This window comes from Bacillus ndiopicus (genome assembly GCF_000612805.1).
GTDB classification, from domain to species: domain Bacteria; phylum Bacillota; class Bacilli; order Bacillales_A; family Planococcaceae; genus Metasolibacillus; species Metasolibacillus ndiopicus.
Window position 1 is genome coordinate 115,344 of the sequence record NZ_HG964410.1, and the last position, 57,671, is coordinate 173,014.

The following is a 57,671-nucleotide window of genomic DNA, read 5'->3' on the forward strand; positions in this document are numbered from 1 at the left end:
CAACGATATGATATTTAGCATGCCAACTAACAAAAAAGCTAATCAGAAAAATATGTGCTAATGTAAATAATATTAGCTGTCTAGAAGTGAACGTATTTGGTTGATGGCGCTTGCGTAGAATATATATTATTAATCCTATAAAAACAACTAGCCAGCCTATATAAACGTAACTAGCAGGGGAAAATAATAGAGGTAAACGATTGATGCTAGCCAATGTTGAAAAACCGAATAAATGGCGCCAAAATGTATGTAAAGTAAAGAGTATTGTTAAAATTGTAGAGCTGAACAAAAATATAGTTCGAGCCATGTAGCCCTCCCCTTTCCGTAAAAAATTATATATCTTTTAATTGACCTCTACAACTATAAGAAAATGTACATTCAGTGAATTTCTATATTTCACCATAAATCTATGTAGGATTGTCGTTCTAAATAGGATAGAATAATAATAATTTACTGATTAAGGAGTGGGAGAAATGAAAAAATTAAGTGACTTAGATTTAACATTAAGCATGGATAAAAAAATGTACAAAAAGAAGTTAAAAGTTTTACAATACGAAATGCTCAATGCACAGCAGTTTCTCTTTAATAATAAAATAGGCTTAATTTTTGTATTTGAAGGAATGGATGCTGCTGGAAAAGGTGGCGCAATTAAGCGATTAACAGAGCGCGTAGACCCACGTGGATTAGTTGTACATCCAATTTCTGCTCCACAGCCACATGAACTACGCTACAATTATTTGCACCGTTTCTGGCGTAAATTGCCACAGCACGGACAAATTGCAGTATTTGATCGTTCTTGGTATGGTCGAGTGCTTGTTGAACGCCTAGAAGGCTTTGCAACGAAAGACGAGTGGAGTAGGGCGTATGAAGAAATAAACAATTTCGAACAACTACTAACTGATGGTGATTATATCGTTATTAAGTTTTGGCTACATATCGACGAAGATGAGCAGTTAAAGCGCTTTAATGAACGCGCTGAGGACCCTTATAAAGCTTGGAAGCTAACAGATGAGGATTGGCGCAATCGCGAGAAATTTAAAAATTATACCGAAGCGGCTGATGATGTATTCGCCAAAACGGATAGCAAGCATGCTCCTTGGATTTTAATACCTGGAAATGATAAATTATATGCACGTGTGCAAGTATTAAAAGAAACGCTAGCTCATATAGAAAAGGAAGCAGAGCGAAGAGGCTTACATTTAACAAATCAATTGGATAATATTGTACAGCAAAATGAAGAGGAAATAACTGAAGTAGAAGAGCAAGTAAAAGAAACAGTGACTAAACCGAAAAATGTAGTGAAAAGTAAAAGAAAGAAGCATAAATAAAAGTAGAGCTACTAACCTTGCTTAGGAAGCTTGTACTTGATGCTACGTTTTGCAACATAAAATATTGATTGTGAAAGCACGATAAGTTACCGTCTGTTTGTACAGAACAGTGTAGGAAAATTTTGTAGGAGAAGGCGCTTTAGCGGTGTATAAAAAATGCTGAGAGACTTTTTGAGCTTATTTCAAAAGAAAGGTGATACGGTGATTACTATTGCGTGTGATCGATGTGATTTACGAACATTAGTAGAAGCGGACGCACCTAGTTTGGCGGTGTTGCTATCCGAAAATAAATATTTTTGGTCAACATATGAGCCACTACATCATCCTAATTTTTATACAGTAGAAACACAACGTAAAAAAATTGTGGAAAGTTTATACTTGTTGGAAGAAAAGCGGGAGTTTTCTTTTGGGGTATTTGTAAAGGGAACGAATCGCTTAATTGGACATATTTCTTTATATGCAGTAAAAAGACTACCGTACTCTAGTGCTTTTATTGGTTATTCAATGGATCAGCATTTTGTAGGAAAAGGCATTGCTACAGATGCTGCAAAAGCGGTAGTGAAATTTGCCTTTGAGCAAGTAGGAGTCCATCGTGTTGAGGCGTATGTGGCACCACCGAATTCCGCTTCTATACGCGTACTAGAAAAAGTAGGCTTTGTGAAAGAAGGCTTATTACGAAAGCTATTATTTATTAATGGACAGTGGGTAGATCATTATATGTACGCGCTGTTAGCTGAGGATTCAAAGGGTGAGGGGGAGTAGACTGTTGTTTAGGAAAGCTCCTGTAATTGTCAAAAAGACCAAAAATCATAATAACTTATCATCTAAACAATAAAAAGAAATAGCTGTTGGAAATGCAGGTGCAAACCTACTTTTCCAACAGCTATATTTTGTAATATTATATATGGTCGTTTCCATCTTGTATTAAATCAAGACGTCCTGTGCTTGGGTCGATTACAAGACCATGAACAGGTATACCTTTAGGCATTAAAGGGTGTGAACGGACCATATCAACGCTTTTTAAAACACTCGTTGTTACATCGCCAAATCCACGTAACCACTCTCGTAAATCAACACCTGAATAGCTAATGATATCGATTGTTTCTTGACTAATGCCACGCTCCCTCATGTTATTAAGCACTTGATCAGGGTCAACAGCACTCATACCACAATCATAGTGCCCGATAATATAAACTTCATCTGCCTGTAGTGCATAAACACCTACTAGTAAGCTACGCATAATACCTCCGAATGGATGATTGACGATAGCGCCCGCACTTTTTACGATTTTAACATCCCCATTTCGGAAATTCATAGCTTTTGGTAATAGCTCAACCAATCGCGTATCCATACAAGTAAGGATAACGATTTTTTTATCGGGATATTTTGTTGTAATATAAGGCTCATATTGTTTATGTGCTACGAAAAATTCATTGAAATTTAAAATCTCTTGTAATGAAGTCATATAGTTGCCCCTTTCCTTTAAACTAAATTGTAAAGCAAAATAAGAAGAATGCCAAATAGGAAAAATGCTGTGTTTTTTAAAAAAATAACACTATTTATATAGAAAAGGCTGCTTCGCTAGCTTGCGCTTACGAAACAGCCTTATGTTCTACTTCATTATTTTTTAGCGTCAATACGAGTAGAGTCAGAAGATTGTAAGCCTACACGTAAGAAATGAATAAAGAACCATACAGAAATTAAAAGAACTACTGTGAAACCAAGTACTGTTGTTAAGAACTCGGGTGCAAGTGGATGATGATGGTTAAAATTAAACATTATGTCTATCTCCCTTCATACAGTCATTATTTATTATTATACATGAAAGACTACTATCAAAGTAGAGCTAATTCATATTATTTGAATTTATTAGAAGAACTATGACAACATTTTGAATACAATTTCAACTAAAATGCCCAATTACCGTTGCGGAATACAGGCTCTTTTTGACCATCTGCAGTAATTCCATCAATATTCATTTCACCTGAGCCGACCATGAAATCAACATGTGTAATACTTTGATTTAAGCCGTTCGCTAATAAATCTTCCTGTGCCATTGTTTTGCCACCCTCTAAGCAAAATGCGTAGGCACTACCAATAGCGAAGTGATTTGATGCATTTTCATCAAATAAAGTATTAAAGAATAATAGACCAGATGCAGAAATTGGTGACTCATGTGGAACAAGTGCCACTTCTCCTAAATAATGTGCACCTTCATCTGTTTCAACTAATTGCTTTAATATTTCCTCGCCTTGCTCCGCTTCTACTTTAACAATACGACCTTCTTCAAATGTTAATTTAAAGTTATCAATAATATTACCGCCATAGCTTAACGGTTTTGTACTAGAAACATAGCCATTTACACCTGTTTTATGTGGAACTGTAAATACTTCTTCCGTCGGCATATTTGCCATAAATTCATGACCACGCTCGTTAATGCTGCCCGCTCCACACCATAAATGGCCTTTAGGTAATTCGACTGTTAAATCTGTGCCAGGAGCCGTATAGTGAAGCTTTTCATATTTTTTCTCATTTAAGTAATCTACTTTAGAATGTAATGCATTATCATGGTTTTTCCATGCTTCAACAGGATTATCTAAATCAGCGCGAGTTGCTTTGAAAATAGCATCCCATAATGCATTTACTTGCTCTTCTGCTGCCAATTCAGGGAATACTTTAGCTGCCCATTCGTTTGAAGCAGCAGCAATTACAGTCCAACTAATTTTATCTGATTGTACATATTGACGATATTTATTTAAAGCAGTGCCAGCAGCTTTTTGATTTATTGCAATACGCTTTGTATCAACGCCTTTTAATAAATCTGGGCTTTGTGACATGATTGACATAAATGCCGCCCCTTGTTCAGCCAAACTTTCACGTTCAAGCTTTTTCCACTCAGGGAAGAAATCAAATGAATCTTCTGGTGCTAGCTCATAGCGAAGACGCGTTATTTCATCATCTGCAAAATCAACAAATACTTGTCGCGCACCATTTTCATAAGCGACTTTTGTAATTAGACGAACAAATGGCGCTACTTCCGTAGAAGCTTGAATAAAGAGATATTGATCCTTTTGGATATTTACTCCTATTTTTACAGCTAGTTCTGCGTATTTTAATAAATTTTTCTCAAAAACTGTGCTCATTTTCTCATGTCCCCCAATTTTTATATGATAAAAATCAATTGTATTGATACCATCTAATCAAATATACCGAAAATTGCAGAAAAATGCATTAATACATCGAAAAAAAATGAAAATAAGATTATACTAAATGATAGAATAGAAATAATAAAAAAGTATGGGTTATTGGAGGTATACATAATGGATCTTTCCTCGTTAATAGGTATAGTTCTAGCATTTATTTCGTTACTTACAGGTATGGTACTAAAAGGGGTAGGTTTAGGCGCATTAGCAAATCCAGCTGCCATATTAATCATTATTTTTGGTACTATTTCTGCAGTAGTAATTGCCTTCCCTATGAAGGAATTAAAACGAGTGCCAAAATTATTTAAAGTACTATTTAAAGAAACAAAATTAACTGGTGATATCGAAATCATTAAAATGTTTTCTCAATGGGCTGATTTAGCGCGTCGTGAAGGATTACTAGCACTTGAAAGTAAAGCGGCAGAAATTGAGGATTCATTTTTAAAAAATGGCTTGACGCTTGCTATTGATGGACAAAATGCGGATTATATTCGTGATGTTCTATCAGAAGAAGTTGAGGCAATGGAAGACCGCCATGCGAGCGGAGCTTTAATTTTTACACAAGCTGGTACATATGCACCAACTTTAGGGGTGTTAGGGGCCGTTATCGGTTTAATTGCAGCTTTAACAGATTTAAGTGATATTGAAAAATTAGGACATGCAATCTCTGCTGCTTTCGTTGCAACATTATTAGGGATTTTCACAGGTTATGTATTATGGCATCCATTCGCTAACAAACTAAAGCGAAAATCTTCAGTGGAAGCGAAGCAAAAACGCATGATGATTGAAGGAATTTTATCTGTTCTTGAAGGGGAAGCACCGCGTGTAATTGAACAAAAGCTAGCTTCTTACTTACCATTAGAAGAACGTAAGCAAATCATGGAAAGCGGGGCGGGTGGCCTTGGCAAAGAAGCATAAAAAGCATAAAAAACATGAGGAACATATTGATGAGTCTTGGTTAGTGCCATATGCGGATATATTGACATTATTATTAGCGCTGTTTATTGTATTATTTGCTTCTAGTTCAGTAGACCAACAGAAGTTAGAAAGAATGTCAGAAGTATTTAGTCAAATTTTTGATGGTGGCGTTGGTGTAATGGAAAACCCATCTGCTACACCTGATCCAAATGCAACAAGTAGCGAGATTACTGATCAAACAATGAAATATATAAGAGACCAAGAAGAACTGCAGGGAACTTTAGAGCGAATAGAGGAATTTATCGCTATTAACGAGTTGGAGGAGCAGTTCGAAGTAATCCGAACAGATACAGGTGGGGTGCTTATCATAATTCGTGATAGCGTGCTTTTTGATCCAGGTAGAGCAGATGTGAAAGTGGAGTATTCAGCTATTGCACAAGATCTTTCAAAGATTTTACAGACTGATACGCCGCGTAACATCCTTGTAAAAGGGCATACAGACAATGTGCCAATGAATAATGCGCAGTTTAGCTCAAACTGGGATTTATCTGCTATGCGTGCATCTAATTTTTTAGAAAGCATCATTGATAATAACCCAGAACTAGACCCAAGTTATTTTAGTGTTATAGGTGAGGGTGAGTATAAGCCTATTGCTGATAATGATACAGCAGAGGGACGCGCTAAAAACCGTCGTGTCGAAGTATTGATACAGCCATTGGTATTAGAGGATGGTAGCGATATTAATAAATAACTGATTATGGGGAGCTGTATGCAAAGCTAGATAAAAAAATCTAGTCTGCAACAGCTCTTTTTTTTTTGACTTTAATCAAACAAAAGTTTATGATATAAACAAAAGTTCTGAGAGGAGGGATTGCAATGAATGATAAGGAGAAACTTGTCTTACAATTGATTCAAGAAAATCCTTATTTATCGCAGCAGGAAATGGCGAAAAATTTAAATATGTCACGTCCAACTCTCGCAAATATTATTTCAGGCTTGATAAAAAAAGGTGAAATTGTCGGCAGAGCATACGTATTACCAGAAAAGCAATCAATCATTGCGATTGGTGGGGCAAATGTCGATCGGAAGCTGCATATTACAAATAAAGTTCAGCTAGCAACGTCTAACCCTGTAACAGCAAGCGAAAGCGTCGGTGGCGTTGCACGCAATATTGCAGAAAATCTAGGTCGTCTAGGTAACAAAGTGAAATTGCTTACGACACTTGGACAAGATGCTGATGCACAAATGATTGAACAAGCTAGTCGCGCATTTATTGAACTTGATGTAATAGAGAAATTAGATATGGAACAAACAGGCTCTTATACAGCGGTATTAGATAAAGATGGTGAGCTTGTAATTGCCTTAGCGAACATGGCAATTTATGATGCTTTGACGCCTAGTCTACTAGAGAAACATACAGCGACATTAGTAAATGCTTCAGCAATTGTCATTGATTTAAATTGCCCAAAGGAAACAGTTATGTATGTCCAGCAGCTCGCCAAGGAGCGCAATATCCCACTGGTAATCGTTCCTGTATCTTCGCCTAAAATGAACAGAATGCCTGATGATTTACAAGGTGTAACATATTTTATTTGCAATAGAGATGAGGCAGAAACATACTTACACACGACTTTTACGGATGAAACAAGCTATGAAGATGCGGTAAGAGCACTGCTACATAAAGGTGCTAAACATGTAGTATTAACTTTAGGTGAGCAAGGTGTGTTAGTTGGAGATCAGAACGGTTTACAGCAGTATAGTGCATATAAAATAGATGATATTAGAGATGTAACAGGTGCTGGAGATGCCTTTGTAAGTGCTTGCTTACATGGCGTGATGCTAGGAGATAATCTACATGAAGCAGTGCAATTCGCACTTTATCATTCAGCGAAAACATTGCAGGCAAATACGACAGTACGTCAAGTGACACAAAATGAATATAACAATTGGAGGAACTTAAAATGAAACAATACTTATCTTATTCACAAGAGGTTTTAGAGGCAAAGGAAAAAGGATTACCAATCGTAGCGTTGGAATCAACAATTATCTCTCATGGGATGCCTTATCCACAAAACGTGCAAACTGCGCGTGAAGTAGAGCAAATTATTCGCGATAATGGCGCTGTACCAGCAACAATTGCTTTAATTGACGGACAAATTAAAATTGGTTTATCAGATGAAGAATTAGAAATGTTCGGTAACGCACAAGGAGTAGCAAAAACATCTCGTCGCGATTTAGGCTATTTACTTGCAACGAAAAAATTAGGCGCAACAACGGTTGCAGCAACAATGATTTGTGCAGAGCTAGCAGGAATCGAGCTATTTGTAACAGGTGGTATCGGTGGTGTACACCGTGGTGCTGAAACGACAATGGATATTTCAGCAGACTTAGAGGAGCTTGCAATGACAAACGTAGCAGTAGTTTGCGCAGGTGCAAAATCAATTTTAGATATCGGCTTAACATTAGAGTATTTAGAAACAAAAGGTGTACCTGTAATTGGCTATGAAACAGATGTATTACCAGCATTCTACACACGTGAAAGCGAATTTGCAGTAAACTTCCGTGTTGATTCAGCAGAAGAAGTAGCAGCGATGATGCGTGCAAAATGGGATTTAGGCTTACGCGGTGGCGCGATTATCGCCAACCCAATTCCAGTAGAGCATTCAATGGAAGCAAGCTTCATCAATGGTATTATTGCAAAAGCTTTAGAAGAAGCAGAGCAGCAAGGAATTGCTGGTAAGAACGTAACACCATTCTTATTAGGCAAAGTAAAGGAATTAACAGAAGGCAAATCACTAGAATCAAATATCGCATTAGTTAAGCATAATGCAAAGATTGGTGCAGGAATTGCTGTAGCATTAACAAAGAAATAAATACAAAATAAAGCTATTAGGAAGGCGCGGGCAATAACCCGTTTTCCTGATAGCTTTTTTATTTTTCGATTAAATATTATCTGGAATTAGTGATTGATAAACATCCCCATCAAGGCGTGTTTGTAGCTCCGCTTTTGCTTCATCTATTAGTTTTGGATTTTCAATGCAGGCAATGGCTGTTTTAGCCATAATTTCAGCTGCATATAGCATCCCTTTATGTGCAATTGGTGTATTACCAACAGCAACAACCTGCCAAGTATGAGCTGGTGTTCCTAATACCCAACAAGCTGTGGAGCATTGAACAGTAGGCGTTACCCAGCTGACATCACCTACATCAGTTGAACCCGGTAGCAGTACTTCAGGGAGTAAAGGTGTTACTAAATGATTCAAATAATGACCTTGTAGCTGTTGTTTCATTTGTGGTGTCATAAATTGATAAGCAGAAGCTTTACTTGCTTCATCTAATGAATCATAGATTTCCTTTGCAAATTGCTGGTCTTCCTCAGTAAAAGAAAGTGTGGGCGAGTTATCAAGCTGGTCTTGCATAACTTTTGCTAAAATAGTGTTTGGAATTAAATCAGAAGCAGCTCCTTGAAATTCCATTTCTACTTTTGTTTCTGTCATTAATGCTGCCCCTTGAGCAATTTTTTGTACACGTTCAAAAATATCAACTACTTGCTTTTTACGAGGTGCACGTATTAAATAATCTACCTCAGCATAGGCTTGAACAACATTTGGAGCTGTACCACCTGAGTTCGTAATAGCATAATGGATTCTTGCTTCCTGCTCCACATGCTCACGTAAATAGTTAACACCAACATTCATTAGCTCAACAGCATCCAATGCGCTACGGCCTAAATGCGGAGCGGCTGCAGCATGTGCGCTCTTACCATAAAACTTAAACTTCACTGCATAGTTAGCTAAGCTTGTCATATTCATAACACCATTTGAAGTCATAGGATGCCATGAAATAGCTAGGTCAACATCATCAAAAATACCAGCCTTCGTCATATGTGCTTTACCAGAGCCTGCTTCCTCAGCAGGGCAGCCATAGAACCGCAATGTAACAGGTGCATTCGTTTCCTCGATATATTTCTTTAAAGCACAAGCAGCGGCAAATGAGCCTGTGCCGAGTAAATTATGACCACAGCCATGCCCATGACCATTTGCTTCAATTGGCTCGTAGGTAGAAACACCACCCTTTTGACTTAAACTAGGTAATGCATCGTACTCTCCTAAAAAGGCTATAACAGTAGGGCCATTTCCATAAGAGCCCATCAAAGCAGTTTCTAAGCCAGCAATATTTCGTGTAACTTCAAAGCCTGCTTCTTCAAGGGCATTTGCAGTTAATTGTGCTGATTTTTTTTCATTAAAATATAACTCTGGCACTTCCCAAATCGCATCACTTAGGTTAGTAAAGGTTTGGGCATTTTTTTGTAAAAATTCATGTACATTAAACATATTATGCAACTCCTTGCTTATCTACTGATTGTTCCTTCGTAGAAACTAATAGGATTGATAGAATACAAACACCTGCTAAGGCAATTAACAACCAAAATGCTGCATTGTAAGAGCCATCAAAAGCATCAATCATAAACCCAATTAATGTAGGCGTTACAAAGCCAGCTAATTGCCCACCTGTATTCGCCATTCCCATAGCTGTTCCTGTAATATGCTGTGGGATATTTTTCAAGATAAACGATGGTAATAATAAAGTGACATACGTCATTAAAAGTGTCACGATGCATTGATAGGTAATAAACATGGCAATTGAAGTAGCATTAAACATTAAAAATAATGAAATTGCTACACCAAAAGCACAAATCGCACCGATAATTTTATTTTTTCCTAATGATAAACGGTCAATAATAAAACCGTATGTGAACATAGCAATTAACATTAAGAATCCAGGGATTAATTGTAAATAACCAATAGACATAAGGTCTAAGTTACGAACCTGTGTTAAATATGTTGGGAGCCAGGAATTTAAGCCCCAGTTCACTGCATAGATTGTGAAATATGAAATAAGCAAGCTCCACATAAATGGCATTGTCAATAAGGATTTTAAGAACCCTTTACTTGCTCCTGTTGATTTTAAATCGTTTGTTGTCTTTTCATTCGGAATATTAATATATCTCCAATATAGGAAAGCAATAATAGTGCCTGATACACCTGCGATGACGAAAAACATACGCCAGCCAATTGATGTCAGCAATACTGCTGAAATAATAGGTACAAGCATAGCCATAATAGCCCCTGAAGAAAGCATTAAAGACATTGCTTTACTACGTTCATCTTTAGGGAAAACGTTTGAAATAATTTTCGAAGCAGAAGGCTGAAATCCTCCTTCGCCAATACCAAATAAAAATCGGATAACGACCATTGCTGCTAGTGACCAAGCAATAGCAGTTAATCCAGTGAATATCGACCAGACAATAACAGCAGTTAATAAAACTTTTTTAGCACCGAATCTATCTGCTAATAATCCACCAGGCATTTGCATAATGGCATAGCCGAGGAAGAACGAGCTTAAAATAAGACCCGTTTCTGTAGCACTTAATGATAAATCCTTCCCGATATCTACAATTGCATAGTTCATAATGTAGCGATCGAGATTTCCTAAAGTCCAACCTAAAAATAAAAGCAATAATACTGTATTTCTAGCTTTCTTTTCCATAATGTTCGAATCCATATAGCACCTCCTATTTATTTAACGACATTTTCGTTAATTATACGTAAATTATATTTTCTGATTATTTTAAATGCAATCTTTTTTTATAAAATTTTAATAGTTGCTATCAAATGAAATATAAAAAAGTAGAGAAAATCAATCTGATTTTCTCTACTTTAACAGTTTTGTTAGGACTCAATATGTGTAATTAATTTATAAATTTTCGTTGCTCGTCCTCTACTATTCCGTTGTTGTTCACCGACTAATTGAACGAGGTTAATCTTTACAAGCTCTGCGATTATGCGCTGTGCATTTCGTTCAGATGATTGTAGAGCTAAAGCCAAATCTTTTGAGGAAAATAAATTGTTGTGCATTTGCTTGACGACTGATGCAATTTTCATAAATGTTTTAGAACTTATTGACGTTTGCTGTAATCTTTTAAGAATTTCAGCATCGTTAATCATTGTTTGATATTCTATCATTCCATTTGCTTCTGTAAATTCTAAAATTTGCCCTTCATCATCCATCACTACAATGCTTGATTGATTTTGGTTTTCTAGCTGCTGTGCTGCACTTGCTGCAAATAAATCTGCTCTATAAGTTGTATTCGCATGTCCGATTCCGACTAATATAGGAGACTCTGTTTTAAATGAAAGATGCTGTAATGTTTCTTGAATTTTTGAAAGGTGCTTTTCTGCAATTCCTCGTGTTGTGAAAATAGTAAATTGCCCATTATTATCATCTGTTAAAAGACCATCCAATGTTTGACAGCATTGAAGCACTAATTTTTTCAACTCGAGTAAAAGAAATTCAAATGAATAGCCAGAGTGCTTTGATATTTTTAGCTTTTCAAAATTTTGAATTTTAATTTTGACTGATGTTGTTTGGGTATCTTTATAATAACGCGTTTTAATTTTTTCAAGAATGATTTGAATTGCATAAAACGTATTCCATTTTGAGGGGCCTGTCCAATAAACAGGTACGCCTTCTCGCATAAGCTGGTCAGCAACCTCAGGATAAGACGTAATTACGATATCTACCTCATTATTTTTCCAAAGACTATAATGGAATTCGAAAATTTCTTCAATTGTTGAGGTTGAATCGTAACGGAAATAATGCTGCTTAAGCATTGGATATTGATTAGAAACTATAAAATCAATGTGGTCTTGTCCCTTCATTTTCATCAAATCCATACTTACAGCAGAAGGAATCGAATGGTTTTCTAAGGAATATGTTAAAATTCCTTCAAAAATCTCACTCGTTGCTCGAAAAATATAATTAAATTTATCTTGTGTAGCTTTCGTTTCGAGTGCAATAGTGTAGGGAGTAATACCTGAAAATAGCCAATAATCAATCTCTGCATCATGTGTTTCAACAATTGATTTTGTTTCTTCAATAATATTGTAAGGGAATGCGATAAACTGTAATTCGGTATCTAATTCCTCAGAAAAATGGATAATTCGTTCAACAGATTGCTTCGGCCCAACCACACCAACTTTTTGCATAATTAAAACCCCATTAATCATTATGTTTTAGTAAATGAATATACCAAATTTTATCTTAACATGTGTAGAAGGCAAGTAGAAGTATAAAATGCTTATAGCTTTTAGGAGAGGAACTGTCTGAAAAGTCGTGTTAAGACAGCTTCATGACGCAAGTAACCGCAGGAGTAAGAGTATTAACAAATATTTCATATAGAAGCTAGGGCTGTTAGAAAGATAATATCTTTCCAACAGCCCCTCTATTTTTTATTTACGCAACGAGCCTAGCTCAGCAACAATTGCATTCATTTCACTAGGGCTGAAAGAGTCACGTTTCATAACCATTTCGTATAAGTAGCATAAATCTTCATAGTGTTTTTCGTTAAAATGCTCTGATTTCATGGCATCTACATTAACCATGCGTAGCTTTTCTTTAATTTGTTCAACCATATAAATAACATTCTCTTGAGATGGTATTGTTAAGTCCATTGTTAGCCTACCTTTCAAAATAAACGGATTAATCCGACCTATTATAACATACTTTAGAGCATAACGGTGAATGTAGGGAAGCTTTCAAAAATAGAGAAATTTAGTTACAATAACAGTAAGCAACGTTTTACTTTGAATAGACTTGGGAATAATACACGAAAGAGCGGAGGAAAAAAATAATGAAAAGTAAACTAGTACCAGCTATCATTTTTGGGGCATTGGCAGGAGCGGCACTTAGCATGTTAGATAAGCAAACGCGTCAACATACAATAGAAACATCTAAAAAAATGAAAGAGACTGTTTCTTATTATTCGCAAAATCGTGATGAATTACAAGAGTTAATTGAAACAAAAATGGAGCAGGCGCAGTCACTATATGCCAATGTAACAAATAACATTGCCTCTATTATGGAGCATGTAGATGAGGCTAAAACATTACCGAGTACAGTAAAAAGCTTAGTAACAGAAACGAAAGATGCTTTTTCAAAAAGTAACTCATAATAAGGAAAAGGGGGATGGAGAGCTTGATGAAAGAATTTAAAAAAAATGCATCAAGCACTATAGCCTTCTGGAAATCCTTTATTGCACCTGTAGAGGCTGATATTGATGTCACAACAACAAAAGGCTTTTTTCAAGATATGTTTGTTCGTTTGCAGCGTGCTGATATATCAGGCATGGGTGCACAGCTTGCTTATTTTTTCTTGCTATCATTTTTTCCGTTACTCATATTTTTAGTAACATTGTTACCATACTTAAAATTACAGCGTAATCAAGTGTTTGAGTTTATGTCAGATATTATGCCAGATGAGGTATATATTTTAACGGAAAATATAATAGATGAGATTTTAACGACCTCAAATAGTGGGCTATTATCACTTGGAATTATCGGTACGATTTGGTCTGCTTCACGTGGCATTGACGCATTAATAAAAGGCTTAAATCGCGCTTATGATGTAGAAGGAAAATCAGGTGTAGTAAATCGCTTATGGGCCCTTCTTTTTACGTTGGCTTTTATCGGCATTATATTAATAGCACTAGTATTTCCGATATTTGGTAAGCAAATTGGTAGCTTTATATTTTCTTATCTTGGTAAAGAAAGTTCATTTGAATCTATGTGGACGTTTTTGCGCTGGATTATGCCTAACGTTATTCTTTTTGCTGTGTTAACATTAATGTACTGGATTGTTCCAAATACAGTGCCACGTTTAACACTTATTAGTATTATACCAGGAGCTGCTCTAGCAACTTTAGGCTGGGTAGCATTAACATATGGTTTTTCATACTACATTAGTAGCTTTAGCAATTTCGGTGCTACGTATGGTAGTCTTGCTGGGATTATTGTGCTTATGCTCTGGCTTTATTTAACGGGGATGATTTTAATTTTTGGTGGCCTAATAAATGCAGCTTTGCAAAATCGCTATCTTGCCAAAAAAGCAAGGAAAGATAAAAAAATATTTCTTGTTTAAATTAGGAAAGGGAGTGTCTCAAAAGTCATTTTGAGACACTCCCTTCTTATGTTTGTGAAGAATAACCACAGGAGTAAAATATTTTAGCGAATGCTTAATATAGCAGCTAAGTCAGTCCGAAAAAGGTACTCCTTTTTCGGGCTGCACCTATATATTTTTCAACATCCGTAGTCCATTTAAAATAACTAAAATTGTACTTCCTTCATGGCCAAGAACGCCAAGAGGTAAGTCGATTATTTGGAAAAAATTTGAGGAAATTAACAACGCAATAACGGCTAATGAGAATATGATATTTTGCTTTACGATGCGCTGCATTTTGCGTGATAGCTTAACTGCATAAGCAATTTTCGATAAATCATTTTTAATTAATACAACATCAGCTGTTTCAAGGGCAACGTCAGTACCGCCCCCCATTGCAATACCGACTGTAGCAGTAGCGAGTGCTGGCGCATCGTTTATGCCATCACCAACCATACCAACCGTTTTATATTTTGCGAGGTATTCTTTAATATAGTTCACTTTTACTTCTGGCAAACATTCAGCAACATAGGCATTAACCCCAGATTGTGCTGCAATTGCGTGTGCAGTTTTCTCATTATCTCCCGTTAGCATCATGACATCAACATTTAACTCTTGTAGTAAGGCAACTGCTTTCTTCGCTTCTTCACGTACAGTATCCTGCATCGCAACGAGTGCAACAATCCCATCCTTATCCTTTAAAAAGATAACGGTTTTCCCTTGGGAAGCAAGCTTTTGGGCTGCACCATCAGCAAATTTTTGCGAATCTTCATAGCCTACAAAATCAGGTTTACCCACTAAATACTGTTCATTATAAACAACTGCCTTTATGCCAAAGCCAGGTACATCCTCAATAGTAGCCTCAATTTTTTGTACTTGCTGATTATTAGCAAATACAGTAATTGCATGAGCAAGAGGGTGAGTAGAGTGAGCTTCGATTGCAGCTAAAATGGATAATGTATACATACGCTGTTCTTCATCGCGTACAATGAAGTCTGTCACAACAGGTGTACCTTGTGTCAAAGTACCAGTTTTATCAACTGCTAAAGCTCGTAATACGCTTAAATGCTCTAAATGTAAGCCGCCTTTAAATAAAATGCCGTGTCTCGCGCCATTTGAAATAGCAGCTAGTGTAGCAGGCATAATGGCAGCTACTAGGGCGCATGGTGAGGCAACAACCAAGAGTACCATTGCGCGGTAAAATGTTGTCGTCCAATCCCAGCCTAATAAAAAATGGGGAAGGAACATCATTAATGCAACTACAGCTAATACGCCTTTTACATAGACGCCTTCAAAGCGCTCGATAAATTGCTGGGAAGGGGACTTTTCGCTTTGCGCAGATTGCACAAGCGTAATAATTTTTTGGAATAAAGTTTCTGAGCTTGCTTTTGATACTTTAATAGTTAGCACACCATTTAAATTAACTGTACCTGCAAAAACTGTATCCTCTACATTTTTTGTTATTGGCATAGATTCGCCAGTAATTGCTGCTTCATCAACGGCAGATATTCCTTTAAAAATAGTGCCGTCTGCTGGAATGCGTTCACCGGGCTTTACTAAAATATGATCACCGATTTTAATCGAGGCAACAGGAACGCTAATCGGTTCAAAGCCCCCGCGTACGAGCCAAGCCTCCTCAGGCTGTAACGCCATAAGTGAGGAAATTTCTTTATGGCTTTTATTCATCGCGTATGTTTCTAAGGCTCCACTTACAGCAAAAATAAAAATTAATATCGCACCTTCAGTCCAATAACCAATAATGGCTGAACCTATAGCAGCCAAAATCATTAATATTTCAACATTTAATGTTTTGTTTTCAATGGTATCCTCCACGCCTTCTTTTGCTTTTGCAAAGCCACCGATAGCAAAGGCACTTAAGTAAGCGATAATGGCAGCTGTTGATTGACCGCTTTTATCCATGCGCCAAGCAAGAACGATAATTAGACCAGCTACAAGTGCAGCGATCAACTCTTTATGCTCTAATATTTTCTCATTTAATGATAAGTTTTCTCGATTAGATATCTCCATATTACCCCTCCTTGATAATGATAGTCACTTTCATTTAACTAATTGTTGTTTATTTGATAATGTTTTTCATTTAGATTAGTTTCATTTCTAAATTAGAATTATTATAATTAGAGTATAAGGGGAATAAATAAAGAATGCAATAAAAAAAACTTGTGAATGGAGATTTCCCTTTGCCAGTTTTGAATACCGCATATTTAACATTAAAATAACGTATGGATATGAAAGGAAGTGGATCTAGGTGCATAACCTTAAATTTATGTATGCAGAGACGATGATAAAGGGATGTATCATATATCGAAAGAAATTGATGAGGGCAGGCTGAAATATAAATGCTGCATTATTCTACACAGATTAGAGGAAACATACGAAAATGATTTTTGGACTGTTATTGAAGAAGAGATAATAAATTATTAGGGATTTATTCTGTATTCTTTCTTGAGAAAAATAGATACCTTCTATAAGAGTGGATAAGTATGAATTACTGTAAATCGTGTATGAGAGCAATATGCGGATTTAACTGGGGAATATGGATGAAAAATTACGTATCATTGCATCGTTTTTTTATAACATATTACATTGTTCTCAGTCCTTTCTTTCGCCGTTTATTATACTTTTAATTTATTCGGAATTATTTCTTCCTGTAGCCAATGTTCGCTAGTTTGAACATGCTGTGGTCTAACATATTTCCCTAAATTATATTGGAAATCATTATAATGAAATGAATTTGCATTTCGGATAACATAACCTTCCTGCTCACCATCAAAGCAAGATTTCCCTACGAATGTACGTTTTACTTTTTCTTCGTCGAAAATACCTCGATATAAAACAGGGACAGTTTCAATACCTAATTTAGTAGCAAAGGCAACCGTTTCATCCCAGCTTAAGCATATATTTTCTTCATTCCAAATGCTAAATAAATAAAAATAGCTTGTTAATGCTTGATAGTAAATAGAATGTTTTGCATAAACGTTTTCACCGCATAATCGCCAACCATTTGGAATTTGATAAGCAAAGTTTGCATGAAATGTTTTCACCCAATGTCTAGAAGGGTGGTTAGCTGAATTGATGCTCCTTGCATGCATATAGTCTTTGTAAAGAGTCGTTCCTTCACCATCTAATTTTTCAGTCACGATAACTTCTTTACCAATAAAATGCTGGATATTTTTAGCGACTTTATCATCATGTGTATAACCTCTACTCCAAGGTAAATAAAAGCTTCGTGGATATTTTACGTAATTTGTCATATTATCACTTCCTTTCTATTTAGCAAATTGGTCTGCCTCGCGGAAAAAGTAGAGCTTTGTTAGTAATTCACCATCTAATAAATGATAAATTTGGCTGCCACCTCTATCACCACCGTATTGGATAAGCATATGAAATTGCACTAAGTGAACAACTTTTAGAACAAAATCCATATCAAAGCCTAGCTCACATAAAAAATGACAAGCAATTTGAGCGGAAACATTTTCATGTCCAAAATAGCCATAATGCTGCTGTAATGGTTTATATTTTTTACAAAACGGCTTGCCTACATCGTGAAATAAAGCAGCGATTTGTAAAGCTAATTTGTCGCTTTCTGCATAGTATTCATTGATATAGGATAATACGAAATACGTATGTTGACATAGCGAAAATTGATGATGAGGATTTTCCTGATTAAAGTGATAAATTTTTTGAAATAACGGAATGGCTCCTAATGTTTGAAAAAGCTCCTCGTAAGTAGGTTGGCGCTCAATAAGTGAAATAAATGGCTGCCGTGAAATTTCATAAGGTGCTGTTTCATGTACAATATGCACTTTATCAAAGCCTTCTCCTTCTGTTGGAAATTCCAAATGCTTTGCCATTTTCTCCATGATAGCTAATGGGACAATTCTTTTACGTTGCTGATTTCTCGTTATACAGATGGAGTAGGGCGTATCAAAATAATAGCACTCCTTGCGAATTGTACTCGGTAATTTACGTAATGCAAACATTCTACGCTCACGTTCTATATTGGTAGCATCCACAATAACAGAGTGCCCCTTTGCTACTAAGTCATTGAGGCGTTCATATAGAACACGAAAAACGATACGTGACTTTTGTTTTGTTGCATCACCAAATAATTCTTCACGTATAGCATCGCTTGAAAGAATAATAGCATTCTCGCTTTTCGCTAGCTTTTGGGCAAATATACTTTTTCCACTAGCAGGTAATCCTACTGTAAATATAACCTTCATCTTTTACACCTCCTTTCAAATGTCTATATCGTTTGTTATGGCGAATTGTTAAGTTTAAATAAAAAAGGCTTGCGATATTTCGCAAGCCTTAAATAATTAGAATACACGCTCTGCATGTAGTGCTAGCTTTTCAAGTGAAGATTTTTCAACATCAGCATGTAATGAATTACCGTGTGAATCCATTGTTACAACTGCTGTGAAGCCTTCAACATTTAAATGCCACATTGCTTCAGGAATACCGAATTCCATTAAATCTACACCGTCTACTGATTTGATGCAATCTGCATAGTATTGAGCAGCACCACCGATTGCGTTTAAGTAAACGCCGCCGTGTTCTTGTAAAGCTTTTAATGTTTTTGGTCCCATACCGCCTTTACCCATTACAGCACGGATACCGAATTTTTTCATAATATCACCTTGGTATGGCTCCTCACGAATTGAAGTTGTAGGGCCTGCCGCTTTTACTACCCAGTTACCAGCTTCGTCTTTGGCCATAACTGGACCACAGTGGTATATAATTTGACCGTTTAAGTCTACAGGTGCTTCAACACCTTCACCAATTAAATGATGGTGGATTGCATCGCGACCTGTGTACATGCGGCCAGTGATTTTGACAACATCACCGACTTTAAGTGAACGAATTTTTTCCTCTGTAATTGGTGCAACTAATTCAACTACTTCGTTATCAGTATCAGATGTTGCAGCTGCCTCATCCTTGAACGTGATTTTTTCACCTTCTTGATAGTGCCAATTAATAATTTCACCTGTCGTTGGATTAATATCGATTGCCATACGACGGTATGCCCAGCAGTTATATGCTACTGATACGAAGAATGAAGCAGGTAAGCGGTCCATTACGCCAATTTTACAGCCTAATAATGTTGCTTCACCACCAAAGCCCATTGTACCTACACCAAATGTATTAGAAGTTTTTACGATATATTCTTCTAGCTTTGCTAAGTCTTCGATTGGGTTTACATCATCCACATGACGGAATAATTGCTCTTTAGCAAGGTCATAACCTGCTGAGCGATCACCACCGATACCTACACCGATGAAGCCTGCTGAACAACCTTGACCTTGCGCTTGCCAAACAGAGTGTAAAATACATTTACGGATACCATCTAAATCACGACCAGCACGGCCTAAACCTTCTAATTCTGTCGGTAAAGAATACTGGATGTTTTTATTTTCACAGCCGCCGCCTTTAAGGATAAGCTTTACTGTAATATAGTCATTTTCCCATTGCTCGAATTTTACTACTGGAAGTCCAGCACCGATATTTGTTCCTGAGTTTTTACCAGTTAATGAATCAACTGAATTTGGACGTAATTTTGCATCAGCTGTTGCAGAAGCAATTGCTGTTTCGATTGCTTTTCTAATTTCGATTTGGTTTACGCCTACAGGAGTATAGACTTTAAAAGTTGGTAAACCAGTATCTTGACAAATTGGAGAAACATTATCTTCTGCCATTACGATATTTGTCGTAATTGTATCTAAACTCATCGCTGCACGTGTACCAGCATTTTCTGCCTCTTTTGCTTTTTTTATTGCACGGCGAACGTCTTTTGGTAGATTTGTAGATGTTTCTGTTACCAGGTTATACAGGCTTTTCTCCAAAGTTTCTAAATATGCCATGTTATTTTCCCCCCGAAAAATAGTAATGAGATGTGTTATTTTCACATAGTAATTATTTTACTAGATGAAGTGTTCCACATCATTATACTCCTTTCACATAACTAAAAAAAGGGGAGTGTCTTAAGTAACGACATTCCCCTTATAATTATTCTTCTATGTCAGATCGTTGTTGGAATTGTTCCATTTTTTCCTCTAAATCATCCATCATTTGAATAAGACGATCGATATCATCAAGTTCTGTCGTTTCTGGATCAATAGCGTCTAACACTTCAAGGAAAATTTCCAGACGCTCCTTTAAATATGTTACTTGCTGTTCTTTATTTGTGATTGGTTTCATTGGATTCTCCTATATTGTAGATTATTACGTCTTATTATACAGACTTTTAATAAAAAAATCTTTTAAAAATAGAAACCACCTTTTAATTTACAAATAATTACTTGCTCAACGAAACAGTACTGTTACCAATTTGTATGGAAAACACCTTCCATATCATTACGCTTATATGTGTGAGCGCCAAAATAATCGCGCTGTGCTTGTATAATATTAGCGTTGGAAACACCTGTACGATAGCTATCATAATAGGCTAATGATGAGCTAAAGCATGGTAAAGCGACACCTGATTGAACACCCTGACAAACGATATTGCGCAAGCTTTGTTGATACTTTGCTGTTTTATCAGCAAAGTATGGGTCAATTAATAAATTCGCTAAATCTGCTTTTTGACTATAGGCATCACTAATAACATTTAAAAATTCTGCGCGGATAATACAGCCATTGCGGAAAATTAAGGCAATATCCTTTAATGGTAAATTCCAGTTATAGATTTCAGATGTCATTTTATATTGTGTGAAGCCTTGTGCATATGCACAAATTTTCCCCATATATAACGCTTGACGCACATATTCAACCCATTGCTCTTTATCCAAGTTAGGAGCGTGATTGCTAGGTCCAGTTAAAATTAGTTGCGCCTGTATCCGTTCTTCTTTTAAAGCAGATAAATAACGAGTAAATAATGCCTCTGTAATTATAGATGTTGGAATGCCATTATCAATAGCTTGCAGACTTGTCCATTTACCCGTTCCTTTTTGTCCAGCTTGGTCTAAAATGACATCTACAAGTGGTAAGCCTGTAACATCATCCTTTTTACGTAAAATTTCAGCCGTAATTTCAATTAAATAGCTTTTTAATTCGCCATCATTCCAAGTTTCAAAAATATCCGCAATCTCTTCTACAGATAAGCCTAAATTCCCGCGTAAAAATGTATAGGCTTCAGCAATTAATTGCATATCAGCATATTCGATGCCATTGTGTACCATTTTGACAAAATGACCTGCGCCTTTTGGTCCAATATACGTACAACAGGGCTGACCTTCAGCTTTTGCCGCAATTTTCGTTAAAATGGGGGCTACCTCATTGTAAAAGTGTAGGTCTCCACCAGGCATAATCGATGGGCCTGTTAATGCACCAACTTCGCCACCAGATACACCAACACCTAAATAGCCAATACCGCGTTGTCTCAACTCATCATAGCGACGTTCTGTATCTTTGTAATGGGAGTTACCACCATCCATAATGATATCTCCTTGTTGTAGCAATGGAATTAGTGATTGAATGACTGAATCAGTTGCTGCACCAGCAGTCACCATTAGGAAAATTTTGCGTGGAACAGTTAAAGATTGCACGAATGCTTCCAACTCATAATAAGGTGCAAGTGTTTGCCCCTCCAATTTTTCCATTAATTTCTCCGTTAAATCACTTGTATAATTATAAACAGCTACTTGCTCGCCGTTGTTTGCCATATTTAATGCAATACTACTTCCCATTACGCCTAAACCAATAACGCCAATTGTATTAACCATCGTTTCTCACTCCTTAAACAAATAAACTTAGTAATAAAATAAATCCTAGTCCTGCTACAGAAATAATCGTTTCAAGTAATGTCCATGTTGCAAATGTTTCTTTCATGCTTAAGCCAAAATACTCTTTGAACATCCAGAAGCCTGCATCATTCACATGTGAAGCAACTAAACTACCTGCACCTGTAGCGAGTACAACTAATGCAAGATTAACATCTGATTGTCCAAGCATAGGAATAACTAAGCCAGCTGTTGTTAACGCAGCGACTGTTGCTGAACCTAGTGAAATACGCAAAATCGCAGCAATAATCCATGCTAATAAAATAGGGGAGAGATTCGTTCCATTGAATAGCTCTGCTACATAATCTCCAACTCCACCGTTAATTAGTACTTGCTTAAATGCACCACCACCACCAATAATAAGCAGCATCATACCAATATGGGAAATAGCTGTAGTACATGAGTCCATCACAGTTTTAATAGGGATATTGCGGGCAACTCCCATTGTGTAAACAGCAACTAATAAGGAAATCAACATCGCTGTGCCTGCTTCACCAATAAAGCGAACGGCAGCTAAAAATCCATTATCGTCAAAGCCCATTGTTTTTTGTAGTAATGTAATAATTGTTGCAATAGACATTAAAATAACTGGTAATAATGCAGTGAAAACACTAATCCCGAAGCCTGGTGTATCCTCGATTTTAAATGTTTTTTGCTCACCTAATGAAGCAATATCACCTGCTTTTGTGAATGATTCAGGTACTAATCTTTGCGCAATTTTCGTGAAAATTGGACCTGCGATAATAACGGTTGGTACAGCAATAATAAAGCCGTATAATAGCACTTCACCAATATTTGCCCCAAATTCACCTGCAATTACAGTAGGACCTGGATGTGGTGGCAGGAAGCCATGTGTAACAGATAACGCTGCTGTCATGGGAATTCCTAAATATAAAATAGAAACCTTTAATTGTCTTGAAATCGCAAAAACAATAGGAATTAATAAAACTAAACCAACTTCAAAAAACAGTGCGACACCAATAATAAATGATGCAACAACAACAGCCCATTGAATTCGTTTTTCACCAAACTTATCAACTAATGTCATGGCGATGCGCTGTGCACCGCCCGCATCTGCAATTAATTTACCAAGCATTGCACCAAGCCCAAAAATAAGCGCTAAATGACCAAGTGTACCTCCTAAGCCAGCTTCAATTGTTTTAACAATTTCATCTAATGGCATCCCTAATACTAGAGCAACGCCAAAGGATACGATGATAAGTGAGACAAATGTATTGAGCTTAAAAAACATAATTAAGATTAATAATGCAATAATCCCAATCCCTACAATAACTAATGGCATACATAGCCCCTCCTAAATATGAAAGTTAGTATTTTTATTTGCTTAAGCCGCGCTGATAATCTGCGATAGCTGTATAATCTTGCTCTAAAACGCGTGATAAATGAATAAAAATAGGAAGTAGCTGACGGTATTCTTGCATAGCATCCTCTTTTGGAGAGTGCTTGTATGTTTCCCCAACCATATTAGCGACTACATCTAAAGAAGCGATTCGATTAGTTGCATATAATCCTAAAATACAAGCGCCTAGGCAGGAGCTTTCATGACTTTCAGGTACAGTAACCTCCGATTCAAAAATATCTGCCATCATTTGACGCCAAGTTTCAGAGCGTGCAAAGCCACCTGTTGCTTGAATGCGCGTTACAGGCCCTTCCATGCATTCTCGTAAAGCCAAATAGACCGTATATAAATTGTAAATAACACCTTCAAGAGCAGCACGAATCATATGCTCCTTTTTATGTGCCATTGATAAGCCGAAAAATGAACCACGTACATCAGGATTCCATAAAGGTGCACGCTCTCCAGCTAAATAAGGATGGAAGAGCAGGCCACCTGCGCCAGGGTGTATACGCTCAGCAATTTTTGTTAAGACCTCATATGGGTCAATGCCTAGACGTTTGGCTGTTTCTATTTCAGAAGAAGCAAACTCATCCCGAATCCAACGTAGCACCATACCCCCATTGTTGACAGGGCCACCGATGACCCAATGTTTTTCTGTTAGGGCATAGCAAAATATTCTACCTTTACTATCTGTTTGTGGTTTATCAATAACCGTACGAATTGCACCACTTGTTCCGATTGTTACTGCAACCTCACCTTTACCAATGGCATTGACACCTAAGTTGGACAGCATACCATCACCTGCACCAATAATAAACGGTGTTTGTGGATCAATACCCATTTGCTTTGCTAGCTGTTCATTACAGCCTTGAAAGCTTTGGGTTGTTGATACAAGCCTTGATAACTGCTGTTTTGAAATACCCGCAATTTGTAAAGCTTCCTTATCCCAATCCAATGTTTGAAGGTTCATTAAGCCCATTGCAGAAGCTAGTGAATGGTCAACTACATATTCATTAAAAAGCTTTTTAAAAATATATTCTTTAATGCCAATATATTTTTCTGCTCTTTCTGCAATAGCAGGATACTCATGGGTAAGCCAAGCGATTTTACATAATGGTGACATAGGATGGATAGGTGTACCCGTTCGTAAATATACTGCATGTCCATTCAACTCATCCTTAATTTTACGTGCCCAGCTCTCACTTCGATTATCTGCCCATGTAATAACGGGTGTTAAAGGCTGGTCGTTTTCGTCAATAGCAATAACGCTATGTAATGCACTACTAAAGGAAATAAAGGCAAGCTTTTTCTCTGTATGCATTGACATAATATTTGAGACAGCCTGTAGCACAGCTTGTAATATTTCTTGAGGATTTTGCTCTGCTGTTGAAATATCAGGCGTATGCAGTGGGTAGCCGATATTTGCCTGCTGAATTATTGTCCCTTGAACTGTAAATAAGACAGCCTTTGTGCTTGTCGTTCCAATATCGACACCTAGCATATATTCAGTCATTTTGCTGTTCCACTCCTTTTGCTAGCATTTGTTGTGATTTCCATAAATCTTCTACCTTACCTTGGACATCATCAAAATTGTCATGTAAAGATTGAACCATTAGCTTGCGATCCTTTGCTTGAATAGCAGTAATGTATAGCTCATGATTTTTTAGGATTCGTGGAAAGTCCTCATATTTCTCCTTAAAGCGCATACGCATAGATAAAAGAATAAGGCCTTCCATAACAGGCTTTAAATTATTCCAAATCATTAAAATATAAGAATGATCTATAGAGCGAATAATCGTTTCGTGAAATAAAATATCTTGATAAGAAAATTCATCTGCATCCTGATATTTAATCGCTACTTTCATCATTTCTACAATTTTGCTTAGCTCTATTGTTAATTCAGTTATTTCTATTTTTAATAGACGTTCAAACACGAATGTTTCGATTAATAAACGTACATCGTAAATTTCTTCAATTTCTTTGTCTGTTAAGCCAATTACAACAGCCCCCATTCGCTCTAAGCGAATTAGATTTTCAGACGCTAATGTTTTTAAGGCTTCACGAATAGGAGAACGACTAACAGAAAATTCAGCGGCTAATTTATTTTCAGAAAGAATGGTACCGCTTTCAATCCATCCAGAAATAATGCGCAATCTTAGCTCAGAAGTTACTTTTTCACCAGTAGAAGCCTTTATAAGCCATTTTTGTGGGTAGAGAAAGTCTTTAAATTCAGTCATATTATCATCCTTTCTAGAAAACGAGTATACTTGTATACAAGTATTATAAACGCAAATAATAATAAGGCAAGCGCTTTTAAACATTTATAAATTTGCATTAAAGTGGCAAGAAAGCAACTATAACAGGCAATTAGGCTAGAAAAAATTTTTTTAAGTAAAATAAATAAAAAATATCTATTCTGAATATTTACATTATTCTAACTTTGTGTTAAAGTAATCTTAACAAATAAAAGAAAGGGTTGATCAGAAAAAATATGTAGCCAAAATATGAAAAAGAATGGGAGGGAGTTTAAACATTTTCTAGCAAAAAAGCTAGGGAATAGTTTATACAAAAATTAGTGGATACAAGTGATATTTAAAACCCTAGTAAACTTTTAGAGATAAAGTTTGCTAGGGTTTTGTTTGTGTGTTTACAATGATTGCTACTTGTTTTGCTCAAATATAATTCGACATCCGTAGAAAAAATGTTACAATATTCAAATAACATGAGCTGCTACATTAAATGTAGCAAAGTAAATAGTGAAGTTTTGGAGGCAGTAAGTATGGCAGCGTCATATGCACAACAACGATTTTGGATTTTAGTAGTCATTGTCTCCATTTCAGGATTTTCGCAAGGTATGCTATTGCCATTAATTGCGGTAATTTTTGAGCAGGATGGCATTGCTACAACATTGAATGGCTTAAATGCAACAGGCTTATACATAGGAACTTTATTAATTTCTCCTTTTATTGAACAGCCATTGCGTAAATTTGGCTACAAGCCAATTATTATGGCTGGGGGAGCACTTGTTTTTATTTCACTTGCTACATTTCCTTTGTGGAAAAATATACTATTTTGGTTTTTCCTACGACTGCTAATTGGTATTGGAGACCATGCCCTGCATTTTGCGACGCAAACATGGCTAACCGCTTCTACACCACAGCATAAATTAGGGCGTAGCATGGCGATTTATGGCTTATTTTTTAGCCTTGGCTTTGCAGTAGGCCCGCTTTTTGTTCCGCTAATTAAATTTTCACAGGCACTTCCATTCATTGTATCTTCTATACTTTGTTTAGTTGCTTGGTCGCTTGTGTTTTTTGTACACAACGAACATCCTGAAGTTTTACAAGGGGACACAAAGCAAACAAGTAGTATTACACGTTACAAGTTGGCCTTTCGGTATGCATGGGTAGCGTTTTTGCCTCCGTTAGTTTATGGCTTTTTAGAATCTTCTCTAAATGCAATTTTCCCAGTTTATGCATTACGAAAAGATTTTGAAGTAGCAATGGTATCAATTGTACTCGCAGCCTTTTCAATAGGTACAATTGTGCTACAGCTACCTTTAGGTATGCTTGGGGACAAAATTGGTCGTCGTAAAGTAATCTTAGGGGGACTGCTAGGAGGAGCCGCTTCATTTGCTATATGTAGCTTTGTTGAGCATTTGCCATGGGGCGTTGTTATCTTCTTTGCGCTTGCGGGTATGTGTGTTGGTACCATGTTTTCACTCGGTATCACATATATGACGGACTTAACGCCAAAGGAATTGCTACCGACAGGAAATTTACTATGTGGTATTTTCTTTAGTATTGGTAGCTTGAGTGGACCATTTTTGGGAGGAGCTTATTTACAATTAGTAAATAACATGAGCTTTCTATTGTTTGTAGCTACTATGCTTACAATCATATTTATCGTCATTTTATATTTCGGACGAAATTTGCAAATTAAGAAAGGATAGGACAATGCTAGGAAAATTTTTCTCTTATTACAGGCCACATAAACGTTTGTTTATGGTAGACTTTTCGAGCGCTATTATTGTTGCGATATTAGAGCTTTTTTTCCCGCTTGCGGTAAGTTGGTTTATTGATAAGCTGCTCCCGACAGGCGATTGGGGAATGATTGTAAAAATTAGTATACTATTGTTGCTCGTTTATATTTTAAGTACGATATTGAATTTTATCGTTAACTATTTAGGACATAAGCTTGGTATTAATATTGAAACCGATATGCGCCAAGAGCTATTTAATCATGTGCAAAGACAGTCTTTCCGCTTCTTTGACAATACAAAAACAGGACATATAATGAGTCGCATTACGAATGACTTATTCGATATTGGTGAATTTGCGCATCATGGTCCTGAAGATTTCTTTATTGCAATCATGACGTTTATTGGAGCTTTTGCAATTATGTTCAACGTCAATCCGACATTAGCTTGGATTGCACTTATAATGGTTCCATTTTTAACATGGCTCGTAACATATAGCAATATTAAAATGAACAATGCATGGAAAAAGATGTACGGCGAAATCGCAGATGTAAATGCACGTGTTGAGGATAGTGTTTCAGGTGTACGCGTTGTTAAATCGTTTACGAATGAAGATTTTGAGATGGCACGCTTCCGCAAACAAAATGGTTTATTCCGATCAGCAAAACTGTACGCATATAAAGTAATGGCGGGTACACATTCCGGCATTTATATGATGACACGCCTATTAACACTAGTTGTCTTAGTTGTAGGCTCATGGCTTAGTTACACTGGCCAGTTATCACCTGGTGAATTAGTAAGCTTCGTTTTATATACAAATGTTTTAATTAAGCCAATCGATAAAATTAGCGCATTACTTGAGCTTTATCCGAAAGGGATGGCAGGCTTCAAGCGCTTCCGTGATTTAATTGATCAGGAGCCTGAGGTGTTGGACAAGCCAAATGCAGTTACAGTCCCGTTATTGTATGGAGATATCGAATTTAATCAAGTTAGCTTTAACTATGATCAATCCAAGCAAGTGCTAAAGAATATTTCGTTTTCATTAAATGCTGGTGAAACAATTGCTTTTGTAGGACCTAGTGGTGCTGGGAAAACAACGATTTGCTCATTAATTCCACGCTTTTATGATATAAGTGACGGTGCCATTACAATCGATGGAATTGATGTGCGCGATATGACACAAAAATCACTGCGTGAACAAATTGGTATTGTACAGCAGGATGTATTTTTATTTACAGGAACTATTCGAGAAAATATTGAGTACGGTAAGCTTGGTGCTTCCTTCGAGGAAATAAAAGCTGCCGCTGAGCGCGCACATTTGAAGGAATTTATTGCAGATTTACCAGATGGCTATGAAACACAGATTGGGGAGCGCGGCTTGAAATTATCAGGAGGACAAAAACAGCGTCTAGCCATTGCACGTATGTTCCTGAAAAATCCACCAATTTTAATTTTAGATGAAGCGACATCTGCTCTAGATACAGAAACAGAGATGATTATTCAAGAGTCTTTAGCAGAGTTAGCTGAAAACCGTACAACACTCGTTATTGCCCACCGCCTTGCAACAATCCGCAACGCTGATAAAGTGTTGGTTGTTACACAGAAAGGTATTGAGGAGCAAGGAACATATGATGAGCTTGTAGCAGCCGGTGGCGTTTTTGCTAACTTGCATCATATTCAATTTAAAAAATAGAGTGACAGGTACAAAAAATCAATACTAACATTCATCTAAATAGATGAGTGTTAGTATTTTTTATTTAGCTAAGTGGGTCTTGTAAAGTGCTATTATACTTTTTCACGAGGATGAAAAAGCAGGCTAAACTTTAAATGGTTGAAAACACAAAGTTTACGACGTTTTTTTAATTTCATAATGAATAAATAAAGTTGAATTTTCTGTTGTGTCAAAGGTAATTTTGAGGCAATCCTTGATAACTGATATCACAGAGTGTGAGTAAGCTTGGAGAAATTTGGGTGAAATTACTTTGAAGTATAACTGATTGAAAATGATAGGTATATAGAATTATTTTTGAAAACATACTAGATAGTATAACCTATGCAAATTATAATAAAATTACATACTATAGTATTTTTATACGTCGTTATTCTAGTATAATATAACGATTTTTCTTACCTATGCTATAGGATTAAATTTTTATATTTCAAAGAATGAGACGTTTAAGGGGTGCTTGTATTGGAAAAATGGTTGAAGAAACGAAGCTTGATTTTCGGAATTTCTATTGTGTTATCCGTTTTATTTGTTGTTATTATCAGCGTACTATCAACTGTAATGTACAAAGCAGCAGTCGGTGAAGTTTACGAGAAATTTATAAATGTAGGCGACAAACTGAGAGATGTGGCACAAGCGGATTTAACCGAAATAGAGAAAATAGCACCAATGATGGCAGCAGGGCAAGAGCTTCCTTCAGAGGCAATGAGCAAAATGAAAAAGGTTTTAAGTGGGACGACGGATGATTATCTTGTAGCAAATGCTTATTATTTACTGCCGACTTTTCGAACAGAGGGCGGAAAAAATTATTTTCGATACTTGCAGGGTAGTGAATCATTGGAAAGCATGGGCATGGATGCAGGGGTTGAATATGAAAATCAAGGTAGCTTCAGCGAGGTATATGCACAAGCACTAGAAGGAAAATCAGGATTAACCGAGGCATTCGAAGATGAATTTAGCACATGGTTAACTTACCTTTCTCCTTTAACAAATGATAACGGCGAAATTATTGCAGTATATGGGATTGATTATGATTATGGAATTGTAAAAAAGCGATTAACAGCATTAATTTGGAAAGCTGTGGTTATTAGTGTTGCGGCAATTGCTATTATTATTTTATCTATTTGGTTTTTATTGAAGAGGGCGTTGAAGCCTCTTCAAATAATGGCTGAAAAGGCAAAGCTGGCAGCAGTTGGCGATTTGACGGTTAGTGTGCCGATAGTGGATGAAAATGAGATTGGACAAGCAAGTTTAGCATTTAATACGATGATAGATAATTTAAGGCAATTAGCTGTACAAATTAATCAAACATCTAGTGAAGTAGCGAATTCATCTAGCCATTTAAAAGAAACAGCAAATCAAACAAAAGCGGCTACCCATGAAATTACACATTCCATCTCCCAAGTGGCTACAAGCTCAGAAACTCAGTTAATAAGTTCTGGTGAATCTCAACGTGCAATGGCAGAAATGGCAGTAGGAATTCAAAGAATTGCTGAATCTACAACAATTGTTTCTGATCTTGCATCAGAAACAACAAACCTTGCGAGTGATGGCGTAGACGCAATACATTTGACAGTGAAGCAAATGGGAATGATAGAAGAGCGAGTAAATGCTGCTACATATGAGATGCAGGCATTAAATGACTCCAGTAGCCGAATTAGCAATATTCTTTCACATATTGCTAATATTGCAAATCAGACAAATTTACTTGCATTGAATGCTTCTATAGAGGCAGCAAGAGCAGGTGAGCATGGCAAAGGCTTTGCAGTAGTTGCACAGGAGATTCGTGAACTAGCAGAGCGTTCAAAAGCATCTTCCGAAGAGGTATATACAATTTTATCAGAAATTAGCACTCGTTCTGAATCTGTTACAGCCTCTTTAAATGCGTCAGCACAAGAAGCGCAAATGGGAACGCAGCTTGTCAATAAATCAGGTGAATCCTTCCAAACTATTTTAAAATCTGTACAGGAAGTATCCAGCCAAGTGCAAGAAGTATCGGCAGCGGCTGAACAAATGTCAGCAGGAAGTGAGGAAATTGCAGCATCGCTTGAAGAATTAGAACGCAATTCTCAAATAACTGCAAGTAACTCCCAGCAAGTTGCAGCAGCTTCTGAGGAGCAGCTCGCCTCAATGGAAGAGGTTGCAGGTGCTTCTCAGCAGCTAAATACATTAGCAACTGATTTAAGCTCAGCTGTGGCACGCTTTAAAATATAATGAATAAAGAAGCTAAGATAAATTTAATGTAAATTTGTCTTAGCTTCTTTTATAAGTCTAAAGTAATATTTCGCCCAATTAGTAAGGGAATTCGCCCATTAACGGGATAGATTCGCCCGATTCACAGTAAAATTCGCCCGAAAATGGCTTTGATTTGCCCATAAACATAAAGGGGAGTAAAATCATCCTTTTTAAATGAATTTCTCACGTTTATTAAGGTTTTTATCTGCGCTGTGTTGTTTCGTATTTATTGTGAAATGGTTAAATTTGGTTTTAATTAATAGAAGGAGATGGTAGTAGAATTTACATGGCAGCAACTGGTAGGTCAAGCTCCTATCAATTTTGATTTTACATAGATACAAAACAATATAGTTACACATAATTTTAAGTAAGAATGTCTTTTATCTTTTGTGTGAAAGAAAGAGAACCCCCATAATGGTAACTATATAATGCAGTTAATAATTTAAAAAATATAGGAGGTATTCCATATGTTTCTGAATTTACAAGGGAAAACGGCACTAGTTACAGGTTCTACGGCAGGGATTGGTAAAGCAATTGCGAAGTCATTGGTAGGAGAAGGCGTTACTGTCATTATAAATGGTCGTCACGAAGAAAAGGTTAATCAAACAATTCAAGAAATTCAAGAACAATATCCAGAGGCTAATCTTCAGTCATCGGTATCTGATTTAGGAACAGAACAAGGATGTCAGAAGGTAACAGAGGAATACCCGGAAATAGATATTCTTATTAATAACTTAGGAATTTTTGAGCCAAAGGAATATTTTGATATCTCCGATGAGGAGTGGCTTAAGATGTTTGAGGTCAACATCATGAGTGGTGTTCGACTTACGCGCTGGTATTTAAATAAAATGATTGAAAAAAAGCAAGGAAGGGTTATTTTTATTGCTAGTGAAGCAGCTATAATGCCTTCTCAAGAAATGGCTCATTATAGCGCAACTAAGACGATGCAGCTTTCGCTTTCACGTAGTTTAGCTGAGCTAACGAAAGGAACAAGTGTAACCGTCAACACAATTATGCCAGGTTCTACTTTAACAGAGGGTGTAGAAACGATGTTAAATAGCCTTTACCCTAATGAGAATCTGACTATGGAAGAAGCTGAAATAAGATTTATGAAAGAAAATCGCCCAACCTCTATCATTCAAAGGCTTATTCGACCAGAAGAAATTGCAAATTTTGTTACGTTTTTAAGCAGCCCCCTTTCATCAGCTATTAATGGTTCTGCTTTAAGAATTGACGGAGGATTGGTGCGTAGCGTGTTTTAACAAAAATCAAGGCAGAGGTATCATGGGACACATTAACTTCAAAGATTTGTCGTTAAGAGTCGAAGTGCTTATAATTGCCATCTTTGATTTTTTTAAAAGAGTATGATAATATTCATACATGCTTAAAAGACCATAGAGTACTTTTAGTTACTATTGAATATAACAGGGGGTTACTATGCAAAAAGTATATAATATAGCAGTTGAAGCTACGCTTGAAGTTATTGGTGGTAAATGGAAACCAGTTATTCTTTGTCATTTAAACCATCATGGCAAAATCCGAACAAATGAATTTCGACGTTTGATTCCAGGGATTTCGCAAAAAATGCTCACAAGCCAATTAAGAGAGCTAGAACAAGATGGATTAATTGATCGAAAGGTCTTTAATCAAGTACCGCCAAAAGTTGAATATTCATTAACTTCCTATGGACAAGGAATGGAACCGATTCTAAGTATGCTTTGCTCATGGGGTGAAAAGCATATTGAATTATTGCAAGATAAAGGTGAAGCTGTGCTTTTAAGAAAAAATGATGAAGATATCTCAATTCAACATACATCGTAATAATAAGAAAAAAGAGGCTGTTGCACCAAAGCAGCCTCTTTTTCTTGTTAATTTTTATAGTACAAAGTCAAACTCGTCTGGGTTAGGTCCAACTCGTTGTTCAAGATTCATTGCATTGATGATAGCCATTTCTTCATCTGTTAAGCTGAAGTCGAAGATATCAGCGTTTTGCACCATACGCTCTTTACGTACAGATTTTGGGATAGTGATAACTCCGTTTTGTACATCCCAGCGTAAAATAACTTGAGCAGTTGATTTGCCATATTTCGTTGCTATTTTTGAAATAGTTTCGTCTTCAAGGAGTCCACCTTGCATTAAAGGTGCCCAAGCTTCAAGCTGAATTTGGTGTTGCTCACAAAATGCACGAAGCTCAGCTTGTTGCAAGCGAGGGTGGAATTCCACTTGGTTTAAAACTGGTTTAATACGTGCAAATGATAATAAATTTTGTAAGTGCGAAACATTAAAGTTACACACCCCAATTGCTTTGATTTTTCCTTGTTCGTATAGGTCTTCAAGTGCTTTCCAAGATTCAGCATATTTATCTTTACCAGGCCAGTGAATAAGATAAAGATCTAAATAATCTAGCCCTAGTTTTGCTAAGCTCTCATCATATGCAGCAATAGTTTCTTCATAGCTTAATCCAGCGTTCCACACTTTTGATGTAATAAACAGGTCTTCGCGTTGTAAACCAGTAGATGCTAGCGCCTGTTTAATGCCTTCCCCAACACCTGCTTCATTGCCATAAATAGCAGCAGTATCAATGCTGCGATACCCAACTTCAATAGCATTTTTAACGATATCGGCTGTTGCATCATTCTCTACTTGGAAAACACCTAATCCCATACCTGGCATTTGTAGACCGTTATTTAATGTAATTGTATCTTGTAAATGATTAATCATTTTTATTCCTCCAATTTATATGATTTCTTGTTTGCTCTTTTATTATGATGCCCTTACTAAGTTAAAAAAAGTACGCACTTTTTCGTTTCATAGAAACATAAAGGTAACTTTTGTGGATTGACAATGGTTAGGAAGAGAAATTTATTTTGATTAAATCTTTTTTTGAATGGAAAATAGTATTTGCTAGCTATAATTTCTTCCAATACGGGAGGGTAAAATGGAGCAATAATTGAAGCTTTACATTTATAATGAAAAATGAAACACTACTTGAGATGATTATCAAATATATAAGGCAAACATGATTAATTTCATTATGGGTATTCTTTTTAATAAATGTTTCCTGTTTTGCGGTAAACTCTTTTAATGCTAGGAGGTTTTAAACATGCGTAAAAAAAGACGTGGTTTGCTCTTAATTTTCGTACTGATTTTAATGGGGATGCTGTTTTTTATTGGCATGAAGATCGGATCAATAACACAAAAGCCTAAAAATTCGGAGTCAGCTCCATCCCAAGAGGAGGAGGTATCGGAGAAGCCAGATATGATTATTCAGGACATTGTTCAAGCAGCTCAAGAAGGAAAAGTGCCAGATGTGCCATTTGCTGCAGGGAAGACTGATAAACAGGAGGTCTATCAGCAATGGGGAGAGCCTCAGCAAATAGCTGAGAGTGCAAATGGAAAATACGAGGACTACTTGGAGCAGGGTGTGACAATTGGCTACCAAGATATACAGGCTTTCGATATTCGTTCTTTTAAAGCAAACATACAGAAAATTCATTTAGAGGAAATTAAAAATAGCATGGGGGAACCAACTGAAGTTCGCTATTTTGAGGATCAAACAACAAATCAAATTATCCTTGTCTATCAAGTTAATCCCACGTATCAATTAAAATGGATATTACCGAAACCAACTGAAGCCGATTCAAATCCTAGCGTTCATCATATTTCAGTTTACACAAAATTAAAAGATGAAGTGGCGGAAATGATTAGCCAAATGACATTGGACGAAAAAATTGGTCAAATGATGTTTGCAGGTGTTACAGGCACAATGCTCCAACAAGAAACGTCAAGTTTAATTCATGATTTCAAGGTTGGGGGAATGATTCTTTATGCTAATAATCTTGAAACACCACAACAATCAATAACACTAATCAATGACTTAATGGCTGCAAATGTAGATAACCGACATCCACTTTTCATTGGAACTGACCAAGAAGGTGGAACAGTAGCCAGATTACCAGGACCATTAAAAAATTTCCCGACAAATAAAATAATCGGGAATATTAATCAGCCACAATTTTCATTTGAGGTTGGAAAATTATTAGGGGAACAATTAAGGGCATTTGGCTTTAATCTTGATTTTGCTCCCGTAATGGATGTTAACAGTAATCCAAACAATCCAGTTATCGGTGATCGTTCGTTTTCCAATAATCCTAATATCGTCAGTGAATTAGGCATTCAGACGATGAAAGGGCTGGAATCTAAGCAGGTTATTCCTGTTATCAAGCATTTCCCAGGGCATGGTGACACCTCAGTGGATTCTCATTTAGAATTGCCAAAGGTGACGAAAAGTCTAGAGGATTTAAATAAGATGGAGCTTATTCCGTTTAAAGCGGCTATTGAAAATGGTGCAGATGTAGTAATGGTAGCTCATATTTTATTGCCAAAAATCGATCAAAAGTATCCAGCATCGATGTCAAAGGAAATCATTACGGGAATTTTAAGAGATCAGATTGGATTCAATGGTGTTGTGATGACAGACGATATGACGATGGGGGCGATTACGAATCATTTTGATATAGGACAAGCTGCAGTGGATGCGGTGAAAGCAGGGAATGATATTATTTTAATTGCGCATAGCGCTTCCAATGTAACTTCTGCAATCGAAGCGGTGAAGGCAGCGATAAATAATGGAGAAATTGCTGAAGATAGAATTAATGAAAGTGTTCGCAGAATTATTCAGCTTAAGCAAAAATATCAGCTTGAAAATAAGCCAGTAACAACGGTTGATATCAACAAGTTGAATACAGATATAGAAAAGGTATTGAGTACTTATATGAAATAACAAACGTCTTGATTGTGGAGATATTGGGTATTAAATGGCGTATCAGCTGTGTTTACTTTTTAATAATGGAGGGGTAAAAATGAATAATGAATCCAATAATATAAAAATAATCTGCCCTGAAGACTGTGGGAATGCGCCCAAAAAACAATTTCTTAAGGAATTTAACATTGCCTTTGCTAAAAATGATTTATCTTTTGTTTCGGATAACATTACGGATGATTTTAGGTGGAACAAAATCGGTAAAGAGCAGATTCAAGGAAAGGAAAGTGTTATTGAGGTACTAAAGCAATTGCAAAATAGTAAAGTAACAGAACTGCATATTAACAAAATTATTACTCATGGCTATGATGGTTCTGTAAATGGTGCCATACAATTAGAAAATAAGCAGACTTATTCTTTCTGTCATGTGTTCACATTTGCAAGCTCACGTAATAATTCAAAAATTAAAGAATGTCTATCCTATATCATTGAGTTACCTGAATCTAATTAAAATAAAAAAGCGGATTATGCGATACGAAATGTATTGCAAATCCGCATACATACTATATTTTTTTATGTCCATAGTTCAAGCACGAATTTTTTCTACATTGCGATTCATAAGTTTACGCACGAAATTTCGGTAAATCCATTTTTTTAATGGCGACAGCTGCTGTTGATGTTTTTCAAAAAATTCATCTGGTGCATTAAAAACGCCGAAGTCGTGATTGATGCCTTCTTTTTGAATATAAGTATCATTAGCATTCCAATCGACTTGTGGATTTTGAAAATTATCGGTAGCGGCACCATATCCACAAAAACTTGTTGTGCAATCAGAGAACTTTTTTTGAAGTTTCTTCAAATACTTACTATCTAGAATAAAGCCTTCTATGTTATACCAATGCCCATTATATTGAACTTCAACCCAGCTATGCACAATGCTTTGTGGAGCAAGTTTATAAACGAGACCTGTCATCGCTCCTTTTTGTAGTTTTTTGTCGATGGTAAAGCCATGAATTCGGCAAGGTATCCCAACCGCCCTTAAAAGCGCCATAAATAACGTTCCTTTTGTGTTGCACTGCCCATACCCATCATTTAAGACTTCTGAGGCAGAGATTGTATCATCCGTGTTATATCCAAACGTGATATCATCGCGTACAAAATTATAGATTTTTCGTATCTTTTGAAAATCATCATCGTTTGCCCACTGCTTTTCCTTTATTAATCTTTGTATTGAGCTATGGGAAAAGTTCAACATTAAAGTTTCTTGCAAGTACTTATTCATTGTGTAATCCCCCTTCGGTATGATTACACTGTACCAAAGTAGTTATCAGTAAACTTTCAAAAACTCGCTATCTTTGATGATACTTGTTGCTGACATCCCGGTCATCATTTTATTCGTGTATGCAAGATGTGAAGGGCTGTTAAAGCCAGCATTAACTGCTGCTGTCGTTATGCTTTCGCCATTGAAAATTGATGCGTACGCTATTTGAAGTTTATGCAAAACAGTATAACTTTTTAAAGGGACACCTGTTTCTTCTTTAAATAAATGTGCCAAGCGGCTTTCAGAGAGTCCAACTTTTTCAGAAAAATACTTTATTTGATGAGATTCATCCTCGTGTATACAGTCATCTAACAGGTTTAACACTTGCACAACTCGATCATCAAAATTTTTTATTTTACGATAATCGAACTGTAAAATAATGCTCTCAGCAAAAGAAAGGAAAGCATCACGACTTTTTTGTTCAAGCACTTTTTTAAAATTTTGCTGCATTATAGCGGATTTTTCATCTGGAAAAACATAAAAGGGCTGCCCCATTAACAGCTCCTTCAATACACGTCCAAGCTCTGTCGTAGGGTCAACTACCATAGTGAAATGGGGTTCCTCTTCTGTATTAAATAGATGCAGTGTATCCATATTGACAATAACGGCACTGCAAGAGATACGCTGCCCATTTATTTCAATATTTAATTCTTTTTCGCTGCTAAGAAACATTTGCAATAGCCAATGCTTATGACAATCCGCTTCTATCCGATTTGAAATCGCCATAAAATTTCTTCCATATTTTATAATATAGTTCATTGCATCACCTACATTAGAGTTTTAAATAAGTGGTGAATATATTAAGAGCTGCTGTGCATCAGCACAGAACCATTCTGCTAATTTTCTCAAAAACTTTTTCGAAAAATAGCTTTGTGTCTTGATGTGTTAATCTTTCAAGCGTTTTATCTAGGCATAAAAATTCAATATCGCTAATTTCATTGTCTTGTGGACTTAAATTTGCACGGTCTCCCAAATATTCAACAATAAACATCGTCGTTTCTTGTTTTGTAAAGCCTGTTTTGTTTGTAAAGTCCCGTGAAAAATGAAAAGCGATTTTTTCCTCTAACTGCTCTATCACTTTATATTGAATAGAGCCTGTTTCTTCCGCAAGCTCTCTGAGTAAAGCAGCCTCTAAATCTTTGTCGCTTTGCTCGACACCGCCCTTTGGAAAATCCCATTCTCCCTGTATATGTTTATCTTCAATTGCACTCACTTTTACTTTATGTACTAATAATATTTCAGCTTGGTGAAATATGATGGCACCGACAGCATATCTAATCATAGAACCATTCCACATTTCTATGACTTATATCGCCTTCCATTGTGATGTCCATATTACCATTACGAATTTCAATAATAGACAAACTTGTATCGTGTATAAAAGGGGGAGCCCATAGTTGTTCAACGGCAAGCTTTTTGCAATACATCAATAGTGCTTTAATGAAGACGGTATGCGTAACGATTAAAATATTTCCATCCTGATGCTGTGATGTTAGGTGATTTAAAAAGTCTGTAACTCGCGCTTGCAACTGCTCAAAGCTTTCACCAGATGTTGGTATATATAGGTGAGGGGTATGCCAAAAAGCATAATATTCTTCTGGATACTGTTCCTCTACTTCTTCATGTGTTTGACCTTCCCAATTTCCTAAAAAGATTTCTCTTAAGTTAGGCTCTTCAATAATCATTTTATTACGGCTTCCTTTAAGAAGATAGGCGGTTTTTACTGTTCGATTGCTAGGGCTAGCATAAATAGCGTCAAACTCTATATCTTTTAATCTATTACTTAAAGCAAGGGCATTTTGGATGCCACTTTCTGTTAAATCAGAATCTTGCCATCCTTGTAGCCTTCCTTGTGTATTCCATATTGTTTCACCATGCCGAGTAATGTAAAGCTTAAGCAAACCATTCATCCCCTTCTTATTTTGTCAGTACATAAACAACTGCTTCGCTATCCTGTCCAGTAAAGGGGGTTTTATTATAGTCAATGAATGCGTTTTCGATATGTAATCCGGCTTTAGCAACAAATGTCTCAAACTCATTTGGATGGTAATATTTAATAAAGAAATCTTCATCTTCGCTTTTTGTTTTGATGCCGTTTTCAAACAAGTCATAGGTCATTTTAGAATGACTAACGCCATTAGCTGGATTATACGATGTTGTGCCTGTTAATACTATTTCGATATTTTGCTCTTGAACAGATCTTGGGGCATCAATAACCTCAGTCATCTGCCCACCTCTATATTCAACATCAGTAAAAACGGTAAGAGCTATTTTACCATCAGGCTGTAGCCAATTTTTTAGTTGTGTTAAATATGATAATACTTGTTCGTGATCAGTGATTAAAGAAAAGGAGCCTGCTGCGATAAAGATAAAATCATATAATTTTTCTGTGCGAAATGCAGAAAATTCGCAGCATTGTAAAATTCCATTATAGTGAAGCTTTTCTTGAAATCTTGCAATCATTTCTTCCGATATATCGAAGCCATCAATATTATATTCCTCGTTAATAAACTCCATCATAAATCGACCAGAGCCACACATTGGCTCTAAAATCGACATATCTTTATTTACGAATGACATGTAAAAGTTTAATTCATCGGCTGGGGGAGTTGGTTTGCTAATATCGTAAAATAAAGAGCATAGGCTACCATAATAAGTTTTCATCTTTTGCGCCTCCATATGTTATTTGTAATAATTATGCGATATTGATTGATTATTTACAAATAATTATCGATGCTTGCGCTTAAAAAGTGAAATAGAAAGTATAGTTAGGATAATAATTGAACTTAAAATAATGATGTAGCTTGTAGCATGACTTAGCATAGTACCATGTAGCTTGTATGTGATGCCATATATTAATTTATATTGCTCGATAGCTTCAGTAGGTGCGCCAGCAAATACTTGAGTGAGTGAGTTTTCCATAAATGCATTGCGCAATAATAAGGTTGTATGGCTAACAGGAAAATACATAACGATATTTTGTGCAAATCCTGGTAGCGCGCCAATAGGGACGTAGACGCCGCATAAAAAGCCAAGTAGTGTCCCAACAATAGTGCTTAGTGCTGCGAACGAGTTTTGAGTGTTAACTAAAAGCGTGAAGAAAACGTTCATGATACTCGCTAATAATACAGATAAAGCTAATATTCCAATAACTTTTAGAAAAGAGGAGAAGCTTAACCATGTGCCACCTGTAGCGACAATAAATATTTCACAGACGATTAAAGCGATGAAGGAAAAGATGAAGCCAATAATAATTGCATTGAGCACATAACTCATTTGAATTGTGGCGCGTGAAACAGGAGCTGTTAAAAAATCAACTACCGTTTTTGACTCTATATCTTTTATGGCGATTCCAAATGTGCCAAGTGTTGTTGAAACAGCAATCATTGATAAGAGTCCAGCTACAAACCATTCATTAACCATTGTAATTAACTCAGGAGTAGCCTCAGAAGCTTGTTTAAGCGAATCAATTTGCATTTTTTGCAAAAACAATGCGTATAGCCCGATAACGATAATGACGGATAGCAATGAAAAGAAAACTGCTGTTTTATCACGTCTGAACATTTTATTATTGCGTTCTATTAAATTTAAAAATGCTTCCATTATCAAGATACCTCCTGTTTCATGATATGGATAAACACATCATCCATCGTCCCTTTTATTACTTCAAAAGACGCAATAAGTGGTTCAGCCTGCTTTAATAATGCTAATGCGTGAATTGTGGATTGTACTCGAATTGTGAAAATACCTTGCTTTTCCGTATGGCTAATATTGTTTTCTATAAGCCAGTTTGTGCCTTTGAGCGAATTATGAAAAACAAGCGCTAGCTGGTCATAGGCATATTTTGTTTTTAGAGCATCTGGTGTACCTTCTGCAACAATTTCTCCCTGCTTTAACACCACAATTTTATGGGCCATTGCAGCTTCTTCCATATAATGCGTCGTCAAAAATACAGTCATATTTGTATCTTCTTGTAATCGTTTAATCGTTTGCCAAACAAATTGTCGCGTTTGGGGATCGAGTCCAGTAGTAGGTTCATCTAAAAATAGCAGAGGAGGACGGTGAATAAGTGCTTTCGCTATATCTGCCCGCCTTTTTTGCCCACCAGACAATGTACCGTACTTTTGTTTTTCAATTTCGTTTAAGTTTAAATGGGTTGATACAAATTGATAGTTTTCTGCTAACTCCTGCTTAGACAAGCCATACATTTTACCTCGATGTATGATATTTTCGTACACTGTTAAGCGTTCATCCAATAAGCTTTGCTGAAAGACAACACCAATCGATTTACGAATAGCAGCATTATCATTGCTGCTATCAAGGGTGTAGCCATTAATATTGACTGTACCGCTTGTTTTTTTCAATAAGGTACATAAAATTTCTATTGTTGTTGATTTACCGGCACCATTCGCACCTAGAAAGGCGAAAAGAGTACCCTGCTCCACTGAAAATGAAATCCCTTTTACCGCCTCCTCTTGGGCATAGGCTTTACGTAAATTTTCAACTTGTATGATTGTTTTCAATTTCATGGCTTCCTCCGTTTTTGAATAACTTCATTAATTTGCTCAATATCCTTCTTTTGTAATAAATACATCATGCACCAAACGATAGAATAAATAATCGCCTCAGATATGAGTACATTGCCAATTCCAAAGTGATTAAACCATTCACCAAAATATCCAGCAATTAATACAAAGAGCGTTATACCAGTTAAATGTAAGGCGAGCTGTAATATAAAAGGTAGACGCTCTAGTTCAAATAGAAGAGATAAAGGTCCAATAACGGCTCCGAGTATTACAGCTATTAGAATTTGATGAAGCAGCTCTTCACCTGATATAAGGGTATTTGATTCAAAAAGTATGCTAATTGTTACTAAAATATAAGAGGAGCTAAGTGCAATTAATATCCCAATAACAATCATTCGTAGAATTTTCATCATATCATTCCTTTCCGATTCCAAGATGGCGCTTCAAGTCTTTTAAATACTTGCGACTTACAGGAATGCTCGTATCGTTTTCAAGCAATAATTGCGTAGTGCCGATTTTGCCCATTTGAATTGAAGAAATTTTATGAACATTAACGAGTGTTGACTTATTTACTCTGACAAAATCTTTTACCAATTGTGCTTCGAGTTCATATAATTTACGCTTTGATTCAAACTCCTGCTCATCCGTTTGCAAATAAATTTTCGCACCCTCAGCATAGATAGAAAAAATATCAGTAATTTTTAGCAAATGAATTTCTTGCTGTAAATAGCCATCTAGTACATTTGTTTTCCCGCTTTGTGAACCTTGCAACTGCTTCATCAACTGCTCAATTTGCTCATTATATTCTTTTGCATGTATATGAATCTCGGTGTCTTCTAAGGCGCTATTAATCGTTAATTGAATTTTCAATTGGAGGCCTCCTCAATACTTTAAATCGAATTCGATAATATTAATGTAGCATAGAAAAATTTGTGCATGCGGAATTTTTAGGTAAGAGGTTAGTTTTCCTAGATGAGATGTCGTTTTCAGAAGACAAAGTTCATAAATGCTGAACATTATTTTCTAAATGAAGTAAAGGCAAATGAGAGAGTAAAATCTTTATAAGCGATTAATCAACATAAATAAATTAAACTCTTCAAATAAACAGACGATATATAAATAAATACCATATTTAAAAATGAAAGGAGAATACAAATGAAGTTTAATTTTTCTTTACCACAAGTAAATTTCGCATCCATCAGTAATCTACAACAAACCTTGAAGTTTGCCCAAATGAAGGAACAAGTAAATGCACAACAAGGCGACCCCAACTTTCGTGGAACGTATGCAGATGACCCGCAGAATATTACGAATCGGAATCCTGCTGAGTGGCAAAAGATTGTTCCTGTTCCTGACAAAGTAAAACAGGATATAATCGATGCTGTAAGGAAACAATTTGAAGAATCAGGAGGGATGGGAGATGAAAACAGTCCTCTTGTAAAAGTGAAATTGAGCTACTTAAATTCTATACCTAAAACAGAACGTACTTCTGCTGGTTGGACACTTGACCAAATTAAATTTGAGGAAGCCAAGCGAGTGAGAGATTTTATTAAATCTAAAGACCCTTCATGGGACTGGGGGAAACCTGTTAAATCTGAAATTTTAGCAGAGGCCTATAAAAGTCCAAATATAGATATTAAAGCATAAACGGGAGGCGGAAAATCAATGAATAAACGAATTTGTTCTTTCATTGTCATGATGATAATGATGTTCACCATGTCTATGTCTGTTTTTGCAGAGGAAACAACCCTGACACCTGATGAAGCGATTAGTACATTTGCTATTAATTATTTTTCAGGTAGTACAGGTACGATGAATTCTCTTTATCAAAATGAATCCTCTATTTTTAATATTTCATCAGGAACACTACCCCCTTTTGCAAAAGTGAGTAGTGTCACATTAAATGTCAATGTCAGTAGTGGAAGTGCACCATTTTATTTGAATGTAAAAAACCCTAATGGTGATGTAGTACAACACTATATTACAGGTACAGGAAGTAAATCAGTCACATTGAATCAATTTAATAACACAGACCCTCAAGGTACTTGGAAAGTATCTATTACGACAACAGGAACTGTTTCAACAGTAACAGCAAGAATGACAGTAAATTACACATATTAAGTGCAAAGAAAGTCATTGCTTTTTATAATGGAAATTTTTCAGTATAAGGGTTTTGAAGTATAAAGCAGATGTCAACTTGCACCTCTTTAGTTGGCATCTTTTTGTTTGGCGGTTTATCTACAAAGATAGATACATTGCTGATCAATTATGCCGAGGCGTAATTGATACAGTTTATTGCGGGGGAAATAGGGAATAGACGAGGTCAATAAAAAAGAGCTTTAAGCAAGCTCCTTCATGTTAGCAGCCCACTGGAAAGTACGCTGCCCAAAAATTAATGCGCTGTTTTTTTAGTAAACAGTTGAGTGGTGCCGTATGCTGCCATCGCTGCCATAAGAGCTAGGATTGGGGCTGCTAAATAAGTTGGTCCTGCACTTGTAAATACAACCTCTGATGCAAAAGGAGTTGTCGTTGCATCAATTGTTGGTGAGTAAAACCATGTTAACACAAGGCCTGAAGCGATTTGTAGTGTAAAGTAAGCAGCGATGAAAGCGGAAATGAATAATACGAATTTTTTCAATTGAATCCCTCCTTTTTATTCCATACGGATGAAAGAAAGTAAAGTTTCGAAATGATTCCTTATTTTTATAATCTATTATAAACATGGATGCATCTTGTGTCATAAATATTTTTTCTCCATGATAGAAAGTTTTCGATTGAATATCTTTGTAGCCGATGCTAGCTAGAAGGCCTGCTAGTTTTCCTGGTCAAAGCCGTTATGCATCATATCTGAAATGATATTTTTATTTTTAACAAATTCTACAATTAATAAATGCCCATCTTTATTTAGCATCTAAAATAAACTTGATAAAACGAATTCAATATTATTAATTAATGACCCACTATATTCTTAATTGTCTCAATTACTAAATCCGGATCTTCTAAGTGGATGGAATGATGGCAATTTGTTTTTATTTGTCTTGTATGTTGAGTCAGTTTACTCAACATGCTTTGATGCTCAACCCAAGTAGGATCTGTATTTTTAGAGGATAAAACAACTACGGGAAGATTTGCATTCAAAGCTTTAGATTTTTCAACTTGTAAAGCAGATTTTTCGCTATATAAAAATTCCTTATAAGCAGCTTCATAAGACTTAGGGTGATAGCCTATATATTTAACATGCTTCTGATAAGGTTCAGGAAGGTACTTTCTTCCTACTGGTTGCTTTAACAGTTTAGGAAGACCAATCCCAGAGGTTATGTAACCAAATCGAAATACATTCAGGTTTTTTCGGTGGGACTTTTTACGAGCGCTGTCCCATTCATTGCTCAAATATCTTTTCTCATGTACGGAATCAATAAGAACTAATGCTGCAACTTTTTCTGGATATTTACTTGCAAATAATCTCATATTTAATCCACCAAAGGAGTGTCCTACTAAAATGTAAGGAGGCTTTATCTGCAATTCTTCAAATATATGCAATAAATCATTTACAACATCTTCGCTTGTATAAGGTGCATTGATTGAAGAACTCCATCCAGAACCCGCTCTATCAAATGAAAGAACTCTTGCAAAATTGGCTAATTGAGGTTGAATATAATACCAATCCAAGGAGCAGCAACTTAGTCCAGCATCTAATATGACGGTATAATCAGCATCCTGCTCGCCAGAAACAATTGTATGAATGAATTTATCTCCAATTTTAATCTTCTGACCAATCTCATTTACTTCTCTATTTTTATTGAGATACATATTCGTTAATGTAAAGGGAAAACCGACAATATCTATCGTGCGTTTAATCCACTTATCTTGATTCATAATGATTCTCCTTTTAATTGATGAAACGCTTTATGTCCACTCGTTATCTCATAATTTGCTTCTGCTTGATTGCAAATTGACTGTTGAAACATGAAAGGTTTTGGTGTAATTTTCTCCCACAAAAATTCGTTTGATAAAGTTAAATCAATTTTACAATTTGCCCGTTATTTGTCAAATGAATATAAATTATTTTCTAAAATTCACATATAGTAATATTCGAAAAAGTCATGTTGCGTAATATTATCGGCAATGTTTTTTATTTGTTTTTAATAATTGTTATAATATTGCCGATAATAAGGTATAATATATCTATATCGGAGGTGTGATATGGAGTATATTACGGTTGCTGAAACAGCAAAAAAATGGGGTATATCTGAGCGTTCTGTTCGAAATTATGCAACAAATGGACGTATTGAGGGCGCAAAGCTTGACGGCAAAACTTGGATGATACCCGTATCGGCAAAAAAACCTGAGCGTTTAAATAAGAAAAATATCCATAAGCGGACTTTACTCGATATTTTGAAGGAAGAAAAAGAACTCAAGACCAAAGGCGGTATATATCATAAAATTCAAATTGAGTTAACATACAACTCAAATCGTATTGAAGGTAGTAAACTTACTCACGAGCAAACACGTTATATTTTTGAAACGAATACAATAGGAATGGATATTGAACCTTTGAATGTAGATGATATTGTAGAAACAGCAAATCACTTCAATGCGATTAACATTATTATTGAACAAGCTAAACAACCTGTGAGTGAATCGTTAATTAAGCTTCTTCATCAAACTTTAAAAAATGGAACAAGTGACTCTAGAAAAGAATGGTTTGCAGTTGGTGGTTACAAAAAGTTACCGAATGAAGTTGGTGGAAAAGAAACAGCATTACCAGAAGAAGTACCAATGAAAATGAAGCAACTACTAAGTGATTATAATAAAAATAAATCGAAGTCGTTTATAGAAATTATAGACTTTCACTATCAATTTGAATCGATTCACCCCTTTCAAGATGGGAATGGGCGTGTTGGTCGATTAATTATGTTTAAGGAGCTACTTCGAAATAATATCGTACCATTTGTTATTGATGATGATATGAAGATGTATTATTATCGAGGACTATCTAAATGGGAAGAAGAGAAGGGCTATTTATTAGATACTTGTTATGCTTCACAGGATAAGTTTAAGAAGTATTTGGATTATTTTAGAATTCCGTATGATGGTTAGGTATTTATATAGGAGAATAAAAAAGATGTAGTCTGTTATGGCAAACTACATCTTTTATTTATGCTTAGTGTTTGTTTTTTAAGTGTAAGTTACAAACCACTTCAACATGCGCCGTCTGCGGAAACATATCAACAGGCTGCAAATATTCCACATTATAAAGCTTCGTTAGCTCCTGTAAGTCCTTCGCCAATGTAGATGGATTACAAGACGTATAAACAAGACGTTTTGGCTTAATTTTTAAAACAGATTCGATAAATTTTCTATCTAAGCCTGTGCGCGGTGGGTCTACTGTAATGACATCTGGTATGAAATTTTCACGTTGCCAGCGAGCCAGTAAGTCTTCGGCTTTGCCTGTATAGTAGCGAGCATTTTGGAAACCGTGATTGCGCGCGTTGTTTTTCGCGTCAACAATACTTTCGGGAATAACATCCATACCGCGCACTTCCTTCGCATCACGCGCTAGCCATAAACCGATTGTACCAACACCACAATAAGCATCGACAACCGTTTCTTTACCAGTAAGTGCTGCTGCTTTTTTTATTTCATCGTATAAATGTACTGTTTGCTCTGGGTTCAACTGGAAAAATGCACGTGAAGATAAATCGAATGCAAGCTCACCAAGTTCCTCATGAATTGTCTCTTTGCCATCTAAAACAATCGTTTCGTCACCAAAAATAAGCGAGGTTTTTTCACGATTAATATTTTGAGTAATCGATACGATAGATGGATCAAGCTTTTTAATACGCTCGATTAATTCGGCTTTATGCGGTAACTCGTTGCGTGTCGTCACTAAGCATACTTGTGTTTCACCTGTGCGAATGCCTGTACGCACAACAATTGTACGCACTAAACCGTTCAATGTTTTACCATCATAAATAGTAATATTAAGCTTCTGCAAAATTTTACGTGTACCAACTGTAATTTTCGATGTGGCAGGATGCTGAACTAAGCAATCATTAATATTCAAGAGCTTGTTTGATCCTTCCGCAAATAGTCCTGCATAAACTCGCTTGCCTTCTTTACGTACTTGGAACTGGCTTTTATTGCGGTAGTTCCAAGGGTTCTCCATACCGAGCGTTGGGCGAATATCGGCATTTGCTGCAATTTGCGGTACATATTTTTCCAGTGCCTGCACAACGATATCGCGTTTATTTTTTAGCTGCGCCTCATAAGTCATATGCTGAAGCTGGCAGCCGCCACATTCATCATAAACAGGGCAGGGAGCCTCTTGTCTATCAGTGCTTTTTTTACGAATCGCTAAAATTTCTGCCTCTGCGAAATTTCGCTGTAGCTTTGTTACTTTAACCGTTACTTCCTCTCCCGGAAGTGCACCTTTGACGAAAACAACATTGCGTTTGAAAAAGCCCACACCTTCTCCGTTAATACCAAGTCGTTTAATTGTTAAAGGGAATTTTTGCCCAAGTGTCATTGTTGATTGGTTCATTTTTTCACGTCCTCATAAGTTCATCCCACCATTATATCGCATGGTGGGATGAAAAAAAAGTTTAAGGCAATGTGACACCTTCATATTCAAGAACGAGATCATCTAATGATTTAAATGTGTAACCTTGTGCTTTAGCATCTTCAATAAACTTTGGTAATGCCTCTGCATTATCTTGTGCCACAGTATGCATTAAAATAACAGCGCCAGGATGCAATTGCTGCATTAATGCATCGTAGGCATATTTATAGCCGCGGCGCTCATCCTTTAACCAATCCTTAAAGGCGACAGACCAAAAAATATGTCGGTAGCCATTATCATTGCCGACTTTTAATACGCGCTCATTAAATATTCCTTCAGGTGGTCGGGCATAATAAGTACGTTTAATACCAGTTAGCTCCTTTAGCTTGTTATCGAACTTTTCCCATTCAGCGACCATTTCACTATCAGATAGGCGCGCCATATTTGGATGCCCATAAGAATGATTACCAATTGTATGACCATCTGCTACCATACGCTTCACTAAATCAGTAGCACTTGTTAAATAATGTCCCGTTAAGAAAAAGGTTGCTGGGACATTTTCGGCCGCTAACGTATCTAAAATGCTTTCAGTAAAGCCATTTTCATAGCCGTTATCGAAGCTTAAGTAAGCAATTTTTTCGTCAGGCTTTCCTTTATAAATAGCGCCATACTTCTCAAGTAATGCATCAAGTTCTGCGCCAGCCTGTGCTGGCTCATTATTTGTAGCACGCTTAAAGCCCCAATGGTATTCAGATGCCTGTGCGGTGGTGTTTGTTGACAGCATAAATGTAATGATTGCTGTGCAAATTAGCATGATACCTAGAAAATGATGTTTCCACATTTTGAGCAAGCCTCCCTTTTTAATACCTAGGTTGCACAAAATATTAAGACTTATACAAGTCGTGAAGCGCTTCTTCAAGAGTAGAGAATTGGAAAGTAAATCCTGCTGCTATAAGTTTATCAGGTACAACATGCTGTCCATCTAAGACAAGCACACTTTTTTCGCCAAGTGCTAGCTGTAGTGCGAAGTTTGGGACAGGTAACCAATGTGGCCTATTTAATACGCGTCCTACTGTTTTCCCAAAGCTTTTCATGCGCTCGGCATTAGGTGCGGCAAAATTAATCGGACCTTCAAGTGAGGGAGTTTCAATTGAAAATAAAATAGCGCGTGCAACATCTTTGACATGAATCCATGATAGCCATTGCTGACCAGAGCCAATTGTTCCACCTACAAACATTTTATAAGGCATAACAATTAGTGGTAGTGCACCAGCATCTTCAGCTAAAATAACACCAAAGCGAGCTAAACATGTGCGAATGCCTAATTGCTGTGCACGTAATGCTTTTTGCTCCCAATCAGCAACTGTTTTTCCTAAAAAATCTTGAGCTCGTTGTGCTGATGTTTCACTATATGTAGCTGTTGTTGAAATTGGATAAATACCAACAGCACTGGCATTGACGATAACTTGTGGCGGCGTTGATAGCTGTGTAACAATACGCAACATTTCCTCTGTAGCAGCCATTCGACTATTATAAATTGCTTCTTTTTGTTCATCAGTCCAACGCCTATCATTCAGTGATACACCTGCCAAATTGACAAAAGCCTCAATACCTTCAAGCTGTTCAAGAGGTAGTGTGCCGTTTAACCATTGAACATAGCGTGCACCTTTTGGCTGTCCACGAGTTAAAATGATGACTTCATGTCCTTGTTCTTGAAGTAGTGCTGTTAGTGCATTTCCTACTAAGCCTGTGCCACCTGCAATTGCAACTTTCATCGTAATCTCCTCCTTTTGCCATTAATATAGTATTCGTGAAAGCTTGCTGAAAAACCTGTATACTAAAGATAATTTGTAGGGAGAGGGAGGAAGGCATGTTTGTTATTACGAAAATAGGACGCCAAAAAAATAATCCAGAGCGCTACAATATTTATTTAAACGAAGAATATGCCTTTGCTGTAGATGAAGGAACGCTAATTCAATTTGGCCTAACAAAGGGAAAAGTGCTTGAGCAATTTGATATAGATGAAATTACGTATGAGGATGAAATTGCAAAGGCATTTAATAAAGCTTTGCATTTTTTAAGCTTTCAAATGCGTAGCGAATATGAAGTGAAAAAGAAGCTACAAGATGCCGGGCATGGAGAAGCAGTTATTTTAGAGGCTATTCGCAAGTTGGAGCGTCTAGGCTTTTTAAATGATGAAACTTATTCAAAAGCGTTGCTTGAAACGAAAAAAAGAACAGCAAGCAAAGGACCACGCGCGATTAAACAGGATTTAATAAAAAAAGGCATTGATAAAAATTTGCAGGAGCAAGTCCTGCAAACATTTACGCATGAGGAGCAAGTAAAAATTGCCATGCAGCTAGCAGAAAAGGAAGTACGTGCTGGAAAAGGGCGCACACCAGCTCAAATAAAGCAAAAAATTCAAGATGTACTTGTGCGTAAAGGATATTCGTTTACAATTGTACAGGAGGTGCTTGACCAAATGACGATTGAACGGCAAGATGATGAATGGCAACATTTAATCGAAGCGCAAGGCGATAAAATTTGGCGCAAATATGCAGCTAAGCACACAGGCAATGAGCTGCATATGAAAGTAAAGCAAGCGCTTTACCAAAAAGGCTTTCCAATTGATATAATCGGTAGTTATATAAATAGTAAGGAGTTTGAAGAGTGATGGAAAAAAATTATGCAGCTATGACAGAGCAGGAGTTGCGAGCAGAGGTCGCCACACTAAGAGAAAAGGCACGCAAGGCAGAGCAGTTGGGCATTATGAATGAATTTGCAGTGTATGAACGAAAAGCCGTAATGGCAGCGTCATACTTAGTAGATTTAGATAAAATTCTACTTGGTGAAATGTACCGTATTGATGGTGCTCCTGGAGAATTTTTCAAAGTGGACCGTTTAAAAGGACGTTTCGCTTGGGGACACCGTTTAGGTAGCGAACGCTATGAGGAAGCGTTGCCTGTAGCAATGTTATTGCCGATGAAGGTAGGGAAATAAGATGGAGCAACATATTGAAAAACTAACAGAACAGTTACTGAAAAAAAATCCAGCATTGTCAAAAGCGCGAGCACGTGTATGGGTAGAGCTGCTTTGGAGCGATTTCGAGGCAACATCTGCAAAAGCTGGTTATGCATTTCGAGGTGCTGATTATACAGCAAATCTTGTACAGCAGTTAATTGAAAGCTACGGTGACAAACTACACGAATTCGCAGGAAAAAATCCAAAATATGCGCATTTATTAAATAGTAGTGACGATATTGTCCAATAAAAAGATAAAGTGGAGATTCAATCATCTTTTGCCCTATAGGATATTGTAGTATAGTTAAAGAAGTTTAGGTGGGGAATAATAGCCTGAAGAAACCCTTATTGTTAGCTTCACTTATTCACTAAAAATAAATACAGTCTACTAATGTGGGAAAAATAAATAACCAGTTGAGAACAATGAATAAGTTCTCAACTGGTTATTCTTATTTACTAACGTTTAAATGTACTATTTTGTAAATGCTTTACTTAGAAGTAATAGAAGAATTAGCTATTCTGTTTAATACAGTGAGGGATAAAAGTATTTTCTAATAAGTGCTGAGGAATGTTAATATAGTATTTTTTAATTTATTATGTTTGAGATAGCATTTCGGAAATAAGGACATAAGCGTAGATTTAGAAACAATGTGAAATATCTATACTTTTGTACGTTTAATTATGTGACCATCAAAATCTTCCTCCAATTGTTGAACAAACTCTGAGGGCTTCATATTCAATGCATTTGCCAACAGAAAAACGGTAGTAATAGTCGGCTGCTTTATATTTCTTTCTAACATGCTAATATATGTTCGATCAAGGCTGCTTCTTGCTGCTAACTCCTCCTGTGAGAATTTCATGGATAGACGTAACCTTTTTAAAACAGAACCAATTGTAATATTTTCAATTTCAATCAAGAGAAAAAATCCCCTTTTTTAATTAATTACAATAGTATGGAACAATGTAGTCTACATACTATAGTCTACAAAATGGAGCGGAAAGGAAATTTCAATACCTATCGATGCAAAAATATAGTAATATCTATTTTGTAGACTATAGTCTAAATTTGTTAGTTGGAATGAATAATTTGGATATATTTTAAAATTGTTTACCTATAAAAGTGGCGAATTTAACCTAAAATACATCAAAGTACTTAGAGTTTCTTTAATGACGCATAAATTTTGCAAATGAGGGGGAGGATCGTTGGTGTATAAAATAATAACGAAGAAGTGGGTACAATGTTTTTTTATGCTCTTCATTTTGCTATTGTCTACATCAGCGACTTATGCAGCAGAGTATTCAGATAAAATTATATTAGGGCATTATTGTGAGTTTTCCCAAGGTACCCTTAACCGTGCTGTAAATGCTATGCAACATGGTAGCTCAAATTGCGCTAATTTATTACAAATCAATGATACATCTATTAAAGAAATGTATTTAAAATTAAAAGGAGTCTCACTTGTACCATCAAGTATTACGTCCTCTTTTTATCTGACAGATGATGTGGTTAATAATATAGTTCATGATAAATATGCTACAGGTATTCTTTATGGATTTTTCTTAGCTTTGACTGTCTATCATTTATTCCTCTATTTTTCTGTGAAGGACAAGACATATTTATATTATGTACTGATTATAGGTAGTTTTATACTTTATCAAGCAATGCTACAAATTTTAGCTATGGAGTCAATGAAGTCCTGCTGGTTATGTTCCAAAGCAATCGTTGTAAGTGTGCATTTCCTATTCATATTTATATTGTTATTTGCTATACAGTTTCTTGAATTGAAAAGATACGTACCTCGTTATTATCAATTAGCAAAGGGGTTAATGGTTGGTGCATTATTGTCACTTATTATAAGGCTCGTAATGTTTAATGAGACGATCATAAATCCTTTTACTTCTATTTTAGTGACTATTTTTTTATTGTTCGGTGGAGTGCTTGTTTTATTAAAAGGGCAAGTAGTAGCGCGGTTTTATATCGCCGGTTATACAATTTTACTTATTGCTTTGACTTCACAAACATTGTGCTCACACTTATTCAAATGTGATGTTCTAGTTATAGGTGTACTTTTTAATACATTATTTTTGGCATTCGCACTAGGAGATAAAATAAATTTGATAAAAAAAGAACATCAAAAACTACATGACACGTTGAGTGAAACATTGGAATCCAAAGTACAACAGCGGACTCGTGAATTAGAAAAAGCGAAGGAAGAGCTTGAGAAGTTGGCTAATACAGATAGGCTTACACAAATATCGAATCGTGTATATCTAGAAGGAGTGCTTGAAGAGCATTTTCAACTTGCAGAGCAACAGAACATTCCATTTTCAATTATTTTATTAGATATTGATAATTTTAAGGCTGTGAACGATGAGTTTGGTCATCAAGTTGGTGATACAACGCTGATAAAAGTTGCACAAATTCTAAACAACACTATTAGAGAGAAAGATATAGTGGGGAGATGGGGAGGAGAGGAATTTTTAGTTTTGTGCCCGCAAACAATGCTAGATGAAGCTGTTCAAATAGCTGAAAATCTACGGCAACAATTGGCCATTTATCCGTTTCCGATTTTACAACATAAAACAGGGAGCTTTGGAGTTGCTAGCTACATAAAGGGAGAGGACTTAGATTCATTATTAGCAAGGTCTGATAAAGCATTATATAAGGCAAAAAACTGCGGAAGAAACTGTGTGGAATTTGTAGCAATTAGAGAATCAGAAAATATCAGGATTTCTCTATTCGATGAGTAATTCCTTGTATGTAAGTAGAGGGATTTTTCCTTGAAGACCGCTATATTCCTGTTTTATTAAGAAAAATCAATTTGTTGATTATTAGAATTTAGAATATACTTTTGTGAAATTTAGTAAACCGTAAATTAATGGAGGAAGATTATTGTTGTCATATATAAATGCAAAAAGCAAGAAGTTTCTATGTTTTGGAATTCTTTTTATTATTACATATATGCAACTTACTACTTTATCTACCAATGCTGCAGAGCATCCAGAAAAGGTGGTACTAGGAAAATATTATGATATTTTGCGAGATACATCTAACAGCATTACAGTAGAAGAAATTATAAGTGGAATACATGATAAGGCTTTTGAGCCGAGTGAATATGATTACTTATTATTTTGGCATACGACAGATACTATTTGGTTAAGGTTATCTACAAATGATTTACAATTAAAAGAAAAGGATTATTGGATTGAAGTAATTGATAAATTAGAAAGTATTGAAATGTTTTTAGTACAACAGGATGGCTCCTATATTGTGCAACAAAGAGGTATATCTAATGTCGAACAACAAAATATTTCATATCGCTCTAATTTATTTCAAATAAATGAGCCTAATATTACAGAAATTTATTTTAAACTTGAAGGTACACCATTATTACCGCTTAGTATGGTTTCATTTCTTTATACAACAGATGATTTCATTAAAAGCGTGATTGACTATAAGTACTTCACTGGAATTTTCTATGGTTTTTTATTGGCTTTGCTTATTTACAATGTATTTTTATACTTTTCCTTTAAGGAAAGAGTGTATTTATATTATGTGCTTTATATGGCCAGCTTTATTGTTTATCAAGCAACGATGAATTCTTTGGACGTAGAACTATTTGGGCAGTTATTACCAAAATGGTTGTTAACGAAAACGTTGACAATGGGGGCTCATGTTTTATTTGCTTCAATGTTACTATTTTCTATTGAGTTTTTAGAGTTGAGGAAGTATTTACCACGTTGCTACAAAGCAGCAAAAATATTATTAATAACTGCGTTTGTGTTGTTAATTTTTACGCTTATTGTACCAAATGCAAGCAAAGTTAATGATTTTACTCTTGTATATAGCGTCACCGTCTTAATATTTTTATGGATAGTTGGTTTGTTTGTTCTGCTAAAAGGGCAAAAAATGGCACGCTTCTATATGATTGGATGGACGGTATTACTAGGCGCTATTATTGTGCAATCATTAAGCTTTTTAATGATTATTCCATTTCATCCTTATCTGTTTGAGCATGTACCTGCTCTTGGGGCGATTTTTGAAGCAACATTTTTATCGTTGGCACTTGGTGATAAAATTAATTTAATGAAAAAAGAGCATCAAGAGCTACAGATAGAGCTAAATGAAACATTGGAGTATAAAGTACAACAGCGCACTCAACAACTAGAACAAGCCAAACAAGAGCTTGAAAAATTAGCGAATACAGATCTACTTACACAAATATCCAATCGTGTCAGGCTTGATATGGTTTTGGAGGAGTATTTTGCTTTAGTTAAAGAGCATGAAACCCCGTTTTCCATTATTTTATTAGATATCGATAATTTTAAAGAAATTAATGATACATATGGGCATCAAGTAGGGGACCAAGTTTTAATAGAGATTGCCCAAGTATTAAAAGATGCGATACGCGAGCAGGACATTGTTGGTAGATGGGGAGGAGAGGAATTTCTCGTTGTCTGTCCTAATACGTCATTAAATGAAGCCCTTCAATTCGCAGAGGTTTTAAGAATGCGGATCGCCAGCTGTTTATTTCCCGTAGTTCAACATAAAACAAGCAGTTTTGGTGTAGCAAGCTACATAAAAGGGGATACGTTAAATACTTTATTATATAGATCAGATAAAGCATTGTACAAAGCAAAAGCAGGTGGGAAAAATCGGGTTGAGTATATAATGCAAGATTTCCATCAATAGGCAGAAAGGCTGACTGTTGATTACGAAATAAACCGCATGAACTCAAGTTTGGAAACTTTAAGTTCATGCGGCTTTATTTTTACTAATATGCTAAAAAATAAAAAGCTTTTGATTTATTTCTCATTTTCTTTATTGTAAAATCAATCACTTGCCCCGATTTGCAGTTTTCGCTGTAGCTTGTCCTCCGTAAAAATCCAGCCTGTATATGATGTAACGATGTCTAGATCATCATTTAAATGTGCTACCGCGACGAATGGGTAGCGGTTGTTGCTACGATAGCGTAGGTCAATTAAGCGTACTTCTGTTAAGCCGTTGTCAAGCTCGGAAATTTCCCAACGATAAAGGGGGGAGAAAGAAACGAAAGCTTCCAGATTTGAATCGCTTAAAGCTTTTTTGACAAGTGCAGTTTTTGGTAATGGATGAATTTCAAATTTATCATAAATATTAACTGTTCGACCATATGCTTTTCCTACATAATAATGCGTTTTAGAAGCGGCTGCTACACGCCAATTGAAAAAGCGCATTGTCGGCGCAACGATAACATATTCCTCGTCTTGAATTGTCGCATGCACTGCTTTTTTAACTGCCTTTTGGACAAAAAATCGTAGTACATAATATAAAATAATGATGAAATACATGACGCTAAATGTTATGACAGGATTAGCACCGAAAGCCCAGAATAATAGCCCAATGCAATGAATTGTAAAAATAAATGGATCGAATGTATTGATTACGCCTAATGCCACCCATTGTTTAGAAAATGGGCGTAAGGCCTGTGTACCGTAAGCATTGAAAATATCGACGAAAACATGGAGAAAGACAGCAAGTTGAACCCAAAGCCATAAGTGCAAAGTGTTGGCATCTTGGAAAAATAGCGATAAAATAGCCGTTATAAGAAGTGGCCATAATAAAGTAGCGGGAATAGAGTGAGTAATTCCACGATGATGACGAATATAGATTGCGTTATTACGCATTTTTAACACTGTATCAATATCGGGTGCTTGGGACCCGATAATCGTTCCTACCATTACTGCAGTAAATGTGATGGAATGGTTTGCGATGACTGGGTCAGCCAATGCTAAGCCGCCAAGTGCAATACCCATAACTAAATGTGTACCAGAATCCAAAAATCATCATCTCCTTTAAAGGACATCTTGTTACTTCTATCATATACCCTTTTTCAATGAAAGGAAATCTAAAACAAGTGGAGGCAATTGTGAATTACGAATACAAGCAACAAT

At 36.2% G+C, this 57,671-nt stretch carries 58 protein-coding genes (2 of these 58 cut by a window edge); 24 read left to right on the top strand and 34 right to left on the bottom strand.

The genetic code is table 11. The features are described 5' to 3' along the window. A protein-coding gene (locus TY13_RS18010; RefSeq protein ID WP_052344380.1) for a hypothetical protein crosses the window boundary here: on the bottom strand, positions 1-307 show its 5' portion. It extends 407 nt beyond the left edge of the window; 307 of the gene's 714 nt are visible here — the first part of the coding sequence; the start codon lies at positions 305-307; its stop codon lies beyond the left edge, outside the window. A gap of 166 nt (positions 308-473) precedes the next feature. Between TY13_RS18010 and TY13_RS18015 the strand changes: the two genes are divergently transcribed. Together TY13_RS18015 and TY13_RS18020 are read left to right on the top strand one after the other, a co-directional pair. Continuing rightward, positions 474-1,328 carry a polyphosphate kinase 2 family protein gene (locus TY13_RS18015; protein WP_042478890.1) on the top strand — a complete coding sequence of 285 codons (855 nt, stop codon included), beginning with the start codon at positions 474-476 and terminating at the stop codon, positions 1,326-1,328. Positions 1,329-1,529: 201 nt separating this feature from the next. Continuing rightward, a complete protein-coding gene (locus tag TY13_RS18020; RefSeq protein ID WP_042478999.1) occupies positions 1,530-2,090 on the top strand; it encodes a GNAT family N-acetyltransferase in 561 nt (186 codons plus the stop codon). Between the two features lie 136 nt (positions 2,091-2,226). On the opposite strand, the gene TY13_RS18025 is transcribed toward TY13_RS18020, so the two are convergent. The 3 genes from TY13_RS18025 to TY13_RS18030 form a co-directional block, all read right to left on the bottom strand. Next, positions 2,227-2,793, bottom strand: coding sequence for a beta-class carbonic anhydrase (locus tag TY13_RS18025; protein ID WP_042478892.1), 567 nt, complete (start codon positions 2,791-2,793; stop codon positions 2,227-2,229). A gap of 155 nt (positions 2,794-2,948) precedes the next feature. Further along, entirely contained in the window at positions 2,949-3,107 is a 159-nt protein-coding gene (locus TY13_RS20920) for a hypothetical protein (RefSeq protein WP_195891721.1), read from the bottom strand. A gap of 128 nt (positions 3,108-3,235) precedes the next feature. After that, positions 3,236-4,471, bottom strand: coding sequence for an aminopeptidase (locus TY13_RS18030; protein ID WP_042478894.1), 1,236 nt, complete (start codon positions 4,469-4,471; stop codon positions 3,236-3,238). Between the two features lie 177 nt (positions 4,472-4,648). Between TY13_RS18030 and motA the strand changes: the two genes are divergently transcribed. The 4 genes from motA to TY13_RS18050 all read left to right on the top strand — a co-directional run bounded on the left by motA (position 4,649) and on the right by TY13_RS18050 (position 8,322). Next, entirely contained in the window at positions 4,649-5,449 is an 801-nt protein-coding gene (gene motA / locus TY13_RS18035) for a flagellar motor stator protein MotA (protein WP_042478895.1), read from the top strand. Next, positions 5,433-6,200, top strand: coding sequence for a flagellar motor protein MotB (locus TY13_RS18040; protein ID WP_042478897.1), 768 nt, complete (start codon positions 5,433-5,435; stop codon positions 6,198-6,200). The genes motA and TY13_RS18040 overlap by 17 nt, the downstream gene beginning before the upstream one ends. A gap of 125 nt (positions 6,201-6,325) precedes the next feature. Then, complete coding sequence (locus TY13_RS18045; protein ID WP_042478898.1) at positions 6,326-7,414, top strand: carbohydrate kinase; 1,089 nt, start codon at positions 6,326-6,328, stop codon at positions 7,412-7,414. Further along, positions 7,411-8,322: a pseudouridine-5'-phosphate glycosidase gene (locus tag TY13_RS18050; protein ID WP_042478901.1), complete on the top strand. Its 912-nt coding sequence runs from the start codon at positions 7,411-7,413 to the stop codon at positions 8,320-8,322. Before TY13_RS18045 ends, TY13_RS18050 begins: the two co-directional genes overlap by 4 nt. Positions 8,323-8,391: 69 nt before the next feature. Here TY13_RS18050 and TY13_RS18055 read toward each other — a convergent pair whose 3' ends face one another. The 4 genes from TY13_RS18055 to TY13_RS18070 form a co-directional block, all read right to left on the bottom strand. After that, positions 8,392-9,783 (bottom strand): M20 family metallopeptidase, encoded by a 1,392-nt coding sequence (locus TY13_RS18055; protein WP_042478903.1) that lies wholly within the window; start codon positions 9,781-9,783, stop codon positions 8,392-8,394. A gap of 1 nt (position 9,784) precedes the next feature. Then, the gene (locus TY13_RS18060) at positions 9,785-11,014 is read right to left on the bottom strand and encodes an MFS transporter (RefSeq protein WP_042478905.1); all 1,230 of its coding nucleotides are present in this window, start codon (positions 11,012-11,014) and stop codon (positions 9,785-9,787) included. 167 nt (positions 11,015-11,181) lie between these two features. Beyond that, entirely contained in the window at positions 11,182-12,498 is a 1,317-nt protein-coding gene (locus TY13_RS18065; protein WP_042478907.1) for a hypothetical protein, read from the bottom strand. 243 nt (positions 12,499-12,741) lie between these two features. Further along, entirely contained in the window at positions 12,742-12,963 is a 222-nt protein-coding gene (locus TY13_RS18070) for a DUF1128 domain-containing protein (protein WP_042478908.1), read from the bottom strand. A gap of 179 nt (positions 12,964-13,142) precedes the next feature. Between TY13_RS18070 and TY13_RS18075 the strand changes: the two genes are divergently transcribed. Together TY13_RS18075 and TY13_RS18080 are read left to right on the top strand one after the other, a co-directional pair. Continuing rightward, the gene (locus TY13_RS18075; RefSeq protein ID WP_042478910.1) at positions 13,143-13,463 is read left to right on the top strand and encodes a hypothetical protein; all 321 of its coding nucleotides are present in this window, start codon (positions 13,143-13,145) and stop codon (positions 13,461-13,463) included. 26 nt (positions 13,464-13,489) lie between these two features. Continuing rightward, positions 13,490-14,428, top strand: coding sequence for a YihY/virulence factor BrkB family protein (locus TY13_RS18080; protein ID WP_042479001.1), 939 nt, complete (start codon positions 13,490-13,492; stop codon positions 14,426-14,428). A 147-nt stretch (positions 14,429-14,575) separates the two neighbouring features. On the opposite strand, the gene TY13_RS18085 is transcribed toward TY13_RS18080, so the two are convergent. From TY13_RS18085 to TY13_RS18125, 9 genes are all read right to left on the bottom strand, one after another. Beyond that, positions 14,576-16,474, bottom strand: coding sequence for a heavy metal translocating P-type ATPase (locus TY13_RS18085; RefSeq protein WP_042478911.1), 1,899 nt, complete (start codon positions 16,472-16,474; stop codon positions 14,576-14,578). Positions 16,475-17,079: 605 nt separating this feature from the next. Next, positions 17,080-17,718: an RNA ligase family protein gene (locus tag TY13_RS18090; RefSeq protein WP_042478913.1), complete on the bottom strand. Its 639-nt coding sequence runs from the start codon at positions 17,716-17,718 to the stop codon at positions 17,080-17,082. Between the two features lie 15 nt (positions 17,719-17,733). Next, complete coding sequence (locus TY13_RS18095) at positions 17,734-18,690, bottom strand: AAA family ATPase (protein ID WP_042478916.1); 957 nt, start codon at positions 18,688-18,690, stop codon at positions 17,734-17,736. Positions 18,691-18,786: 96 nt separating this feature from the next. Next, positions 18,787-20,328 carry a fumarate hydratase gene (locus TY13_RS18100; RefSeq protein ID WP_042478917.1) on the bottom strand — a complete coding sequence of 514 codons (1,542 nt, stop codon included), beginning with the start codon at positions 20,326-20,328 and terminating at the stop codon, positions 18,787-18,789. A gap of 145 nt (positions 20,329-20,473) precedes the next feature. Then, positions 20,474-20,665: an SE1561 family protein gene (locus TY13_RS18105; protein WP_042478919.1), complete on the bottom strand. Its 192-nt coding sequence runs from the start codon at positions 20,663-20,665 to the stop codon at positions 20,474-20,476. A gap of 122 nt (positions 20,666-20,787) precedes the next feature. Beyond that, entirely contained in the window at positions 20,788-22,188 is a 1,401-nt protein-coding gene (gene gnd, locus TY13_RS18110; RefSeq protein WP_042478921.1) for a decarboxylating NADP(+)-dependent phosphogluconate dehydrogenase, read from the bottom strand. A 13-nt stretch (positions 22,189-22,201) separates the two neighbouring features. Then, complete coding sequence (locus TY13_RS18115) at positions 22,202-23,548, bottom strand: GntP family permease (RefSeq protein ID WP_042478922.1); 1,347 nt, start codon at positions 23,546-23,548, stop codon at positions 22,202-22,204. A gap of 34 nt (positions 23,549-23,582) precedes the next feature. Beyond that, positions 23,583-25,118 (bottom strand): gluconokinase, encoded by a 1,536-nt coding sequence (gene gntK, locus TY13_RS18120; RefSeq protein WP_042478923.1) that lies wholly within the window; start codon positions 25,116-25,118, stop codon positions 23,583-23,585. Further along, positions 25,111-25,842 (bottom strand): GntR family transcriptional regulator, encoded by a 732-nt coding sequence (locus TY13_RS18125; protein WP_042478924.1) that lies wholly within the window; start codon positions 25,840-25,842, stop codon positions 25,111-25,113. Before TY13_RS18125 ends, gntK begins: the two co-directional genes overlap by 8 nt. 542 nt (positions 25,843-26,384) lie before the next feature. On the opposite strand from TY13_RS18125, the gene TY13_RS18130 reads away from it, so the two are divergent. The 5 genes from TY13_RS18130 (at position 26,385) to TY13_RS18150 (ending at position 33,366) form a co-directional block, all read left to right on the top strand. Next, entirely contained in the window at positions 26,385-27,557 is a 1,173-nt protein-coding gene (locus TY13_RS18130; protein WP_042478925.1) for an MFS transporter, read from the top strand. 4 nt (positions 27,558-27,561) lie between these two features. Continuing rightward, entirely contained in the window at positions 27,562-29,277 is a 1,716-nt protein-coding gene (locus tag TY13_RS18135; RefSeq protein WP_042478926.1) for an ABC transporter ATP-binding protein, read from the top strand. 498 nt (positions 29,278-29,775) lie between these two features. Beyond that, on the top strand, positions 29,776-31,524 hold the full coding sequence (locus TY13_RS19950) for a methyl-accepting chemotaxis protein (protein WP_052344381.1): 1,749 nt from the start codon (positions 29,776-29,778) through the stop codon (positions 31,522-31,524). Between the two features lie 488 nt (positions 31,525-32,012). Then, positions 32,013-32,807: an SDR family NAD(P)-dependent oxidoreductase gene (locus TY13_RS18145; protein WP_042478927.1), complete on the top strand. Its 795-nt coding sequence runs from the start codon at positions 32,013-32,015 to the stop codon at positions 32,805-32,807. A 175-nt stretch (positions 32,808-32,982) separates the two neighbouring features. Beyond that, on the top strand, positions 32,983-33,366 hold the full coding sequence (locus TY13_RS18150) for a winged helix-turn-helix transcriptional regulator (protein ID WP_042478928.1): 384 nt from the start codon (positions 32,983-32,985) through the stop codon (positions 33,364-33,366). A 54-nt stretch (positions 33,367-33,420) separates the two neighbouring features. On the opposite strand, the gene TY13_RS18155 is transcribed toward TY13_RS18150, so the two are convergent. Continuing rightward, a complete protein-coding gene (locus TY13_RS18155; protein ID WP_042478929.1) occupies positions 33,421-34,266 on the bottom strand; it encodes an aldo/keto reductase in 846 nt (281 codons plus the stop codon). A 382-nt stretch (positions 34,267-34,648) separates the two neighbouring features. Here TY13_RS18155 and nagZ point away from each other — a divergent pair, with 382 nt between their 5' ends. After that, entirely contained in the window at positions 34,649-36,328 is a 1,680-nt protein-coding gene (gene nagZ / locus TY13_RS18160; protein ID WP_042478930.1) for a beta-N-acetylhexosaminidase, read from the top strand. Positions 36,329-36,407: 79 nt separating this feature from the next. Beyond that, positions 36,408-36,818 carry a nuclear transport factor 2-like protein gene (locus TY13_RS18165; RefSeq protein WP_042478931.1) on the top strand — a complete coding sequence of 137 codons (411 nt, stop codon included), beginning with the start codon at positions 36,408-36,410 and terminating at the stop codon, positions 36,816-36,818. Between the two features lie 75 nt (positions 36,819-36,893). On the opposite strand, the gene TY13_RS18170 is transcribed toward TY13_RS18165, so the two are convergent. The 9 genes from TY13_RS18170 to TY13_RS18210 form a co-directional block, all read right to left on the bottom strand. After that, on the bottom strand, positions 36,894-37,589 hold the full coding sequence (locus TY13_RS18170) for a transglutaminase-like domain-containing protein (protein WP_042478932.1): 696 nt from the start codon (positions 37,587-37,589) through the stop codon (positions 36,894-36,896). Between the two features lie 45 nt (positions 37,590-37,634). Continuing rightward, a complete protein-coding gene (locus tag TY13_RS18175; RefSeq protein ID WP_042478933.1) occupies positions 37,635-38,387 on the bottom strand; it encodes a helix-turn-helix domain-containing protein in 753 nt (250 codons plus the stop codon). Positions 38,388-38,445: 58 nt separating this feature from the next. Then, complete coding sequence (locus tag TY13_RS18180; protein WP_042478934.1) at positions 38,446-38,910, bottom strand: NUDIX domain-containing protein; 465 nt, start codon at positions 38,908-38,910, stop codon at positions 38,446-38,448. After that, the gene (locus tag TY13_RS18185; protein ID WP_042478935.1) at positions 38,903-39,529 is read right to left on the bottom strand and encodes a histidine phosphatase family protein; all 627 of its coding nucleotides are present in this window, start codon (positions 39,527-39,529) and stop codon (positions 38,903-38,905) included. Before TY13_RS18185 ends, TY13_RS18180 begins: the two co-directional genes overlap by 8 nt. Before the next feature lie 16 nt (positions 39,530-39,545). Continuing rightward, on the bottom strand, positions 39,546-40,292 hold the full coding sequence (locus tag TY13_RS19955) for a methyltransferase domain-containing protein (protein WP_052344382.1): 747 nt from the start codon (positions 40,290-40,292) through the stop codon (positions 39,546-39,548). A 63-nt stretch (positions 40,293-40,355) separates the two neighbouring features. After that, positions 40,356-41,231: an ABC transporter permease gene (locus TY13_RS18195; protein ID WP_042478936.1), complete on the bottom strand. Its 876-nt coding sequence runs from the start codon at positions 41,229-41,231 to the stop codon at positions 40,356-40,358. A gap of 2 nt (positions 41,232-41,233) precedes the next feature. Then, positions 41,234-42,157, bottom strand: coding sequence for an ABC transporter ATP-binding protein (locus tag TY13_RS18200; protein ID WP_042478938.1), 924 nt, complete (start codon positions 42,155-42,157; stop codon positions 41,234-41,236). After that, positions 42,154-42,567: a DUF3021 domain-containing protein gene (locus TY13_RS18205; protein ID WP_230199475.1), complete on the bottom strand. Its 414-nt coding sequence runs from the start codon at positions 42,565-42,567 to the stop codon at positions 42,154-42,156. Before TY13_RS18205 ends, TY13_RS18200 begins: the two co-directional genes overlap by 4 nt. A 1-nt stretch (position 42,568) precedes the next feature. Continuing rightward, the gene (locus TY13_RS18210) at positions 42,569-43,024 is read right to left on the bottom strand and encodes a LytTR family DNA-binding domain-containing protein (protein ID WP_042478942.1); all 456 of its coding nucleotides are present in this window, start codon (positions 43,022-43,024) and stop codon (positions 42,569-42,571) included. Positions 43,025-43,309: 285 nt separating this feature from the next. On the opposite strand from TY13_RS18210, the gene TY13_RS18215 reads away from it, so the two are divergent. Then, positions 43,310-43,801, top strand: a complete 492-nt coding sequence (locus tag TY13_RS18215) for a DUF3879 family protein (protein WP_052344383.1) — start codon at positions 43,310-43,312, stop codon at positions 43,799-43,801. An 18-nt stretch (positions 43,802-43,819) separates the two neighbouring features. After that, positions 43,820-44,275 carry a hypothetical protein gene (locus TY13_RS18220; protein WP_052344384.1) on the top strand — a complete coding sequence of 152 codons (456 nt, stop codon included), beginning with the start codon at positions 43,820-43,822 and terminating at the stop codon, positions 44,273-44,275. 271 nt (positions 44,276-44,546) lie between these two features. Here TY13_RS18220 and TY13_RS18225 read toward each other — a convergent pair whose 3' ends face one another. Then, positions 44,547-44,792: a hypothetical protein gene (locus tag TY13_RS18225; RefSeq protein ID WP_042478944.1), complete on the bottom strand. Its 246-nt coding sequence runs from the start codon at positions 44,790-44,792 to the stop codon at positions 44,547-44,549. Positions 44,793-45,103: 311 nt separating this feature from the next. Further along, positions 45,104-46,030: an alpha/beta hydrolase gene (locus TY13_RS18230; RefSeq protein ID WP_042478946.1), complete on the bottom strand. Its 927-nt coding sequence runs from the start codon at positions 46,028-46,030 to the stop codon at positions 45,104-45,106. 327 nt (positions 46,031-46,357) lie between these two features. Here TY13_RS18230 and TY13_RS18235 point away from each other — a divergent pair, with 327 nt between their 5' ends. Continuing rightward, positions 46,358-47,254, top strand: coding sequence for a Fic family protein (locus tag TY13_RS18235; RefSeq protein WP_042478948.1), 897 nt, complete (start codon positions 46,358-46,360; stop codon positions 47,252-47,254). A gap of 64 nt (positions 47,255-47,318) precedes the next feature. Here the strand turns inward: TY13_RS18235 and rlmD are convergent, their stop codons facing one another. The 3 genes from rlmD to TY13_RS18250 form a co-directional block, all read right to left on the bottom strand. Further along, entirely contained in the window at positions 47,319-48,698 is a 1,380-nt protein-coding gene (rlmD, locus tag TY13_RS18240; protein WP_042478950.1) for a 23S rRNA (uracil(1939)-C(5))-methyltransferase RlmD, read from the bottom strand. A 61-nt stretch (positions 48,699-48,759) separates the two neighbouring features. Further along, complete coding sequence (locus tag TY13_RS18245) at positions 48,760-49,557, bottom strand: polysaccharide deacetylase family protein (protein WP_042478952.1); 798 nt, start codon at positions 49,555-49,557, stop codon at positions 48,760-48,762. A gap of 43 nt (positions 49,558-49,600) precedes the next feature. Next, a complete protein-coding gene (locus TY13_RS18250; protein WP_042478954.1) occupies positions 49,601-50,491 on the bottom strand; it encodes a TIGR01777 family oxidoreductase in 891 nt (296 codons plus the stop codon). A gap of 95 nt (positions 50,492-50,586) precedes the next feature. On the opposite strand from TY13_RS18250, the gene recX reads away from it, so the two are divergent. The 3 genes from recX to TY13_RS18265 are packed head-to-tail and all read left to right on the top strand — an operon-like array spanning position 50,587 to position 51,987. Continuing rightward, positions 50,587-51,390 carry a recombination regulator RecX gene (recX, locus tag TY13_RS18255; RefSeq protein WP_042478956.1) on the top strand — a complete coding sequence of 268 codons (804 nt, stop codon included), beginning with the start codon at positions 50,587-50,589 and terminating at the stop codon, positions 51,388-51,390. Beyond that, positions 51,390-51,716 carry a YfhH family protein gene (locus TY13_RS18260; protein WP_042478958.1) on the top strand — a complete coding sequence of 109 codons (327 nt, stop codon included), beginning with the start codon at positions 51,390-51,392 and terminating at the stop codon, positions 51,714-51,716. The genes recX and TY13_RS18260 overlap by 1 nt, the downstream gene beginning before the upstream one ends. A 1-nt stretch (position 51,717) precedes the next feature. Then, positions 51,718-51,987: a YfhJ family protein gene (locus TY13_RS18265; protein WP_042478960.1), complete on the top strand. Its 270-nt coding sequence runs from the start codon at positions 51,718-51,720 to the stop codon at positions 51,985-51,987. A 409-nt stretch (positions 51,988-52,396) separates the two neighbouring features. Here TY13_RS18265 and TY13_RS18270 read toward each other — a convergent pair whose 3' ends face one another. Continuing rightward, positions 52,397-52,654 carry a helix-turn-helix domain-containing protein gene (locus TY13_RS18270; protein WP_326586569.1) on the bottom strand — a complete coding sequence of 86 codons (258 nt, stop codon included), beginning with the start codon at positions 52,652-52,654 and terminating at the stop codon, positions 52,397-52,399. 289 nt (positions 52,655-52,943) lie between these two features. On the opposite strand from TY13_RS18270, the gene TY13_RS18275 reads away from it, so the two are divergent. Continuing rightward, entirely contained in the window at positions 52,944-54,488 is a 1,545-nt protein-coding gene (locus tag TY13_RS18275) for a diguanylate cyclase (RefSeq protein ID WP_154661639.1), read from the top strand. A 145-nt stretch (positions 54,489-54,633) separates the two neighbouring features. Further along, on the top strand, positions 54,634-56,430 hold the full coding sequence (locus tag TY13_RS18280; RefSeq protein ID WP_230199476.1) for a sensor domain-containing diguanylate cyclase: 1,797 nt from the start codon (positions 54,634-54,636) through the stop codon (positions 56,428-56,430). 140 nt (positions 56,431-56,570) lie between these two features. Here TY13_RS18280 and TY13_RS18285 read toward each other — a convergent pair whose 3' ends face one another. Continuing rightward, on the bottom strand, positions 56,571-57,557 hold the full coding sequence (locus TY13_RS18285; RefSeq protein ID WP_042478962.1) for a metal-dependent hydrolase: 987 nt from the start codon (positions 57,555-57,557) through the stop codon (positions 56,571-56,573). An 89-nt stretch (positions 57,558-57,646) separates the two neighbouring features. Here TY13_RS18285 and mutY point away from each other — a divergent pair, with 89 nt between their 5' ends. Further along, positions 57,647-57,671: the 5' end (the start) of an A/G-specific adenine glycosylase gene (gene mutY / locus TY13_RS18290; protein ID WP_042478964.1), read on the top strand. 1,013 nt of this gene lie beyond the right edge of the window; the window shows 25 of its 1,038 coding nt (coding positions 1-25); it begins with the start codon at positions 57,647-57,649; its stop codon lies beyond the right edge, outside the window.

What these genes read in the sequence shown, in the direction of transcription:
- TY13_RS18015 (WP_042478890.1), top strand. Translation starts at nt 474, where the DNA reads ATGAAAAAATTAAGTGACTTAGATTTAACATTAAGCATGGATAAAAAA.
- TY13_RS18025 (WP_042478892.1), bottom strand. Translation starts at nt 2,793, where the DNA reads ATGACTTCATTACAAGAGATTTTAAATTTCAATGAATTTTTCGTAGCA.
- TY13_RS20920 (WP_195891721.1), bottom strand. Translation starts at nt 3,107, where the DNA reads ATGTTTAATTTTAACCATCATCATCCACTTGCACCCGAGTTCTTAACA.
- TY13_RS18030 (WP_042478894.1), bottom strand. Translation starts at nt 4,471, where the DNA reads ATGAGCACAGTTTTTGAGAAAAATTTATTAAAATACGCAGAACTAGCT.
- motA (WP_042478895.1), top strand. Translation starts at nt 4,649, where the DNA reads ATGGATCTTTCCTCGTTAATAGGTATAGTTCTAGCATTTATTTCGTTA.
- TY13_RS18045 (WP_042478898.1), top strand. Translation starts at nt 6,326, where the DNA reads ATGAATGATAAGGAGAAACTTGTCTTACAATTGATTCAAGAAAATCCT.
- TY13_RS18050 (WP_042478901.1), top strand. Translation starts at nt 7,411, where the DNA reads ATGAAACAATACTTATCTTATTCACAAGAGGTTTTAGAGGCAAAGGAA.
- TY13_RS18055 (WP_042478903.1), bottom strand. Translation starts at nt 9,783, where the DNA reads ATGTTTAATGTACATGAATTTTTACAAAAAAATGCCCAAACCTTTACT.
- TY13_RS18060 (WP_042478905.1), bottom strand. Translation starts at nt 11,014, where the DNA reads ATGGATTCGAACATTATGGAAAAGAAAGCTAGAAATACAGTATTATTG.
- TY13_RS18065 (WP_042478907.1), bottom strand. Translation starts at nt 12,498, where the DNA reads ATGCAAAAAGTTGGTGTGGTTGGGCCGAAGCAATCTGTTGAACGAATT.
- TY13_RS18070 (WP_042478908.1), bottom strand. Translation starts at nt 12,963, where the DNA reads ATGGACTTAACAATACCATCTCAAGAGAATGTTATTTATATGGTTGAA.
- TY13_RS18075 (WP_042478910.1), top strand. Translation starts at nt 13,143, where the DNA reads ATGAAAAGTAAACTAGTACCAGCTATCATTTTTGGGGCATTGGCAGGA.
- TY13_RS18080 (WP_042479001.1), top strand. Translation starts at nt 13,490, where the DNA reads ATGAAAGAATTTAAAAAAAATGCATCAAGCACTATAGCCTTCTGGAAA.
- TY13_RS18085 (WP_042478911.1), bottom strand. Translation starts at nt 16,474, where the DNA reads ATGGAGATATCTAATCGAGAAAACTTATCATTAAATGAGAAAATATTA.
- TY13_RS18090 (WP_042478913.1), bottom strand. Translation starts at nt 17,718, where the DNA reads ATGACAAATTACGTAAAATATCCACGAAGCTTTTATTTACCTTGGAGT.
- TY13_RS18095 (WP_042478916.1), bottom strand. Translation starts at nt 18,690, where the DNA reads ATGAAGGTTATATTTACAGTAGGATTACCTGCTAGTGGAAAAAGTATA.
- TY13_RS18100 (WP_042478917.1), bottom strand. Translation starts at nt 20,328, where the DNA reads ATGGCATATTTAGAAACTTTGGAGAAAAGCCTGTATAACCTGGTAACA.
- TY13_RS18105 (WP_042478919.1), bottom strand. Translation starts at nt 20,665, where the DNA reads ATGAAACCAATCACAAATAAAGAACAGCAAGTAACATATTTAAAGGAG.
- gnd (WP_042478921.1), bottom strand. Translation starts at nt 22,188, where the DNA reads ATGGTTAATACAATTGGCGTTATTGGTTTAGGCGTAATGGGAAGTAGT.
- TY13_RS18115 (WP_042478922.1), bottom strand. Translation starts at nt 23,548, where the DNA reads ATGCCATTAGTTATTGTAGGGATTGGGATTATTGCATTATTAATCTTA.
- gntK (WP_042478923.1), bottom strand. Translation starts at nt 25,118, where the DNA reads ATGACTGAATATATGCTAGGTGTCGATATTGGAACGACAAGCACAAAG.
- TY13_RS18125 (WP_042478924.1), bottom strand. Translation starts at nt 25,842, where the DNA reads ATGACTGAATTTAAAGACTTTCTCTACCCACAAAAATGGCTTATAAAG.
- TY13_RS18130 (WP_042478925.1), top strand. Translation starts at nt 26,385, where the DNA reads ATGGCAGCGTCATATGCACAACAACGATTTTGGATTTTAGTAGTCATT.
- TY13_RS18135 (WP_042478926.1), top strand. Translation starts at nt 27,562, where the DNA reads ATGCTAGGAAAATTTTTCTCTTATTACAGGCCACATAAACGTTTGTTT.
- TY13_RS18145 (WP_042478927.1), top strand. Translation starts at nt 32,013, where the DNA reads ATGTTTCTGAATTTACAAGGGAAAACGGCACTAGTTACAGGTTCTACG.
- TY13_RS18150 (WP_042478928.1), top strand. Translation starts at nt 32,983, where the DNA reads ATGCAAAAAGTATATAATATAGCAGTTGAAGCTACGCTTGAAGTTATT.
- TY13_RS18155 (WP_042478929.1), bottom strand. Translation starts at nt 34,266, where the DNA reads ATGATTAATCATTTACAAGATACAATTACATTAAATAACGGTCTACAA.
- nagZ (WP_042478930.1), top strand. Translation starts at nt 34,649, where the DNA reads ATGCGTAAAAAAAGACGTGGTTTGCTCTTAATTTTCGTACTGATTTTA.
- TY13_RS18165 (WP_042478931.1), top strand. Translation starts at nt 36,408, where the DNA reads ATGAATAATGAATCCAATAATATAAAAATAATCTGCCCTGAAGACTGT.
- TY13_RS18170 (WP_042478932.1), bottom strand. Translation starts at nt 37,589, where the DNA reads ATGAATAAGTACTTGCAAGAAACTTTAATGTTGAACTTTTCCCATAGC.
- TY13_RS18175 (WP_042478933.1), bottom strand. Translation starts at nt 38,387, where the DNA reads ATGAACTATATTATAAAATATGGAAGAAATTTTATGGCGATTTCAAAT.
- TY13_RS18180 (WP_042478934.1), bottom strand. Translation starts at nt 38,910, where the DNA reads ATGATTAGATATGCTGTCGGTGCCATCATATTTCACCAAGCTGAAATA.
- TY13_RS19955 (WP_052344382.1), bottom strand. Translation starts at nt 40,292, where the DNA reads ATGAAAACTTATTATGGTAGCCTATGCTCTTTATTTTACGATATTAGC.
- TY13_RS18195 (WP_042478936.1), bottom strand. Translation starts at nt 41,231, where the DNA reads ATGGAAGCATTTTTAAATTTAATAGAACGCAATAATAAAATGTTCAGA.
- TY13_RS18200 (WP_042478938.1), bottom strand. Translation starts at nt 42,157, where the DNA reads ATGAAATTGAAAACAATCATACAAGTTGAAAATTTACGTAAAGCCTAT.
- TY13_RS18205 (WP_230199475.1), bottom strand. Translation starts at nt 42,567, where the DNA reads ATGATGAAAATTCTACGAATGATTGTTATTGGGATATTAATTGCACTT.
- TY13_RS18215 (WP_052344383.1), top strand. Translation starts at nt 43,310, where the DNA reads ATGAAGTTTAATTTTTCTTTACCACAAGTAAATTTCGCATCCATCAGT.
- TY13_RS18220 (WP_052344384.1), top strand. Translation starts at nt 43,820, where the DNA reads ATGAATAAACGAATTTGTTCTTTCATTGTCATGATGATAATGATGTTC.
- TY13_RS18230 (WP_042478946.1), bottom strand. Translation starts at nt 46,030, where the DNA reads ATGAATCAAGATAAGTGGATTAAACGCACGATAGATATTGTCGGTTTT.
- TY13_RS18235 (WP_042478948.1), top strand. Translation starts at nt 46,358, where the DNA reads ATGGAGTATATTACGGTTGCTGAAACAGCAAAAAAATGGGGTATATCT.
- rlmD (WP_042478950.1), bottom strand. Translation starts at nt 48,698, where the DNA reads ATGAACCAATCAACAATGACACTTGGGCAAAAATTCCCTTTAACAATT.
- TY13_RS18245 (WP_042478952.1), bottom strand. Translation starts at nt 49,557, where the DNA reads ATGTGGAAACATCATTTTCTAGGTATCATGCTAATTTGCACAGCAATC.
- TY13_RS18250 (WP_042478954.1), bottom strand. Translation starts at nt 50,491, where the DNA reads ATGAAAGTTGCAATTGCAGGTGGCACAGGCTTAGTAGGAAATGCACTA.
- recX (WP_042478956.1), top strand. Translation starts at nt 50,587, where the DNA reads ATGTTTGTTATTACGAAAATAGGACGCCAAAAAAATAATCCAGAGCGC.
- TY13_RS18260 (WP_042478958.1), top strand. Translation starts at nt 51,390, where the DNA reads ATGGAAAAAAATTATGCAGCTATGACAGAGCAGGAGTTGCGAGCAGAG.
- TY13_RS18265 (WP_042478960.1), top strand. Translation starts at nt 51,718, where the DNA reads ATGGAGCAACATATTGAAAAACTAACAGAACAGTTACTGAAAAAAAAT.